The sequence below is a fragment of the Sphingomonas olei genome (assembly GCF_045369765.1).
GTDB classification, from domain to species: Bacteria; Pseudomonadota; Alphaproteobacteria; order Sphingomonadales; family Sphingomonadaceae; genus Sphingomonas; species Sphingomonas panaciterrae.
The window spans coordinates 1-54,476 of sequence record NZ_JBIQEU010000006.1; the positions used below are offsets into that span (position 1 = coordinate 1).

At 66.9% G+C, this 54,476-nt stretch carries 56 protein-coding genes, 1 tRNA gene and 1 pseudogene (1 of these 58 running past the window's edge); 29 read left to right on the forward strand and 29 right to left on the reverse strand.

Annotated elements, in window-relative coordinates; translation table 11 throughout:
• On the reverse strand, positions 1 to 675 hold a 675-nt coding region (locus ACH0BU_RS08750), incomplete at its 3' end, for a hypothetical protein (RefSeq protein WP_500263934.1).
• A 100-nt stretch (positions 676 to 775) separates the two neighbouring features.
• The gene (locus tag ACH0BU_RS08755) at positions 776 to 2,134 is read right to left on the reverse strand and encodes an NAD-dependent succinate-semialdehyde dehydrogenase (RefSeq protein WP_500263993.1); all 1,359 of its coding nucleotides are present in this window, start codon (positions 2,132 to 2,134) and stop codon (positions 776 to 778) included.
• A 131-nt stretch (positions 2,135 to 2,265) separates the two neighbouring features.
• Between ACH0BU_RS08755 and ACH0BU_RS08760 the strand changes: the two genes are divergently transcribed.
• The 6 genes from ACH0BU_RS08760 to ACH0BU_RS08785 all read left to right on the forward strand — a co-directional run bounded on the left by ACH0BU_RS08760 (position 2,266) and on the right by ACH0BU_RS08785 (position 6,148).
• Complete coding sequence (locus ACH0BU_RS08760) at positions 2,266 to 2,502, forward strand: exodeoxyribonuclease VII small subunit (RefSeq protein WP_125945384.1); 237 nt, start codon at positions 2,266 to 2,268, stop codon at positions 2,500 to 2,502.
• Entirely contained in the window at positions 2,499 to 3,395 is an 897-nt protein-coding gene (locus ACH0BU_RS08765) for a polyprenyl synthetase family protein (RefSeq protein WP_125945383.1), read from the forward strand. Before ACH0BU_RS08760 ends, ACH0BU_RS08765 begins: the two co-directional genes overlap by 4 nt.
• Positions 3,396 to 3,397: 2 nt before the next feature.
• A complete protein-coding gene (coaD, locus tag ACH0BU_RS08770) occupies positions 3,398 to 3,904 on the forward strand; it encodes a pantetheine-phosphate adenylyltransferase (protein ID WP_046409351.1) in 507 nt (168 codons plus the stop codon).
• A gap of 88 nt (positions 3,905 to 3,992) precedes the next feature.
• Complete coding sequence (locus ACH0BU_RS08775) at positions 3,993 to 4,703, forward strand: peptidylprolyl isomerase (RefSeq protein WP_136450954.1); 711 nt, start codon at positions 3,993 to 3,995, stop codon at positions 4,701 to 4,703.
• A gap of 42 nt (positions 4,704 to 4,745) precedes the next feature.
• On the forward strand, positions 4,746 to 5,492 hold the full coding sequence (locus ACH0BU_RS08780; RefSeq protein ID WP_500263935.1) for a cytochrome c oxidase assembly protein: 747 nt from the start codon (positions 4,746 to 4,748) through the stop codon (positions 5,490 to 5,492).
• Complete coding sequence (locus ACH0BU_RS08785; protein ID WP_500263936.1) at positions 5,489 to 6,148, forward strand: cytochrome b; 660 nt, start codon at positions 5,489 to 5,491, stop codon at positions 6,146 to 6,148. Before ACH0BU_RS08780 ends, ACH0BU_RS08785 begins: the two co-directional genes overlap by 4 nt.
• 25 nt (positions 6,149 to 6,173) lie before the next feature.
• Here ACH0BU_RS08785 and ACH0BU_RS08790 read toward each other — a convergent pair.
• Positions 6,174 to 6,854, reverse strand: a pseudogene (locus ACH0BU_RS08790) (c-type cytochrome); the annotation flags it as partial.
• Here ACH0BU_RS08790 and ACH0BU_RS08795 point away from each other — a divergent pair.
• The 4 genes from ACH0BU_RS08795 to ACH0BU_RS08810 are packed head-to-tail and all read left to right on the forward strand — an operon-like array spanning position 6,854 to position 11,046.
• The gene (locus ACH0BU_RS08795) at positions 6,854 to 7,234 is read left to right on the forward strand and encodes a c-type cytochrome (protein WP_052742545.1); all 381 of its coding nucleotides are present in this window, start codon (positions 6,854 to 6,856) and stop codon (positions 7,232 to 7,234) included. The pseudogene ACH0BU_RS08790 and the gene ACH0BU_RS08795 sit on opposite strands and share 1 nt — an antisense overlap.
• Positions 7,197 to 8,219, forward strand: coding sequence for a cytochrome c oxidase subunit II (gene coxB / locus ACH0BU_RS08800; protein WP_136450953.1), 1,023 nt, complete (start codon positions 7,197 to 7,199; stop codon positions 8,217 to 8,219). The genes ACH0BU_RS08795 and coxB overlap by 38 nt, the downstream gene beginning before the upstream one ends.
• The gene (locus tag ACH0BU_RS08805; protein WP_500263937.1) at positions 8,216 to 10,753 is read left to right on the forward strand and encodes a cbb3-type cytochrome c oxidase subunit I; all 2,538 of its coding nucleotides are present in this window, start codon (positions 8,216 to 8,218) and stop codon (positions 10,751 to 10,753) included. The genes coxB and ACH0BU_RS08805 overlap by 4 nt, the downstream gene beginning before the upstream one ends.
• Positions 10,754 to 10,755: 2 nt before the next feature.
• Positions 10,756 to 11,046 carry a hypothetical protein gene (locus ACH0BU_RS08810; RefSeq protein WP_145117723.1) on the forward strand — a complete coding sequence of 97 codons (291 nt, stop codon included), beginning with the start codon at positions 10,756 to 10,758 and terminating at the stop codon, positions 11,044 to 11,046.
• Between the two features lie 21 nt (positions 11,047 to 11,067).
• Here ACH0BU_RS08810 and ACH0BU_RS08815 read toward each other — a convergent pair whose 3' ends face one another.
• From ACH0BU_RS08815 to ACH0BU_RS08870, 12 genes are all read right to left on the reverse strand, one after another.
• On the reverse strand, positions 11,068 to 11,658 hold the full coding sequence (locus ACH0BU_RS08815) for an exopolysaccharide biosynthesis protein (protein WP_500263938.1): 591 nt from the start codon (positions 11,656 to 11,658) through the stop codon (positions 11,068 to 11,070).
• A 120-nt stretch (positions 11,659 to 11,778) separates the two neighbouring features.
• Positions 11,779 to 14,016, reverse strand: a complete 2,238-nt coding sequence (gene katG / locus ACH0BU_RS08820) for a catalase/peroxidase HPI (RefSeq protein WP_500263939.1) — start codon at positions 14,014 to 14,016, stop codon at positions 11,779 to 11,781.
• Between the two features lie 135 nt (positions 14,017 to 14,151).
• A complete protein-coding gene (locus ACH0BU_RS08825) occupies positions 14,152 to 14,736 on the reverse strand; it encodes a GDSL-type esterase/lipase family protein (RefSeq protein ID WP_500263940.1) in 585 nt (194 codons plus the stop codon).
• 90 nt (positions 14,737 to 14,826) lie between these two features.
• Positions 14,827 to 16,854: an amidohydrolase family protein gene (locus ACH0BU_RS08830; protein WP_500263941.1), complete on the reverse strand. Its 2,028-nt coding sequence runs from the start codon at positions 16,852 to 16,854 to the stop codon at positions 14,827 to 14,829.
• An 85-nt stretch (positions 16,855 to 16,939) separates the two neighbouring features.
• On the reverse strand, positions 16,940 to 17,221 hold the full coding sequence (locus ACH0BU_RS08835) for a hypothetical protein (protein WP_145117715.1): 282 nt from the start codon (positions 17,219 to 17,221) through the stop codon (positions 16,940 to 16,942).
• 163 nt (positions 17,222 to 17,384) lie between these two features.
• Positions 17,385 to 18,377, reverse strand: coding sequence for an FAD:protein FMN transferase (locus ACH0BU_RS08840; protein WP_500263942.1), 993 nt, complete (start codon positions 18,375 to 18,377; stop codon positions 17,385 to 17,387).
• 16 nt (positions 18,378 to 18,393) lie between these two features.
• Positions 18,394 to 19,257 carry a DUF4198 domain-containing protein gene (locus tag ACH0BU_RS08845; protein WP_136450947.1) on the reverse strand — a complete coding sequence of 288 codons (864 nt, stop codon included), beginning with the start codon at positions 19,255 to 19,257 and terminating at the stop codon, positions 18,394 to 18,396.
• 11 nt (positions 19,258 to 19,268) lie between these two features.
• Positions 19,269 to 19,739: a DUF2271 domain-containing protein gene (locus tag ACH0BU_RS08850; RefSeq protein ID WP_046409362.1), complete on the reverse strand. Its 471-nt coding sequence runs from the start codon at positions 19,737 to 19,739 to the stop codon at positions 19,269 to 19,271.
• Between the two features lie 18 nt (positions 19,740 to 19,757).
• Entirely contained in the window at positions 19,758 to 20,453 is a 696-nt protein-coding gene (locus ACH0BU_RS08855) for a PepSY-associated TM helix domain-containing protein (RefSeq protein WP_500263943.1), read from the reverse strand.
• Between the two features lie 100 nt (positions 20,454 to 20,553).
• The gene (gene ppc, locus ACH0BU_RS08860) at positions 20,554 to 23,223 is read right to left on the reverse strand and encodes a phosphoenolpyruvate carboxylase (protein WP_125945369.1); all 2,670 of its coding nucleotides are present in this window, start codon (positions 23,221 to 23,223) and stop codon (positions 20,554 to 20,556) included.
• Between the two features lie 32 nt (positions 23,224 to 23,255).
• Positions 23,256 to 23,669 carry an EF-hand domain-containing protein gene (locus ACH0BU_RS08865; protein WP_125945368.1) on the reverse strand — a complete coding sequence of 138 codons (414 nt, stop codon included), beginning with the start codon at positions 23,667 to 23,669 and terminating at the stop codon, positions 23,256 to 23,258.
• Between the two features lie 23 nt (positions 23,670 to 23,692).
• On the reverse strand, positions 23,693 to 24,262 hold the full coding sequence (locus ACH0BU_RS08870; protein WP_125945367.1) for an HNH endonuclease: 570 nt from the start codon (positions 24,260 to 24,262) through the stop codon (positions 23,693 to 23,695).
• A gap of 99 nt (positions 24,263 to 24,361) precedes the next feature.
• Between ACH0BU_RS08870 and ACH0BU_RS08875 the strand changes: the two genes are divergently transcribed.
• The 5 genes from ACH0BU_RS08875 to egtD all read left to right on the forward strand — a co-directional run bounded on the left by ACH0BU_RS08875 (position 24,362) and on the right by egtD (position 28,753).
• Positions 24,362 to 25,165, forward strand: a complete 804-nt coding sequence (locus tag ACH0BU_RS08875) for an enoyl-CoA hydratase/isomerase family protein (RefSeq protein WP_500263944.1) — start codon at positions 24,362 to 24,364, stop codon at positions 25,163 to 25,165.
• Positions 25,166 to 25,231: 66 nt separating this feature from the next.
• Complete coding sequence (gene gluQRS, locus ACH0BU_RS08880) at positions 25,232 to 26,059, forward strand: tRNA glutamyl-Q(34) synthetase GluQRS (RefSeq protein WP_500263945.1); 828 nt, start codon at positions 25,232 to 25,234, stop codon at positions 26,057 to 26,059.
• Positions 26,060 to 26,069: 10 nt separating this feature from the next.
• A complete protein-coding gene (locus ACH0BU_RS08885; protein WP_046409368.1) occupies positions 26,070 to 26,306 on the forward strand; it encodes a twin transmembrane helix small protein in 237 nt (78 codons plus the stop codon).
• A gap of 155 nt (positions 26,307 to 26,461) precedes the next feature.
• Positions 26,462 to 27,715, forward strand: coding sequence for an ergothioneine biosynthesis protein EgtB (gene egtB, locus ACH0BU_RS08890; RefSeq protein ID WP_500263946.1), 1,254 nt, complete (start codon positions 26,462 to 26,464; stop codon positions 27,713 to 27,715).
• Positions 27,716 to 27,775: 60 nt separating this feature from the next.
• Positions 27,776 to 28,753: an L-histidine N(alpha)-methyltransferase gene (gene egtD / locus ACH0BU_RS08895; RefSeq protein WP_500263947.1), complete on the forward strand. Its 978-nt coding sequence runs from the start codon at positions 27,776 to 27,778 to the stop codon at positions 28,751 to 28,753.
• A gap of 41 nt (positions 28,754 to 28,794) precedes the next feature.
• On the opposite strand, the gene kynU is transcribed toward egtD, so the two are convergent.
• The 3 genes from kynU to ACH0BU_RS08910 form a co-directional block, all read right to left on the reverse strand.
• Positions 28,795 to 30,039, reverse strand: coding sequence for a kynureninase (kynU, locus tag ACH0BU_RS08900; RefSeq protein WP_145117700.1), 1,245 nt, complete (start codon positions 30,037 to 30,039; stop codon positions 28,795 to 28,797).
• Between the two features lie 8 nt (positions 30,040 to 30,047).
• Positions 30,048 to 30,869, reverse strand: coding sequence for a tryptophan 2,3-dioxygenase (locus tag ACH0BU_RS08905; protein ID WP_500263948.1), 822 nt, complete (start codon positions 30,867 to 30,869; stop codon positions 30,048 to 30,050).
• Positions 30,870 to 30,943: 74 nt separating this feature from the next.
• The gene (locus tag ACH0BU_RS08910) at positions 30,944 to 32,281 is read right to left on the reverse strand and encodes an MFS transporter (RefSeq protein WP_125945360.1); all 1,338 of its coding nucleotides are present in this window, start codon (positions 32,279 to 32,281) and stop codon (positions 30,944 to 30,946) included.
• Here ACH0BU_RS08910 and ACH0BU_RS08915 point away from each other — a divergent pair.
• From ACH0BU_RS08915 to ACH0BU_RS08935, 5 genes are all read left to right on the forward strand, one after another.
• Entirely contained in the window at positions 32,270 to 32,440 is a 171-nt protein-coding gene (locus tag ACH0BU_RS08915; RefSeq protein ID WP_500263949.1) for a hypothetical protein, read from the forward strand. The genes ACH0BU_RS08910 and ACH0BU_RS08915 overlap by 12 nt on opposite strands.
• Positions 32,441 to 32,469: 29 nt before the next feature.
• Complete coding sequence (locus tag ACH0BU_RS08920; protein ID WP_500263950.1) at positions 32,470 to 33,999, forward strand: GGDEF domain-containing protein; 1,530 nt, start codon at positions 32,470 to 32,472, stop codon at positions 33,997 to 33,999.
• A 39-nt stretch (positions 34,000 to 34,038) separates the two neighbouring features.
• Positions 34,039 to 34,383 carry a hypothetical protein gene (locus ACH0BU_RS08925; protein WP_334656630.1) on the forward strand — a complete coding sequence of 115 codons (345 nt, stop codon included), beginning with the start codon at positions 34,039 to 34,041 and terminating at the stop codon, positions 34,381 to 34,383.
• Positions 34,384 to 34,422: 39 nt separating this feature from the next.
• The gene (locus tag ACH0BU_RS08930; protein WP_500263951.1) at positions 34,423 to 35,196 is read left to right on the forward strand and encodes an SDR family NAD(P)-dependent oxidoreductase; all 774 of its coding nucleotides are present in this window, start codon (positions 34,423 to 34,425) and stop codon (positions 35,194 to 35,196) included.
• 107 nt (positions 35,197 to 35,303) lie between these two features.
• Complete coding sequence (locus tag ACH0BU_RS08935) at positions 35,304 to 35,720, forward strand: hypothetical protein (protein ID WP_136450936.1); 417 nt, start codon at positions 35,304 to 35,306, stop codon at positions 35,718 to 35,720.
• 45 nt (positions 35,721 to 35,765) lie between these two features.
• Here ACH0BU_RS08935 and ACH0BU_RS08940 read toward each other — a convergent pair whose 3' ends face one another.
• Positions 35,766 to 36,014: a hypothetical protein gene (locus tag ACH0BU_RS08940; protein WP_046409381.1), complete on the reverse strand. Its 249-nt coding sequence runs from the start codon at positions 36,012 to 36,014 to the stop codon at positions 35,766 to 35,768.
• 292 nt (positions 36,015 to 36,306) lie between these two features.
• On the opposite strand from ACH0BU_RS08940, the gene ACH0BU_RS08945 reads away from it, so the two are divergent.
• On the forward strand, positions 36,307 to 37,293 hold the full coding sequence (locus tag ACH0BU_RS08945) for a bile acid:sodium symporter family protein (protein WP_046409637.1): 987 nt from the start codon (positions 36,307 to 36,309) through the stop codon (positions 37,291 to 37,293).
• A 46-nt stretch (positions 37,294 to 37,339) separates the two neighbouring features.
• On the opposite strand, the gene ACH0BU_RS08950 is transcribed toward ACH0BU_RS08945, so the two are convergent.
• Positions 37,340 to 37,429, reverse strand: a tRNA-Ser gene (locus tag ACH0BU_RS08950).
• A 178-nt stretch (positions 37,430 to 37,607) separates the two neighbouring features.
• On the opposite strand from ACH0BU_RS08950, the gene ACH0BU_RS08955 reads away from it, so the two are divergent.
• Both ACH0BU_RS08955 and ACH0BU_RS08960 read left to right on the forward strand, forming a co-directional pair.
• Positions 37,608 to 38,426, forward strand: a complete 819-nt coding sequence (locus tag ACH0BU_RS08955) for a DUF1134 domain-containing protein (protein ID WP_500263952.1) — start codon at positions 37,608 to 37,610, stop codon at positions 38,424 to 38,426.
• A gap of 144 nt (positions 38,427 to 38,570) precedes the next feature.
• Entirely contained in the window at positions 38,571 to 39,587 is a 1,017-nt protein-coding gene (locus tag ACH0BU_RS08960; protein WP_046409384.1) for an LLM class flavin-dependent oxidoreductase, read from the forward strand.
• Between the two features lie 68 nt (positions 39,588 to 39,655).
• Here the strand turns inward: ACH0BU_RS08960 and ACH0BU_RS08965 are convergent, their stop codons facing one another.
• Positions 39,656 to 41,365 (reverse strand): class I adenylate-forming enzyme family protein, encoded by a 1,710-nt coding sequence (locus ACH0BU_RS08965; protein ID WP_500263953.1) that lies wholly within the window; start codon positions 41,363 to 41,365, stop codon positions 39,656 to 39,658.
• Positions 41,366 to 41,430: 65 nt separating this feature from the next.
• Here ACH0BU_RS08965 and lgt point away from each other — a divergent pair, with 65 nt between their 5' ends.
• Positions 41,431 to 42,312 carry a prolipoprotein diacylglyceryl transferase gene (gene lgt, locus ACH0BU_RS08970; protein ID WP_046409388.1) on the forward strand — a complete coding sequence of 294 codons (882 nt, stop codon included), beginning with the start codon at positions 41,431 to 41,433 and terminating at the stop codon, positions 42,310 to 42,312.
• 111 nt (positions 42,313 to 42,423) lie between these two features.
• Here lgt and ACH0BU_RS08975 read toward each other — a convergent pair whose 3' ends face one another.
• Positions 42,424 to 43,719, reverse strand: coding sequence for a hemolysin family protein (locus ACH0BU_RS08975; protein WP_500263954.1), 1,296 nt, complete (start codon positions 43,717 to 43,719; stop codon positions 42,424 to 42,426).
• Positions 43,720 to 43,851: 132 nt separating this feature from the next.
• On the opposite strand from ACH0BU_RS08975, the gene ACH0BU_RS08980 reads away from it, so the two are divergent.
• Positions 43,852 to 44,538: a YiaD family glycine zipper/OmpA-like lipoprotein gene (locus tag ACH0BU_RS08980; protein ID WP_046409392.1), complete on the forward strand. Its 687-nt coding sequence runs from the start codon at positions 43,852 to 43,854 to the stop codon at positions 44,536 to 44,538.
• A 41-nt stretch (positions 44,539 to 44,579) separates the two neighbouring features.
• Here the strand turns inward: ACH0BU_RS08980 and ACH0BU_RS08985 are convergent, their stop codons facing one another.
• Both ACH0BU_RS08985 and ACH0BU_RS08990 read right to left on the reverse strand, forming a co-directional pair.
• Entirely contained in the window at positions 44,580 to 45,008 is a 429-nt protein-coding gene (locus tag ACH0BU_RS08985) for a nucleoside deaminase (RefSeq protein WP_046409394.1), read from the reverse strand.
• 101 nt (positions 45,009 to 45,109) lie between these two features.
• Positions 45,110 to 45,349 (reverse strand): hypothetical protein, encoded by a 240-nt coding sequence (locus ACH0BU_RS08990; protein ID WP_046409396.1) that lies wholly within the window; start codon positions 45,347 to 45,349, stop codon positions 45,110 to 45,112.
• 141 nt (positions 45,350 to 45,490) lie between these two features.
• On the opposite strand from ACH0BU_RS08990, the gene rpmB reads away from it, so the two are divergent.
• Positions 45,491 to 45,793: a 50S ribosomal protein L28 gene (gene rpmB, locus ACH0BU_RS08995; RefSeq protein ID WP_046409398.1), complete on the forward strand. Its 303-nt coding sequence runs from the start codon at positions 45,491 to 45,493 to the stop codon at positions 45,791 to 45,793.
• A gap of 76 nt (positions 45,794 to 45,869) precedes the next feature.
• Here the strand turns inward: rpmB and ACH0BU_RS09000 are convergent, their stop codons facing one another.
• Positions 45,870 to 46,856, reverse strand: a complete 987-nt coding sequence (locus ACH0BU_RS09000) for an esterase-like activity of phytase family protein (RefSeq protein ID WP_500263955.1) — start codon at positions 46,854 to 46,856, stop codon at positions 45,870 to 45,872.
• 140 nt (positions 46,857 to 46,996) lie between these two features.
• On the opposite strand from ACH0BU_RS09000, the gene ACH0BU_RS09005 reads away from it, so the two are divergent.
• Together ACH0BU_RS09005 and thrS are read left to right on the forward strand one after the other, a co-directional pair.
• Positions 46,997 to 47,368 (forward strand): glycine zipper 2TM domain-containing protein, encoded by a 372-nt coding sequence (locus ACH0BU_RS09005; protein ID WP_046409402.1) that lies wholly within the window; start codon positions 46,997 to 46,999, stop codon positions 47,366 to 47,368.
• Between the two features lie 347 nt (positions 47,369 to 47,715).
• Positions 47,716 to 49,707 carry a threonine--tRNA ligase gene (thrS, locus tag ACH0BU_RS09010; protein WP_136451071.1) on the forward strand — a complete coding sequence of 664 codons (1,992 nt, stop codon included), beginning with the start codon at positions 47,716 to 47,718 and terminating at the stop codon, positions 49,705 to 49,707.
• 24 nt (positions 49,708 to 49,731) lie between these two features.
• On the opposite strand, the gene ACH0BU_RS09015 is transcribed toward thrS, so the two are convergent.
• Genes ACH0BU_RS09015 through crtY form a run of 4 tightly spaced genes read right to left on the reverse strand, consistent with a single transcriptional unit; the run spans position 49,732 to position 53,965 of the window.
• The gene (locus ACH0BU_RS09015; RefSeq protein ID WP_125945349.1) at positions 49,732 to 50,670 is read right to left on the reverse strand and encodes a phytoene/squalene synthase family protein; all 939 of its coding nucleotides are present in this window, start codon (positions 50,668 to 50,670) and stop codon (positions 49,732 to 49,734) included.
• 34 nt (positions 50,671 to 50,704) lie between these two features.
• Positions 50,705 to 51,286 (reverse strand): LOG family protein, encoded by a 582-nt coding sequence (locus tag ACH0BU_RS09020; RefSeq protein ID WP_500263956.1) that lies wholly within the window; start codon positions 51,284 to 51,286, stop codon positions 50,705 to 50,707.
• Positions 51,287 to 51,326: 40 nt separating this feature from the next.
• Positions 51,327 to 52,805, reverse strand: coding sequence for a phytoene desaturase (locus ACH0BU_RS09025; protein ID WP_334656307.1), 1,479 nt, complete (start codon positions 52,803 to 52,805; stop codon positions 51,327 to 51,329).
• Positions 52,805 to 53,965 carry a lycopene beta-cyclase CrtY gene (crtY, locus tag ACH0BU_RS09030; RefSeq protein ID WP_136450929.1) on the reverse strand — a complete coding sequence of 387 codons (1,161 nt, stop codon included), beginning with the start codon at positions 53,963 to 53,965 and terminating at the stop codon, positions 52,805 to 52,807. Before crtY ends, ACH0BU_RS09025 begins: the two co-directional genes overlap by 1 nt.
• Positions 53,966 to 54,107: 142 nt before the next feature.
• On the opposite strand from crtY, the gene ACH0BU_RS09035 reads away from it, so the two are divergent.
• On the forward strand, positions 54,108 to 54,476 hold the 5' end (the start) of the coding sequence (locus ACH0BU_RS09035; RefSeq protein WP_334656310.1) for a sterol desaturase family protein. The gene runs 438 nt beyond the window's last position; 369 of the gene's 807 nt are visible here — the first part of the coding sequence; it begins with the start codon at positions 54,108 to 54,110; its stop codon lies off the right edge, out of view.

The following is a 54,476-nucleotide window of genomic DNA, read 5'->3' on the forward strand; positions in this document are numbered from 1 at the left end:
GATGCTCGTCCCCGACACCGCCACCGACGCCGGGCGCGCGGCCATCGCCGCCGCGGGCGCCGCGGTGGCGGCAACGGCGCCGACAACCGGCGCTGGCGCGGGCGCTGACGTCGGCGCCGCCAGCGCGATTACTGGTCGCGGCGCCAGCATTTCAGCGAACGGCGCGTCCAGCGTCGGCAGCACCGCCGCGGCAAAGGTCTGCAGTTCGTTGGGCCCCAGCCGCTCCGCCTCGGTCAGCGTCGCTGCCGCCGCGGTGCAGAACGGGTCGCGCGCCGGCGCCTGGGAGAAGAAATTGTACAGCCGCGTCATCGCGTCGTCATAGCGGTCCTGCCAGTCGCCACCCATTGCGCGATACTGGCTCTCCAGCGCGGTTTCCGCTGTGGCGAGCGCCGCCTTCTGGTTGGTCAGCAGCGTGCGATAGCCCGCGACGATCTGGTTCCCCTGCGCACCCCGACACGCCAGCGCCGCGACGTTCAGCGCGACCCGCATGTGCCACACGGTCGCCGCGGGAGAGAGGCCGCGGTTGATCGGCGTGATCGCCGGCGTGACATAGACCGGCGCCGGGGCGGGCGCTGGCGGCGGGGTGGCCACCGCCACTTCCTTGGTGCGCGTGGCGCAGGCGGCCAGCGCCGCAATGGCGGCCGTGGCAACGATGGCTTGTGTAACGCGTGACATGGCGGCTCCGTTCTCCCCCGGATTCCCGTTGCCCCGGGTCTGCGCCCGGAAGGTAAACGCGGAGTAAAGGATGCGATGAGCCGCCACCTGGCGCCGCGCGTCAATCGAACACGGTCTTTAGGTTCATGAATTCGTGCAGGCCATAGGCACCCAGTTCGCGGCCGTGGCCCGATTTCTTGATCCCGCCGAACGGCGCCTCGGGCGTGGAGGCGAGCATCTTGTTCACCGCCATCATTCCCGAGGCAATGTCGCGGGTGAAGCGCTCCTGCTCGGCCTCGTCGCTGGTCCACACCGACGCGCCAAGGCCGAAGGGCACGTCATTGGCCAGCGCGATCGCGGCGTCGATATCCTCGGCGCGGAACAGCATCGCGACGGGCCCGAACAATTCCTCCTGCGCGGCCGGATGATCGATCGGCACATCGACCAGGATGCCCGCCGACATGAAGGCGCCCTTCCCCGGCAGCGGCTCACCACCCAGCAACAGCCGACCGCCCGCCGCCTCGATCTGCGCCAGCTGGTCGATCACCGTCTGGCGCTGCTCCTCGCTCGACAGCGGTCCCATGTCGGTGGCCGCATCCATCGGGTCGCCGGCGACCACCGCCCTCATCCCCGCCGAGAACCGCTCGAGGAACGCGTCATAGACGTCAGCGTGGACGATCATCCGCTTCGCACAGATGCACGACTGGCCGGTGTTCTGGGTGCGCGCCGTCACCGCCGCCTTCGCCGCCGCGTCGAGGTCGGCCGACGGCATGACGATGAACGGGTCCGATCCGCCCAGTTCCAGCACCACCTTCTTCAGCGCGGCGCCCGCCGCCTCGGCGACCTTCGCGCCGGCGCCCTCGCTTCCGGTCAGCGTCACTGCCGCGATCCGGTCATCGGCGATCAGCGCGCCGACCTTGCCGCTCCTGATCGCCAGGTTCTGGAACAGTCCGGCCGGCGCCCCGGCAGCGATCACCGTCTCCTCGATCGCGGCGGCGACGCCCTGGCACAGCGAGGCATGTTTCAGCAGCCCGACATTCCCCGCCAGGATCGTCGGCGCCAGCCAGCGGACCACCTGCCAGTAGGGGAAATTCCACGGCATCACCGCCAGCACCGCGCCAATCGGCAGGTAATGGCTCGTCGCCTTGCCGCCCGGCACCTCGACCGTTCGGGGTGCCAGCATCCCCGGCCCGTTCTGCGCATAATAGCGGAACGCCGCCGCGCATTTCTCCACCTCGGCGATGGCGGATTTCAGCGTCTTGCCCATCTCGCGCGTCGCGATCTCGCCCAGCCGGCGCTTGTCCGCCTCGAACGCCTCGGCGATCCGCTCCAGCAAGTCGGTGCGCGTTTTCAGGTCGGTGGTGCGCCATTCCGCCCAGAAGGCATGCGCGCGGGCGACGCGCGTTTCCACCTCGGCGTCGGTGTGTTCGGGATGGGTGGCGCCGGGCGCGCCGGTGGCGGGATTGATGCTCTGGAACATGCCGCCTGAAACGATCGCGCGCACGCCCGTATCCTCCGCCATTCCCCTTATTGCCTCGTCCTGTCGCACCGGCCGCCCCGCGGCGCCGCGCCTGCTTGACCCCTCGCCCGCGCCTGTCCCATAGCACCGCCATGGACACGCCCGTCGACAGCCTGACGTTCGAGGCCGCGCTGAAAGAGCTCGAAGCGATCGTAGCGCGCCTTGAATCCGGCGATACGCCGCTTGCGGATGCAATCGCCTTGTACGAACGCGGCAATCAGCTGCGGGCGCGCTGTGCCGAACGGCTCGATGCCGCGCAGGCCCGGATCGAGGCGATCCGGCTTGACGCCGAGGGCCGCGCCACGACGACACCCTTCACCGCCGGATGACCCTCACCCCGACGCTTTCGGCGGCACTGGCCGATACCGCGCGCGACATCGACGCGCGCTTCGATGCGTTGCTGGCGGTGCCGGACGATCCCCGCGCCGACCTCTATCGCGCGATGCGCCACGCCGCGATCGATGGTGGCAAGCGGCTGCGCCCGCTGCTGGTCGTCGCCACCGCGCGGCTGTTCAACTGCGACATGGACTGTGCCGGGCGCGTCGCGCTCGCGCTGGAGGCGATCCATGTCTATTCGCTGATCCACGACGATCTGCCGGCGATGGACAATGACGACATGCGTCGCGGCCGTCCCACCGTGCACAAGCAGTTTGACGAGGCGACCGCGATCCTCGCCGGCGACTGCCTCCACGCGCTGGCGTTCGAGGTGCTGGCCGATCCCGCCACCCATCCCGATCCCTTCGTCCGCGCCGAACTGGTGCTCGATCTGTCGCGCGCCGCCGGCCCCGCCGGCATGGCCGGTGGCCAGATGATGGATCTGGAGGCGGAACGCGCCAGCTTCGACCTTGCCACCGTCACCCGGCTGCAGGCGATGAAGACCGGCGCGCTGATCCTCGCCGCGGTCGAGGCAGGGGCGATCCTCGGCCGCATCCCGCCCGAGGGGCGCACACATTTGCGCGGCTATGCCCGCGATATCGGACTTGCCTTCCAGATCGTCGACGACCTGCTCGACGTGGAGGGGGATGAAGCGCTGGCCGGAAAGAAGCTGCGCAAGGATGACGGGGCGGGCAAGGAAACCTTTGTCTCGCTCCTCGGGGTGGATGCGGCACGGGAGCGGTGCCGGATGCTGGTGGATCAGGCGATTGCGCACCTGCGCAGCTACGGCCCCGAGGCCGACCTGCTCCGCGACATCGCGCGCTTCGTGCTTTCAAGGGATCATTGAGCATGGCGAGAATCGGTGTTTACCCGGGTACGTTCGACCCGATCACGCTGGGCCACATGGACATCATCCGGCGCGGCGCGAAGCTGGTCGACCGGCTGGTCATCGGCGTCACGACCAACCCGTCGAAAAGCCCGATGTTCTCGCTTGAGGAGCGGATGGCGCAGGTGGAGCGTGAATGCGCCGGGCTGGACGCCGACATCCGCGTCGTCAGCTTCGACCTGCTGCTGATGGATTTCGCCGAGCGCGAAGGCGCCAGCATGATCGTTCGCGGCCTGCGCGCGGTGGCCGATTTCGAATATGAATATCAGATGGCCGGGATGAACCAGCAGTTGAACGACCGGATCGAAACGGTCTTCCTGATGGCCGATGTGGCGTTGCAACCGATCGCCAGCCGGCTGGTCAAGGAAATCGCCCGTTTCAACGGCGACATCAGCAAGTTCGTGAGCCCCGCTGTGCGCGACGAAGTCGTTGCACGTGTGGAACAGACCGGGCGGCGCGGCGGACAATAGGTTTCCGGCAACGGCGCACCCCGGTTCAGATTGGCGCAAGCCGCGATCTAGTTTAGGGCGCTGCTGACACGATCGGGTTGGGATGACGATGCGCTTTGTTGGATTGATTGCGATGCTGGCCGCCACGCTGCTCGCCGGCCCGGCCATGGCCCAGAGCAAGGCGATGGAGGAAGCGGCCAAGGCAGGACAGGCGACGAAGCAGCGCTATACCCCGCCGCCCACCACCGATCTCGAAAACACCTGGCTGCTCGACCTGTCGAGCGGCGGGCGCGTGTCGATCTGGCTGCGCCCCGACGTCGCGCCCGACATGGTGCGCCGGATCAAGAACCTGACGCGCCGCAAATTCTACGACGGCCTGACCTTCCACCGCGTCATCGACGGCTTCATGGCGCAGGGCGGCGATCCGCAGGGCGACGGCACCGGCGGCTCGGACCTCCCCGACGTGAAGGCGGAGTTCAATTACCTGCCGCACGTGCGCGGCGCGGTCGCGGCGGCACGCGCGCAGGATGAAAACAGCGCCAACAGCCAGTTCTACATCATGCTGATGCCGCGGCTCAGCCTCGACGGGAAATACACCGTGTTCGGCCGCGTGCTTGAGGGCATGCAATATGTCGACGCGATCGAAAAGGGCGAGCCGCCGGCCAACCCGACGCGCATCCTCCACGCCTATATCGCCGCCGATAACCCCCCGCCCTATCGCGCCGAGGCGGCCCCCGCGCCGGTGACGCAGGAGGCGCCGGTGACGCTGCCCGGAACGAAGCCGGCGGCGCCTGCACGGAACTCGCGCCCGCGTCGATAGTCTCTTCCTCGTTCACTGCGCCAGCGGACGGGGGAAGATGACGTGAATCAGGCGGCGGCCTGGCTACCTTATTGCGGCATCGCGCCGCTTCCTGACACGCTGATGGGGCGCTGGAACGGCGACCCCATCCTCATCGCCGCGCTCGCGCTGGCCGCCGTCGCCTTCTACCGGCTGGCCGACGCCGATCCGCGCCAGCGGCGGTTTTTCGCCGCAGCATGGGCGCTGGCGCTGTTCCTTTTCGTCTCCCCGCTCTGCGCGCTCACCTCCGCGCTCGTTGCCGCCCGCACCGTCCACCATGTTCTGCTGACCGCGCTGGTCGCGCCGCTGCTCGCCATCGCGCTTGCCTCCACCGTCCGCCCGCCGCGCGGCGGCCTCGCGCTCTGGACCGTCGCGCACACACTCGCCTTCTGGGTCTGGCATGCGCCGCCCGCTTACGCCTGGGCGCTGTCGAGCAACGCCGCTTACTGGCTGATGCAGGCGAGCCTGCTCGTCACCGCCTGGGGCATGTGGGCGCATATCCGCACCGCCCCCATGCCGATGGGCATTGCCGCCCTGCTGGCGATGATGGTGCAGATGGGGCTGCTCGGCGCGCTGCTCGTGTTCAACAGCGGCGCGCTCTACGCCCCGCATTATCTCACCACCCAGGCGTGGGGCTTCTCCCCGCTGGAGGACCAGCAGCTCGCCGGCCTCATCATGTGGGCGCCCGCCGCCGGCCTCTACCTCGGCGGCGCGCTGTGGCTGCTCGCGCGCTGGTTCGTCGCGGAGGAGCGTGAGGTGGCACCGCGATGATCCGCCAGCTGCGCGAATGGGCCCGCGGCCACACCGAACGCGGCCGTTATTCCCCGGTCGGCATCGCCTTCCACTGGATCATGGCCTTCCTGATCCTGTTCCAGCTCGGCTGGGGCTGGTCGATGAGCCGGCTGCCGGTGGGCGAGGACAAGCTTGCCGCCTATCAGGTGCACAGCGCCGCCGGCCTCGCCGTGATCCTGCTGGCGCTGGCGCGCTTCGCCTGGCGCCTCGCCGTTCCCGGCCCGATCAACGATGCTGACAAGCAGGGCTGGCAGACGACCGTCTCGGTCATCATCCACTATATCTTCTACGCCACCTTCTTCCTCTTGCCGATCAGCGGCTGGGTGATGTGGTCGGCGATTGCGGAGCCCGGCCCGCTCTATCTCGCGGGTGTCGTCCCCTGGCCGCCCTTCCCGCTCGGCGACATGCCGCTCACCTTGCGCTGGCAGATCATGGACGTGGCGGAGGACGTTCACCTGGCGGTGGTGTTCGCGCTGTTCCTCGTCATTCCGCTCCACGTGGGCGCGGCGCTGAAGCATCATTTCTGGGATCGTCACGATGTGCTGAGCGGGATGCTGCCGGAGATCCCGGACGAGGAAGACCCCCAGGGAGACCGGACGCATAAGCAGCGAGACCGGCAACCTCGCCCGGCGTGAGCTTGCGGCTGATCTCCAGCATAACATTGCCCGGATCGTTGCGCCGCTCGCTCTTCTGCCACGCGATCAGCTGCTCCGACAGATAGCCCGCCGGCTGCCCGCCCAGCGCCGGATTGCCCGCACCCACGCCTTCGCCCGCCGCACCGTGACACACCGCGCATGGCTGAAGGCCGCGCGCCGCATCGCCGCGCTGGTACAGCAGCGCCGCCAGCCCGGTGTTCGCGCTGGCCCCCGCCGCACCCGCCGCAGCCGCCGCCGGCTGATAGGGCATGGCGGCATAATAAGCCGACACCGTCTGCCGGTCGGCCGGGGTCAGCCGCTTGGCGATCCACTCCATCTCCGCATTCTTGCGCCGCCCGCTGGCATAGGCCTCCAGCTGCGCGGTCAGATAGCCGAGGTCCAGCCCCGCCAGCCGCGGCGCGCCCGCGCCATTGCCGCGCCCATCGACGCCGTGACACACCAGGCACGCGCTCGCCGCACCGGCATCGCCGCCGCTCAGCGCCACCAATTGCCCGGTCTCGACGAAGCGGTCGGCCGCCGTCCGGTCCGCCGTCCCGCACGCCGCCAGCAACAGAAACGCAAGGCCGGCGAGCGGCCGTCGCCGGGAGGGTGCAGCCGTAATCATCGCTTCCTCGGAACCTCCGCCGATCCGATCGGTTCCGAAACGACCGGCACCGGTTCGTGCCGGGCCATGAAGGGGGATCATTGCCGACGCTTCGCGCCCTGTTGCCGCTGCTTGCGCTTGCGCTGCCCGTCGGCGCCTGCAAGCCGCCACCTGACGAGCGCCAGCATATGCCACAGGCCGATCCCGCCGCCGGCCTCGCCGCGATCCGCCGCGTTGGCTGCGGATCCTGTCATTCGATCCCCGGGCTCAGCTGGCCGAAGGGCGAACTGGGCCCCGCGCTCGACCGTTTCGGCGATCAGGGCATGATCGCCGGCCGCCTCCCCAACCGCCCCGACGTGCTGGCGCATTTCGTGCGCCGCGCACCCGAACTCGTCCCGGGAACCACCATGCCGGCCATGCCGCTCAGCGAGAAGGAAGCGCGCGATGTCGCCGCCTACCTCTACACCCTCCGCTCCCGGTAACGCCGGCCCCGTCGATGGGCTGGCGAACAGCCTCGCGGGCTGGCCGCCGCCCGTGCTCGATCCCGCCGGGCCGTTCGCGGGTTCGATCTCCACCCTGTCGTGGATCCTGTTCGCGATGGGCGTCGGCGTCCTGCTGGTCGTCCTCGTCGCCTTGTGGATCGCGCTGTTCGGCAAGGAACGGCTGCGCGAGCGGCTGGGTGGCAGCAAGGCGATCTGGATCGGCGGCATCGCCTTCCCCGTCGTCGTGCTCAGCGTGCTGCTGGTCTATGGCCTGACGCTCACCCGCAATCTCACCGCCCCGCCGGGCCCGGTGGCGATGAAGGCGCGCATCACCGGCGAAATGTGGTGGTGGCGCGTCGATTACCTGGGCGACAACGGCCAGCCGCAGCTGCGCGACGCCAACGAACTCCATATCCCCACCGGCCGCACCGTGCTGCTCGAACTCGAATCGAACGACGTCATCCACAGCTTCTGGGTGCCGCGCCTGTCGGGCAAGCTCGACATGATTCCCGGCCGACGCAACGTGATGAAGATTCAGGCCGACAAGCCCGGCGTCTATGGCGGGCAATGCGCCGAATATTGCGGCGGTCCGCACGCGCTGATGGGCTTCGTCGTCGTCGCACACGAACCGGCCGATTTCGCCCGCTGGCTCGCCGCCCGCAAGCAGCGTCTGCAACAGGCCGCCCCCGCCACGGCGACGCCCGCATCGGTCAGCCGCGGCGCGCAGCTGTTCCAGTCCACCGGCTGCGCCGCCTGCCACCGCGTGGCGGGCACCGAGGCGAACGGCCTCGCCGGCCCCGACCTTACCCATATCGGCACCCGCCAGTCGCTCGGCGCGGGCATCCTGCCCAACAATCGCGGCACGCTGATCGGCTGGATCGGCAACAGCCAGGCGATCAAGCCGGGCAACCGGATGCCGCCCTACACGATGCTGCCGGGTGAGGATCTCCAGGCATTGGCCGATTACATGCAGGCGCAGAAGTGACCTCGGAAACCGGCTTCGACACGGCGCTCTACGATCGCTTCCCAACCAAGGGGGAGCGGCCCGCCGGGGAGCGCGCCGAGCTTGAACGGATCTGGTGCAAGCCCAAGGGCTGGGAACTGCTGACCGCGGTCAACAACAATTACATCGGCTTCTATTACGTCGCGACCGCCTTCGCCTTCTTCATCCTGGCGGGCGTGCTCGCGCTGGTCATGCGGGTGCAGCTTGCGCTGCCGCTGATGGGTGTGCTGCCGCAGGAAACCTACAATCAGTTCTTCACCATGCACGGCACGGTGATGATGTTCCTCTTCGCGGTGCCGGCGATGGAGGCGATGGCGGTGCTGCTGCTGCCGCAGATGCTGGCCGCGCGCGACCTGCCGTTCCCGCGCCTCTCGGCCTATGCCTTCTGGGCCTATGCCGTGGGCGGGCTGTGCTTCTTCGCCTCGCTGTTCGTCGGCCTTGCCCCCGACGGCGGCTGGTTCATGTACCCGCCCTATACCAGCACCACCTATTCGCCGGGCATCAACGCCGATTTCTGGCTGCTGGGTATCGGCTTCATCGAGATCTCCGCCATCGCCGGCGCGATCGAGATCATCGTCGGCGTGCTGCGCACCCGCGCGCCGGGCATGACGCTGGCGAAAATGCCGATCTACGCCTGGGCGATGCTGGTGTTCGGGGTGATGATCATCATCGGCTTCCCCTCGGTGATCCTGTGCACCTTGCTGCTGGAGCTGGAACGCGCGTTCAACTGGCCGTTCTTCGATTCAACCCGCGGCGGCGATCCGTTGCTGTGGCAGCACCTGTTCTGGTTCTTCGGCCACCCGGAAGTGTACATCATCTTCCTCCCCGCCTCGGGCCTCGTCTCGATGGTGGTGGCGGCCGTCGCGCGCACCCGGCTGGTCGGGCACAATCTCGTCGTGCTGGCCTTCCTCGCCACCGGCTTCATCAGCTTCGGCGTGTGGGCGCACCACATGTTCACCACCGGCATGCCGACGCTGTCGGTCAGCTTCTTCTCCGCCGCCAGCATGGCGGTCAGCGTCCCCGCCGGCATCCAGGTCTTCTCCTGGATCGCGACCTTTGCGATCGGCCGCGCGCGCTACAACACGCCGACGCTGTTCCTGCTCGGCGGGCTCATCACCTTCGTCATCGGCGGCTTGACCGGCGTGATGGTGGCGATGGTGCCGTTCGACTGGCAGGCGCACGACAGCTATTTCATCGTCGCGCACCTCCACTACGTGCTGATCGGGGGGATGGTCTTCCCCTTCTTCGCCGCGCTTTATTACTGGACGCCGATGACCAGCCGGCGTCCGCTGTCGGAACTCCTCGGCCGATGGATTTTCTGGCTGATGTTCATCGGCATGCAGGTGACGTTCCTGCCGATGCACCTCACCGGCTTCATGGGCATGCCGCGCCGCGTCTATACCTATCTCCCCGGCCGCGACTGGGATCTCACCAACATGATCTCGACCGTCGGCGCCTTCCTGTTCGGCGCGGGCGTCCTGCTGTTCCTCGTCGATTGCGCGCGCAACATGCGCTTCACCACCGATCATGACGCGGGCAACGTCTATGGCGGCGGCACATTGGAATGGCTCCCCACCGGGCTGTTCTCCACCCGCAGCATCCCGGTGATCAAGAGCCGCTATCCCCTGTGGGACGATCCGAAGCTGGCCGAGGATGTCGACGAGGGCCGCTATTTCCTCCCCGGCTCCGCCACCGGCCTGCGCGAAACGATCATCACCAGCCCGCTGCGCGCCGAGCCGCAATATGTGCAGATCCTCCCCACCCCCTCGCCCTGGCCGCTGCTGGGCGCGATCTTCACCGCCGGCTTCTTCCTGATCCTGACGGTGCAGGCCTATTTCATCTCCTTCGTCAGCGGCATCCTGGCGGTCGCCTGCATCCTTCGCTGGCTGTGGGATACCGACCGGCTGGTCCCGCAGAAGGAGGTCGATGTCGGCGCCGGGATCATGCTGCCGACCTATGCCACCGGCCCGCGCACCCACGGCTGGTGGGCGATGATCATCCTCCTGATCGTGATCGGCATGATGTTTGTCATGGCGATCTTCGGTTTCTTCTATCTCTACGGCATCCACCCGCAATTCTGGATCGCCGCGCCCGATCCCGTATGGCTGCTCCCGATCCTGCTCGGCCATGGCGGCGGCGCCGGTTTCGCGCTGCTCGCCCGCTACATGCTGGCGCGCGAGAAGACCGAATTGTGGACGCCCGGCGTGCTCTTGTGCTGCGCGGCGGTGGGGCTTGCCATCGGCTTCGGCGTGGATTGCTGGACATGGACCCGCCACGGCCTGTGGCCCACCGCCAGCGGCCAGGGCGCGATCGTCTATGCCTTCCAGACGCTGCAGGGGCTGATCGTCGCGATCAGCGTGCTGATGGCGGGCTATATGGCGGCGCGCAACAGCCGCGCGCTGATCGTCCGCCCGCGCAACAACTCGATGGACCTCACCGTCATGTTCATGTGCTACACCGCCGCGCAGGGCAGCGTCATCGCGCTGCTCGCGCGGCTCTTCCCGGGCACGATCTGACGATGCGCGCCTGGGCCTGGATGCTCGGCGGGATGATCGTCTGGGCGGTGCATTTCTTCGCCGTCTACATCGTCGCCAGCGTGTTCCTGACCACCGACATCGCACGCATCCTGACGGTGGTGATGACGCTGGCGTGCCTCGCGGCGGACGGCTGGCTGATCGCGCGGCTCCGGCAGGCGCGCGCCGGCACGCACGATTCCTTCAGCGACTGGATGCGCTGGATCGCGCTGGGCGGCGCTGGCCTCTCGCTGGTCGCAGTGCTGTGGCAGGGGCTGCCCGCGCTGCTCGTCTAGCCCGGGTTCGCCCTCCGGGCGTCAGCGCGAACCCCACAGGCCGACCGCCGCCGCAATCGCCCCCGCCGCCGCGACAAAGGCGACGATCATCAGCAGCCCGTCCTTGACCAGCAACGCCATGCCGAACGCCGCGATCGCCGCCATCGGCGCGGTGGTCGCCATCGGCAGCAGCTCCAGCGGCGGCACCGCCAGCGTCAGCACGATGATCGCCGCCGCCGCCACCCGCACCATCGGCCCCTGGGTCAGCGCGGGCAGCCGCCCGTGAAACCATTTGTCCATCCGCTCGGCCACCGGGCGCAGCTTCTTCACCGCCTTGGCGACCTTTTCGGACTTGAGCGATCGGTTGGCGAGGAATCCCGGCAGCCACATATGCGTGCGCCCGAACAGCAATTGCCCCGCGGTCAGCACGATCACCAGCGCCAGCAGCGTCGGCAGGCCGGGGATCGACCCCACCGGCGATATGTCGATCAGCGGCAGGATGACCAGGAACGGCGCATAGCTGCGGCTCCCGAACGCCTCGATCGTCTGCCCCAGCGACACCTCGTCCTTCTCGTCCGCCAGTTCGTCCAGCCGGTCCAGGATATCGCCGACGCTATGGGGTTCATCTGCCATCGCCGGTGAACGGCGCGACGCGGCTCACGGTTCCGCCACCGTAACGGTCCAACATAGGTAAAGAAAAAGGGCCGCGGCACCCGTGGATGCCGCGGCCCCTTGTCGTCGCTCAGCCTGCGATCACTTGTACTTCAGGTCGAAGCGATCGGCCTCCATCACCTTGGTCCACGCCGCGACGAAGTCCTTGACGAACTTCTCCCTGGCATCGTCGCAGGCATAGACTTCGGCCACCGCACGCAGCTGCGAATTGGCGCCGAACACCAGGTCCGTCCGCGTCGCCTTCCAGCGCGGCTCCTCGGTCGCGCGATCGGTGCCGATGTAGAGCTCGTCGCCCGTTTCATCGACTTCCTTCCACGCCGTGCCCATGTCGAGCAGGTTGACGAAATAATCGTTCGTCAGCTGCCCCGGCTTGTCGGTCAGCACGCCATGATCGGTATCGCCATGGTTGGCGCCGATTACCCGCAGCCCGCCGACCAGCACGGTCATCTCCGGCCCGCTCAGCCCCAGCAGCTGCGCCCGGTCGACCAGCAGCTCCTCGGTCGGCACGTTGAACCGCACCTGCAGGTAATTGCGGAAGCCGTCGGCCTTGGGTTCCAGCACCTCGAAGCTCGCCGCATCGGTCTGCTCTTCCGTGGCATCGGTGCGCCCGGGTGTGAACGGCACCTCGATGTCGTGGCCGGCCGCCTTCGCCGCCTGCTCCACGCCCAGGCTGCCGCCCAGCACGATCAGGTCGGCGATCGACACCTTCTTGCCGCCGCTCGCGCTGCCATCGAAGTCCGCCTTGATGCGCTCATAGACGTCGAGCACACGGGCCAGCTTCTCCGGCTCGTTCACGTCCCAGCTGCGCTGCGGCTCCAGCCGGATGCGCGCGCCGTTCGCGCCGCCGCGATGATCCGACTGGCGATAGGTCGAGGCAGAGGCCCAGGCCGTCTTCACCAGTTCGCTCGTCGACAGGCCCGAAGCAGCGATCTTCTGCTTGAGCGCGTTCACGTCCGCCGCATCGATCATCGCGTAATCGGCCTTGGGGATCGGATCCTGCCAGATCAGGTCCTCCGCCGGCACGTCCGATCCCAAATACCGGATCTTCGGCCCCATGTCCCGGTGGCACAGCTTGAACCAGGCGCGGGCAAAGGCGTCGGCGAACAGGTCCGGGTTGTTGCGGAACCGCTCGGAAATCTCGCGATACTTGGGGTCGACCTTCATCGCCATGTCGGCGGTGGTCATCATCGTCGGCACCTTGACGCCCGGCGTATGCGCCTTGGGCGCCAGCGTCTCCGGCGGGTTGCCCACCGGCTGCCACTGCCACGCCCCGGCCGGGCTCTTCACCAGCTCATAATCGTGGTCGAGCAGCATCTCGAAATAGGTCATGTCCCACTGGATCGGCGTCGGCGTCCACGCGCCCTCGATGCCGCTGGTGATCGTGTGATCGCCCATGCCGGTCTCGTGGGTGGAGGCCCAGCCAAGCCCCATCTGCGCGATGTCCGCGCCTTCCGGCTCCGCACCGACGAGCTTCGCATCACCAGCGCCATGCGCCTTCCCGAACGTGTGGCCACCGGCGGTCAGCGCGACGACTTCCTCGTCGTTCATGCCCATGCGGTGGAACGTCTCGCGGATGTCGCGCGCCGACCCCTTGGGATCAGGCTCGCCGCCCGGCCCTTCCGGATTGACGTAGATGAGGCCCATCTGGATCGCCGCCAGCGGGTTCTCCAGCGCCAGCCCCGACTTCTCGTCGATCCGCGTCTGGCCGAGCCATTCCTCCTCGGTGCCCCAATAGATGCTCTTCTCCGGCTCGAACACGTCCTCGCGCCCGCCGCCAAAGCCGAACACCGGGCCGCCCATCGATTCGATCGCGACATTGCCGGTCAGGATGAACAGGTCCGCCCAGCTCAGCTTGCGGCCGTATTTCTGCTTGATCGGCCACAGCAGGCGCCGTGCCTTGTCGAGGTTGCCGTTGTCCGGCCAGCTGTTGAGCGGCGCGAACCGCTGCGCGCCCGAGGACGAACCGCCGCGCCCGTCGCCGGTGCGATAGGTGCCGGCCGAGTGCCAGGCCATGCGGATGAAGAACGGGCCATAGTGACCGTAATCGGCCGGCCACCACGGCTGGCTGTCGGTCATCAGCGCGCGAAGATCGGCCTTCACCGCTTCCAGGTCGAGCGTCTTGAATTCGGCGGCGTAATCGAAATCGTCGCCCATCGGATTGCCCGACAGGCCATCCTGCTGGAGGATTTCCAGCGACAGCTGATTCGGCCACCAATCCCGATTGGTGCGCCCCAACAGCTTGCGCAGCGCGGCCGGCTCCTTCGAATGATCGCTCAGCGGGCTTCCGGTAACCGGGCAGCCACTGGTGGGTGCGTCCATGTCGTGTTCCTCTCGTCGCGATTATCAGCGAGGAGACTAGGGCCATCGCCCGGTGATGGAAGCGACATAAATTCGTCAGGACGACAGGCGAAATCGATCAATAAGCGATCCTTGTGCAAAATTGCCGATAATCGATCAGGCCGCGTCCGCCGCGCTGCGCGCCAGCAATGCCTCGATCGTCGGCAGCAGATGCGCCGCCACCGCCGCGATCGCCCGCGCATTGGGATGGACGCGATCGGGCAGCACCATGTCGGCGCGTCCCATGATCCCGGCGGGAAAGAAGTCGCTCAACGCCGCGCGATGCCGCGCCGCCACTGCGCCATGCACGCCAAGGTAGGGCTCCGCCCGCGCCCGGATCAGCGCCGGGGGATCGATCGTCGTCAGCAGCACCGGAATGCCGCACCGCCCCAGTTCGGTGAGCATCGCGTCGAGGTTCGCGCGCGTCTCGCCCGGCGGCACGCCCCGCAGCACGTCGTTGGCGCCGATCTGGATGATCGCCAGGTCGGGCGGCGCGCGCATCGCGGCCAACACGCGCGGCAATCGGCGCAGCGCGTCGGCGGTCGTGTTGCCCGACACGCCGGCATTCAGCACCCGCGCCCCCGGAAAGCGCCCGGCCAGCCCGCGCTGCAGCTGCGCGGCCAGACCATCATCGGCCGCCAGCCCGTAACCGGCGATCAGGCTGTCACCAAAGGCGAGGAGATACGGTGGTTCGGCTGGCATCGCCGCTCAAGATAGGGGCGGCCCGGCCAATGTCACCGCAGCCCCTGCCGCGCGCCGCCCCCTCGGCATGGCGCGCGGCAGGAACAACGATCAGTTGCTGGTGATCGCCGGCTTGGGCGTGAACGGCTTGATCCCGAACTCGGGGTACACCTCCGCCGGGTAGAAGAAGGTGCCGTCCTTCACCACCATCGCGATCCGCTTGATCGCCTTCAGGTCCTTGGTCGGATCACCCGGCACCAGGAAGAAATCGGCCAGCTTGCCCGGCTCGACCGAACCCAGCGTCGCGTCCTGGCCGAGATACTTCGCCATGTCCCACGAGGCGCGCGTCAGGATCTGCGCCGGGGTCATGCCGACCTGCTGGTACAATTCCAGCTCGCGGTGGAACGTGAACGAGCCGCCCGTGTCGGTCCCCGGCACGATCATCACGCCACGATCATTGAGCATGCGAACCGTGGCGACGATCTTGTCATAGGCGCCGCGATAGGCGGCATCGTCGCCCGGTGCGCTGGCATCAATCCACGCCTGCTTCAGGCTGCGCTGCGCCCCGATCGGCAGGTGATCGACATAGTCGCGCGCGCCCCGCGCCGTCTGCCCGTCGCGGTTGAGCAGCAGGTTCTCGTGGATGCCCAGCGTCACGTCGATCGGCAGCTTGCGCTCGACCATCATGCCGATCGTCTTCTGCACCTTGGGGCTGTTGAGATCGAGCGCGGGCAGCCGCTTCAGCGCGGTCAGGCGGAACAGCGTGCGCGTATCCTCCTCCGGCTTGATCACCCAGCCCAGCATGAACTGGTTGATATGCGTCAGCTCGTCGAACCCGGCCTCGATCATCTGGTCGGCGGTGGCGAAGGCGGGGACGTGCCCGGCCACCTTCAGCCCGCGCGCATGTGCCTCCTTCACCAGCGCGGGAATCCACGCCGGGTTCATGCTGTTGTACGATTTGACGCCCCAGAACTTGCCGTGATCGGCGTACCAGCGGACCGCGGCGACCGCCTCGGCCTCGCTGTTGACCAGGATGCCGTTGTTGGCGCTGAACGGGCTCTTGCCCTCGATGAAGCCGGCGCGCACGATCCGCGGCCCCGCGATCACGCCCTTGTCGATCCGCTCCACCAGCGTGTCGAGCACGGCATTGTCATTGCCCATGTCGCGCATCGTGGTGACGCCCGCCGCCAGGTTCAGCAGCGCGCCTTCCTGCCCGGTGTGCGCGTGCATTTCGTAGAGGCCGGGGACGATCGTGCCGCCAGCGCCATCAATCACCGTCTCGCCCGCCGCGCCGGTCTTGGCCAGCGGCTCGACGGCGGTGATCTTGTTGCCCGACACCAGTACCGACACCGGGTTGCCCAGCGTCCCCGCCTTGGGATCGAACACGCGCACGTTGCGGATTCGCACCGGCCCGGCATAGCGATGCGCGACCTTCTTGTTGATCGCCACGAACCGGTCGGTCGACCATTGCGCCGCCAGCGTCTTCAACCGCTCGGCCTCGCCCTCGTAACCCGCACGCACGATCACCTGGCGCGGCGAAATCGCGGCGAACATGTCGCCCTTGTCGTCGAGCAGGATGGTGTCCGGCGTGGTCTCGATCCCGCCGACGTCATAGGCGGTCACCTTCAGCGGGCCGTTCGCGCCGGTCATGTTCAGCGTCTGGCCCTTGGTCAGCGTCAGCGTGCCGCCCGGCAGCGCGGCCAGCGTGGTGCCGCCGGTCTTCAGAATCGCGCGCGCATAGAGGCCCGTCGACCACGGGCTGCCGCTCTGCGCGACATAGACCGCGCCGGCCGGCGCAGTGGCGACCGATCCCTTGCCCGTCGCATCGGTCCAGGTCGCACCCTTGCCGCTGCGCGCGAAATGCTCCTCGACCTTCGATCCGAAAGTCGTCGTCCCGGCAATGTCCCAGGCCACCGGCAGGCCGTTCGCATCGAGCCGCAGCGTCTCCTTCATCGTCGGGCCGCGACCATTGTTCTTGTAATCGAAATCGATCGCGGTGCGGTCACCTTCGACGTCGGCGTTGAGGTGCCCGACGGTCTTGCCGCCGAAGATCACGCTGTAACGCTGCATTTCCGCGGCGGCATTGGTGGCAAGACACAGGGCGAGCGCAGCAAAGGCCGCGGAGGACAGGAGCTTCATACCCGACCGTTACGGTCGCGGCGCTTCACGCGCAACAATATGTCGTTGCGTCACCTATGGGATTTGCGCATCCCGTCAGGCGGTTTTACGCAGCGTCGGGCAACGGCTCGCTCCCCGCCGACCGCGCGACATGCAGCGTCTCGACGCAATGATCGTCGGCCCAGGCCAGACCGGCGGCCTCCGCATCGTCATAGCTGGCATAGGTGTCGCCACCGACCAGCGAGACGGATTCGGCCGAATCCACGTCGCCGCAGCGGAACAGCACCGATCCTTCCAGCAGGAAACGACCATCCTCGCGCTGCTGGATGCGGATGCAATCGGTATCGGGCGGGGGTGCCTCGCCGGCCGGCAGCTTCACGATCTGCATAACACCTCCCGTTGATAACGGGGGTCAACGCACCGCGCGGACGGACGGTCCGAATCGTTCATGGGAACATCTGGCCGCAAGGACCGCGAGCGCGGCCAATGTACGCCGATTCAGCGCCGCAGGCAGGCCGAAGCTCCTGTGATCCAGGCCGTTTTGCGCCGGCCTAATCGTCGATCATCGCGCGGAGTGCCGGGCTCAGCCATTCCACCACCCGCCCCTCACGCCGCGTCAGCGCCCGTACCGCCAGCCCCCGCTGCGTCGCCATCGCCATCATCTCCGCCGGCGCCAAGACGCTCAGCGCCGTCGCCCACGCATCCGCCGCCATCGCCGTGTCATGGATCACGCTCACCGCCAGCGCATGCGCCACCGGATAGCCCGTCCGCGGGTCGATCGTATGCCGCCCCCGGACATAATCACCCGACGTCGCCACTGCGCATTGATGAAGCGCCACCCGGATCGGCGCCGCGCAGCCGCCCGGCGTCTCCAGTTCCACCCACCAGGGATCACCGTCAGGCCGCAACCCGCGCCCGACAAACTCGCCGCCGATCTCGACCAGTTGGTGGGAAATACCGTGTTCTGTCAATATCTTGGAAAGACGGTCAACGGCATGCCCCTTGGCAATGCCGGACAGGTCCAGCCGCGCCTCGCCGTGCCGCCTGACCCGGCACCCGGCGCGGTCAAGCTCGAGCTGGCGCCACCCCCCGCCGGCACGCGCTGCGGCAATTTCGTCGATGGTCGGCAAACGATCCACCGCAACCGGCCCATATCCCCACCGCGCGACCAGCGCACCAATGGCCGGATCGAACGCACCGCCCGACGCCGCCGCCACCTCCAATGATGTGGCAAGCACCTCTACAAATTCGTCCGAAATCGAATGCCACTCACCCGGCGCCGACCGATTGATCGCGCTGAGCCGCGAATCCGCGGCCCAATGGCTCATGTCGCTGATAACGCCGGCGAAAACCCGTTCTATCGCCTCGTACAGCCGCTCGGCCACGACGTCATCTGGCGCGGCATAGCGGATATGCCAGCGGGTCCCCATGGTAGCGCCGCCATGATCCACGACGCGTGCCGATCGATCCCAGTGGCTCAGCGCCGCGGGGTCGATCGGCGGTACGACGTAGCGGATCGGATCCGCGCGCGGGTCAGCGACCATGCCTGCGATGCCGCGCTCAGGGCGCGGGCACCTCCAGGGTCGTGGTGAAGGTCATGCGCCGCTCGGTCGCGCGCGGGACGGTCGTGTTGGCGTCGGTCACCGTCGCGCTCAGCCAGTACATGCCCGGTACCGGCCAGTTGACCCGCAGCACGCCGTCCGCACCCGTGACCAGCTCCTGCGCGCCTTCCGCCTCGCGGAACTTCTTGGATCCCGGCACCACCGTCACCTTCACCCCGGCCGCCGGCTTGCCATCGACGAGGAAGCGGAACTGCCCCTCCTCGTCCGCGACGAGCGCGCCGGGATGGGAGATCGGCTGGAACTCCAGCCCCTTACCCGTCGGCTTGAACACCGTCTCGCTCGGCGGCCCGGCGGTGACGAAAGTGGCGTTCTGGCTCGACACCTCGGTCAGCTTGACGTCGGTCGCACCGGCCGGGATTTCTGCCGGCGTTGCCACGCTTTGCACCCGCGGACGAGCTTGCGCACCAGCACCCGCAGCCGGCGGCGGACCGCGTCGGCCGCCGACGCGCCATTCCTCGTCATTCAGCTTGAAGCTGCCCATGACCGACGACATTTCGGTGCCGATCTTCCACGTGCCCGGCTTGTCGACCTTCACGTCGAACGTGGTGCGGTGACGGCCAGTGGCGGCATTCTCGATCGTGCCGGTGGTGCCGTCCGGCGCCCAGACCTTTATCTGCTCCGGGCGCATCGCGACGTGATCCGGGTAGAACAGGTCGTTCGATACCGCCGCGTCGACCGTCACATATTGGTTGGTGTCCGACAACGTAGTGGTCGACGGCAGCAACCACTGGCGGTGCGCCATCGCCGGGGCGGCCAGGGTAGCGGCGCCGACGGCGGCGAGCAGGAGGGTCTTCAGACGCATGGCGATCTTCCTCAACGAACGGTGATGGTGCCGAGCTCGGCGCTGCCCTTGGCAGTGCCGCCCTTGCCCGGGATGGTGATGGGCACGCGGACCAGCTCACGACCGCCCGTCTCGCGTGCAGCCTCGACGTTCAGCACATATTGCCCTGCGGCCAGCCCCTTGGGCAGCGGGATCTGATAGGTGCCCGGGGCCCTCGTCGCGCCGCTGACGCCGTCGGCCGGCAGCTTCATCGTGCGACCGCCCTTGCGCCACCAGCTGCGCAGGTCCGCCAGCCATTTGGTGCCGGGTTCCGCGCCGCCCTTCTTGACGTCGTACCACACGAACACCGTGCGCGCCGGGCCGCCAGCGGCCGGTTCCAGCCACCCGGCGACATAAGGCCGGTGATATTCGGCCACTTTCAGCTGCGGGATAGTGACGCTGACGGTCTGCGCGGCCGCAGGGGCACTGACCGCGCCGGCGACGAGGAGATAGACAGGACGCATGAGGTTCGCGGCTTCCTCTCAGTGGATCAGGAACACGGCCAGCAGCAGCGGGACGATCACACTCGTCGCGACCAGCGGCCAGGTGGAGGGACGATGACGGGCGTGAAGCTGGAGCAGCAGCAGCCCGGTCAGCGTGAAGATGATGCACACCACGGCGAAGGCGTCGATGAACCAGAACCAGGCGTCGCCGGTGTTGCGGCCCTTGTGCAGATCGTTGAGGTAGGAGATCCAGCCGCGCCAGGTGGTTTCTGCGGTGATCGTCCCGCTCGTCCGGTCGATGCTGACCCAGGCGTCGCGGCCCGGCCCCGGCATGGCGACATAGACTTCGTCATCGGACCATTCGGCGGCGCGGCCGGCGGGATCGAGCGCCACGGCTGACGCCACGGCCTCTGCCACGGCGCGCGGCAGCGGCGCGGCTGCGGCATGGTCGCCGCGCAGTTCGGCGAGGCGCTGCGGTGGCAGTGTTGCCTCTACCTGCGTGACCTGCGGTTCTCCGCCGATCGAGGCGGCATGGTTGAGCGTGATCCCGGTGATCGCGAACAGGAACATGCCGGCCAGCGACACCGCTGCGCTCACCCAGTGCCAGGTATGCAGCTGCTTCAGCCAGAATGCGCGGACCTTCTTGCGCGGGCGAGGGGGTCGGGTACGGCCGGCTGTACCGCGCGGCGCGGGCGTGACGCCGCCACATGCCGGCGCCGGTTGCCGCTCCCTCACCCTGTCCGTCTCGCTTGCCTGCATTCCACCGCTCGGGAGGCACCATTGCCTGATGAGCCGTCGCTAAGGCAGTCGCGAATAATTCGCAACAGCAAATCGGTCAGCCGGAGTTCCGCAATGCCGTTGCGATGGCGTTGATCGACAGCAGGATGCCCTCCGCGATGCGCGGATCGTCCTCGCCGGCACGGTGCCGCCGCATCAGTTCGATCTGCAGCAGGTTGAGCGGTTCGATATAGGGCAGTCGCAGGCGAATCGATGCGTCGAGAGCCGGGTGCTTTTCCAGCAGGCGGGACTGGCCGGTCACCTCCAGCAAGCCATCACAGGTTTGCTGCCAGTCGTCACGAATCCGGCCGAAAATCCGCGCACCGAGCTTCTCGTCCTCGACCAGCCCGGCGTAGCGCTCGGCAATGCCCATGTCGGACTTGGCGAGGACCATTTCCATGTTGGCGAGCATCGCGCCAAACAGCGGCCAGCCCTCTGCCATGTCGGCCAGCAGCGCCTTGTCCTGAAACGCCGCAAGCGCATGGCCGACACCGTACCAGCCCGGCAGCATGACCCGCGCCTGTGCCCAGCTGAACACCCAGGGAATGGCGCGCAGATCCTCGATCCGGGACGATTTCTTGCGGCTGGCCGGACGGCTGCCGATCTTGAGGCCGGAGATCTCCGCGATCGGCGTCATCTGCCGGAAGAAGGCGTTGAAGCCCTCAGTGCCGTAAACAAGGTCGCGATACGCATGGAACGCGGTGTCGGAAAGCGTGTCCATTGCCGCCGCGAACGTCTCATTCTCGGTGTTCGACAGCGGCGCGGGCGAGAGGCTGGCGAGCAGTGTCGCCGAGGTCATCGCCTCCAGATTGGTGATCGCGCTTTCCCGCGTGCCGTATTTGCCGGCGATCACCTCGCCCTGTTCGGTGATGCGGATGCGGCCCTGCACCGTGCCGGGCGGCTGCGCGCGAATCGCTGCAAAGGCCGAGCCGCCGCCGCGTCCCACCGCACCGCCGCGCCCGTGGAACAATTGCATGCCCACGCCAGCTGCCTCGAACACCGGCTTCAGCGCGGTCGAAGCCTTGGACAATTGCCAACCAGAGGTGAGATAGCCGCCATCCTTGTTCGAATCGGAATAGCCGATCATCACTTCCTGATGCCCGCGCCCCCGGGCGATCGCCGCCACCTCCGGCAGGGCGAACCAGGCACGCATGATCGTGGGCGCGGCTTCCAGATCGCCGATCGTCTCGAACAGCGGGACCGCCATCACCGCCGCGCGGGGTGGATCGCCGGGCACGTACAGCCCGGCTTCCTTCAAGAGCAGATGCACCTCGAGCAGGTCACTGACCGATTGGCACATCGACACGATATACTGGCGAATGCTCGCTGGCCCGTAGGTCGCATGCGCCTCGGCGACCGCGGCAACGATCTCCAGTTCCTTGGTAGTTTCCTCAGAATAGGTGATGAAGCGGCTGGTGAGCCCCCTTGCGCTGGCGAGTTCGCGATTGAGCATCGCAACGCGCTCTGCCTCGTCTAGGGCGAGATAGTCGTCGCACACACCGGCGTTCTTGAGCAGCTCGGCGACGACCCGCTCGTGCACTGCGCTGTTCTGCCGCAGGTCGAGCGTCGCGAGGTGGAAGCCGAACACCTCGACCGCGCGGATCAGCCGCCCGATCGCGCCGCTGCTGGAGAGCAGGCCGCCAGCGCCTTCAGACAAGGGGCGCGCGAGCGTGACGAGATCGGCGCGCAAGGCAGCCGGATCGGGATAAGGCTCGGCAACACGCGCAGCCGGGCGCGGCGGCGGCGTTCCGACCAGCTTCTGATAGGTGGCAGCCAGCCGCGCGTAGATTCCGGACAGGGCGCGCCGATAGGGTTCGTCGCTGCGGCTGGCGCCGGTATCGCCGCTTGCCTCCGCCAGCGCGATCACCGCCTCATCAATCGTCGCGTGGTCCGACGAGATCGACAGTTCGGTGCCCAGCGCGTGCAGTTCATCGAGATAATAGCCGAGCGCGGCGGCAGATGCCTTTGACAGCGCCGTGCGCAACGAATCGGCGGTCACATAAGGATTGCCGTCGCGATCGCCGCCGATCCAGCTTCCCGGTTTGAGGAATGCCGGCAGGCGGCGTCCCATCGCCCGGTCCCAACGCTGATACAGCGCCGGGATGACCGGCAGGAACACGTCGCGCAAATAACTGAGCGCGGTTTCCACCTCGTCCGTGACGTACAGGCGTTCGCGCCGCAGCACGCGCGTCTGCCACAGCAAGGCGACCTGTCGCATGATCGCTTCGTCGATCCGGTCGCCGGCGGAGGTTTCCTCCGCCCCGGCATCGCGCAGCGCCATCAGCGCGGCGATGCGGTTGCGATGGTCGATCATGCTCTTGCGCCGCACCTCGGTCGGGTGCGCCGTCAGGACCGGGGCGATCAGCGCATGATCGAGCAGGGCGCAGACCTGATCGTGATCCACGCCCTCCCCGGCGAGCTTCTGCAGCGCGGAGGCGACGTCGGCGCCCTCCTCCGCGGCGACGCCCTGACGGTCCTCGGCGAGGTTCGCCAGCATGGAAAACAGCATGAAGCCGCGGACGAAATCGAGCGTCTCATCGAGCGACAACGCGTCGAGATGGTGATCCACGGGCGGGCCACCGCCGCGATGCCGGTCGACCGACGCGGATCGAATTACCTCGGTCGCCTCGAACAGCCGCTCGCCGCCCATTTCGCGAATGACGTCGCCGAGAACGCGACCGAGATAGCGGATATCGTCAGTGTTCGTGACCGGGGGTAATGCGTTCATCTCGCCTTGCTGCGCCTCACCGGTTTCCATCGTCAACGCGCAGATCCGTCAGGTGCCGCAGCGGCACGGCGCGCCCGCTGCTGCGCACGATAGGTTTCACGCTCCTCGCTGGTCAGGGTGCGGTCCTTGTTCAGATCGTTGCGATCGAACCAGTCGAGCAGCAAATTGCCCCATTCCTCTGCACTAAGCGCGCCGTCGCCGTTCTTGTCGCCGCGCGCGATCATCGGCCGCAACCGTTCCGGCAGTTCGTCAGGCGTGATCTTGTCATCGCGATTGACGTCATTGTCATGGAAGCGCCGTTCGATCTCGCTGCCGAAATCGAGCCGCGAGGTGACCGTGGGAGGGCTGTAATTCGCAGCCGCTGGCGTTTCCTCATCCTCGTCACGCGCGCCGCACGCAGCCAGAAAAAGCGGCACAATCGCCGCGGCGACGATCCATGATCGCATTGCCGTATCAACCTCCCTCAAGATCAGGCTTCGAGCTCAACGTCCCAATAGAGCCAATCGTGCCATGTCTCATGGAGATAGTTGGGAGGGAAGCTTCGCCCATGTTCCTGCAGGTGCCAGCTGGTCGGGCGGATCGGTTCGATATGGAGCGGCATGCCGGCCTGTTTGGGGGTCCGCCCGCCCTTGCGCAGATTGCACGGCGCGCAGGCGGTGACGACGTTCTCCCAGGTCGTGCGGCCGCCCTGCGCGCGCGGCACGACATGGTCGAAGGTCAGGTCGCGCAGGTGCCCGCCGCAATATTGGCAGGCGAAGCGATCGCGCAGGAACAGGTTGAAGCGGGTGAAGGCGGGGAATTGTGACGGCCTCACATATTGCTTCAGCGCGATCACCGACGGCAGGCGCATCGTCTGGTTGGGGCTGCGCACCTCGCGCTCATAATGGGCGACGATATCGACGCGGTCGAGAAACACGGCCTTGACCGCAGTCTGCCACGGCCAGATGCTGAGCGGATAATAAGACAACGGCGTGTAATCGGCGTTCAGCACGAGCGCCGGGCAGGCGTCCGGATGCCGGATCAGATCGGGATGGAACAAGCGCGCTCCCCTTCGATACCGTGTCGCCGGACCGTGTCGCGTCCCGCGATGACGCCATGATGACAGCCGGAGAAAAGCCGGGTCAAGGGGAGAGGACGAATGAACGACCAGACGAGCGAGAGCGTCACCTATGACGTGGCCGACCATATCGCCACGATCACGCTCAACCGACCGGCGCGGCGCAACGCGCTGAACTGGGACGCTTACGCCAAGCTCGAAGCGGCCTTCCGCCGCGCCGTCAGCGACGAGGACGCGCGCTGCGTGATCGTCATGGGGGCGGACCCGGCCTTCTGCTCCGGCGATGACGTGGGCGAGATCATGGCCGGGCCGGACGCGTTTGCGAAGCGCAAGGCGCCGCCAATCGTGCGGTACCAGCCCACCCCCGCGGCTATCGCCGCGCTCGAATGCGACAAGCCGGTGATCGCCGCGGTGAACGGCGCCGCGGTTGGTTGGGGCATGGAATTGGCGCTCTACGCCGACATTCGCATAGCGTCGGAAAAGGCGAAGTTCGCCGAATTGTTCATCAAGCGCGGCCTGGTATGCGACGTGGGCGGATTTTACCGCCTTCCCTCAATCGTCGGCCCGGCCAAGGCCGCAGAGCTGCTGTTCACGGGCGACGTGATCGACGCGGCCGAGGCCTATCGCATTGGCCTGGTGCGCGAAGTGGTGCCGCATGAGGAACTGCTGACCGCGGCGCGCGCGCTGGCGGGCCGGATTGCCGCCAATCCGCCGCTTGCCCTGCGCTACATGAAGGAAGGGCTGCGCCGTGCCGCTTATGGCGATCCGCGTGACCTGGGTGGCTGGGCGATCGAGACGATCCGGCGGCTGATGGCGACCGAGGATCACAAGGAAGGGGTCGCCGCCTTCATGGAGAAGCGCGAGCCGGTGTTCAGCGGACGCTGAGACCCGAACCGCGCGAGGGACACGGCGGGGTTGCCGAGCGGGGCGAAGCGACGCACATCGCGCGGCGTGATCGTCAGCCGTTTCGCCCCCTCCCCCACCGGTCGCCTGCATCTTGGCCATGCATGGTCGGCGATCCTGGCGCATGATCTTGCCCGCGACGCCGGCGGCCGGTTCCTGCTGCGAATCGAGGATATCGACGGGACGCGCAGCCGGCCCGAGCATGTGCAGACGATCATGGACGATCTGACCTGGCTGGGCCTGAGTTGGGACGGACCGGTCGTGCACCAGTCCGATCGCCTGCCCGCTTATGCCGCGGCGCTCGATCGCCTGCGGGAGATGGGGCTGCTCTACCGTTGCTACTGCACGCGCGCCGAGATCGCCGCCGCCAGCTTGTCCGCGCCGCATGATGCGGAGCCGGTCTATCCGGGTACCTGCCGCGAACGACAGGACGGCAGTGATCGGCCGTTCTGCTGGCGCATCGACATGGCGCGCGCGGTCGCGCAGGTTGGCGCGCTCGAGTGGCGCGACGGGGAACGGACGATCCCCGCTGATCCTCTGTCGGTCGGCGATGTTGTCCTGGCGCGAAAGGATGCGCCGGCGAGCTATCATCTGGCGGTCACCGTAGACGATGCGTGGCAGGGGGTGACCGATGTGGTGCGCGGGCGCGACCTGTTCGCGGCCACCCATGTCCACCGGCTATTGCAGGCGTTGCTCGACCTGCCGACGCCGCATTACCATCACCACGGCCTGCTCGCTGGCGAGGACGGGCAGCGGCTTGCCAAGCGGCACGGTGCCCCGACGCTGGCCGCGATGCGCGAGAGCGGCCTGGATGGAGGTGCCATTGCTGCCGATCTGCGCGCGGGGCGGGTTCCCAACGGCCTCCACACCACCTAGATTGGGTGGCATGCAGACGTTTCTGGTCATCCTCCTGGTCGCGGCGCTCATCGCGACGCTCGTCGCACTGATCCGCGGCATCGTCGCTTTTCTGCAGAACGCCAGCGCGGAGGCGCGGGGGACCGGGCAGACGGGGCCGACCGCCAGCCAGCTGAAGTCCAACCGCATGATGCAACAGCGCATCCTGTTCCAGGCGCTGGCGATCCTGATCGTCGTGGTCATGTTGTTCGCCGCCGGGCGCAACTGACGCGAGCCTTCAACGCTGCGGGTTGAACAAAAAAGCCGGTTGCTCGTTCCTTCTCCTGATCCAGATTAGCGGCAGGGAAAACCATTCCTGTCGCGCCTGATCCATGCGCTGATCGCCTGCCGTGAATGCGTGCCGTGAACTGGGGAGAGCACAGGATGCACGTGCGACACGCAGCCGACGAAGACCCGATCGCCGGGTTCTACAAGGCGACGCGCGCGCTGACCGATGCGCTGGCGGCGCCGTTGAGCGACGCCGACGCCACCGTCCAGTCGATGGACGATGCCTCGCCCGCCAAATGGCATCTGGCGCATACCAGCTGGTTCTTCGAGACATTCGTCCTGCGCGACCATGTCCCGGGCTATCGACTGCACGACCGCCGCTTTCCGTTCCTGTTCAACAGCTATTACGAGGCCGAGGGACGGCGCCATGCGCGCGGCCGCCGCGGCATGGTGACGCGGCCGACGCTGGATGAGGTGCGCACCTACCGCGCGGCCGTGGATGATGCGGTGGTCGCCGCACTTCCCACCCTTTCGCCGGCGGCGCGCACGCTTGTTGAGCTGGGCTGTCACCACGAACAGCAGCATCAGGAGCTGCTGGTGACGGATATCCTGCATCTCTTTGCCGAGAACCCGCTGGAGCCGGCGCTATGGGCCGCCGCCCCAAAAGTCCCCGTTGCGATGCCCGCGGCGATCGAGTGGCTCGAACGGGAGGAAGCGATCGTCGAGATCGGCCATGGCGGCGCCGGATTCGCCTTCGATTGTGAGGGGCCGCGCCATCGCGCGCTGGTTGCGCCGCATGCGATTGCCAGCCGCACCGTCACCAATGGCGAATGGCAGCAGTTCATCGCCGATGGTGGCTATCGCGAGCCGCGCTGGTGGCTGTCCGATGGCTGGGCCTGGGTCCAGCGAGAGGCCATCACCGCACCGCTCTACTGGGAAGAGCGCGACGGCGTGTGGACACGCTTCGGCCTCGACGGGCGGCGTGCGGTGGATCCGGCCGCGCCGGTCACACACGTCAGCTTCTTCGAGGCCGATGCCTATGCAAGCTGGGCCGGCGCGCGGCTTCCGACCGAGTTTGAGTGGGAGGCGGCAGCAACGGGCCATGATCCCGCCGGCGGCAACCAGATGGACGAAGCCGGGCCGCTAGAGCCGCGCCCATCCGCCGAGGGGCCGGCATTCTTCGGCGACGTCTGGGAATGGACCGGTAGCGCCTATCGCCCCTACCCCGGCTTTGCCCCCGTCGATGGGGCAGTGGGAGAATATAACGGCAAGTTCATGAGCGGGCAGTTTGTCCTGCGCGGCGGATCCTGCGCCACGCCGCGCGGCCATGTGCGCGCTTGCTACCGCAACTTCTTCTACCCGCACCAGCGCTGGCAATTCACCGGCGTCCGGTTGGCGAAGGACCTCTGAGGACAAGGCGCCCCCCCACCGTGGTGGCGCCACATCGACATCGATCGGAAAGGGACGCTGATGCTGAGGCCGGAAATGGAGGACGGACAAGCCTCGCTGGCGGACCCGCAGTTTCGCGCGGATGTGCTCAGCGGGCTGGAACGCCGCCCCCGGGCGATCCCAGCACGATGGTTCTACGACCGGCGCGGGTCGGAGCTGTTCGAGGACATTACGCGGCTGCCGGAATATTACCCGACGCGGACCGAGACCGGAATCCTCCGCGACATTGCCGCCGACCTGGCGGCGCGAGTCCCGGAGGGGTCCGCGCTGGTGGAATTCGGTTCGGGTTCATCGACAAAGACCCCGCTGGTGATCGATGCGGTCCGCCCCTCTGCTTACGTGCCGATCGACATATCGGGCGACTTCCTGCGCGAATCGGCGCGTGACCTGTCAGCGCGCTATCCCGAGCTGTTCGTGTTGCCGTTCGAGGCGGACTTCACCCGCGCGTTGACGCTGCCGCGCACGATCGAGGCATCACCCAAGCTCGGTTTCTTCCCCGGATCCACGATCGGAAACCTGATCCCGCTGGCGGCGGTCGACCTGTTGCGCGCGATGCGCGGCTCGCTGGGTGAGGGCGCGCATCTGTTGATCGGCATGGACCGGATCAAGGATCAGGCGGTGCTGGAGCGTGCCTATGACGACGAAGCGGGCGTGACTGCGGCGTTCAACTGCAACCTGCTCGCCCGGATCAATCGCGAGCTGGACGGCACCATCCCGCTCGACGCCTTTCAACACCGGGCGATCTGGAACGATGATCGGGCGCGGGTGGAAATGCATCTGGAGGCGACCGACGACGCCGCCTTCACGGTGGAGGGCCGCCCCTTCACGATCGCGGCCGGCGAGACGATCCATACCGAGAACAGCCACAAGTACGGGCCGCGCGACGCCCGTATCCTGCTGCGCGCCGGCGGCTGGACCCCGGTTGCGGAGTGGACCGATCCTGACGGGCTGTTCGCGGTGATCCTGGCGGAGGCGCAGCCGGAACGCCCCGCGCCCTGATTGTTGATTGCCGGTCAGGCGATCGCCGCCCGCCCGATCGATCAGGTCACCGCTGCGCGCTCCGCAAAGGCAGGATCGCGCCACGCGCCCTCGTCCATCACCGCGGCGAGCCGGTCGACCGCCTGCCACACATCCTCGAAGCTGGTGTAAAGCGGGGTCAGCCCGAGGCGTAGGACATCCGGCGCCCTGAAATCGCCCACCACGCCGCGGGCGATGAGCGCCTGGCAGATCTCCCAGGCATGGGGGTGCGCGATGCTGACGTGGCTGCCGCGTGCCAACGGATCGCGCGGGGTCACGAGCGTGAAGCCATGCCGGACGCAGCGCGCCTCGATACCCGCGATCAACAGGTCCCCGAGCCTTCGGCTTTTCGCCACCAGTTGCGCCAACGTCGTGCCGTCGAAGGTGTCCAGCCCGGACTCAAGCGCGCTCATTGCCAGGATCGGCGGAGTCCCGCAGAGGAAGCGACGAACACCCGGCGCGGGCGCATATTCGTCTCCGAAGTCGAACGGGGCGGCGTGACCCATCCAGCCCGACAGCGGTGACGACAGCGTCTGCTGCAAGGCGCGGGCGACGAACAGGAAGGCTGGCGCGCCCGGCCCGCCATTCAGATACTTGTAGCCGCACCCGATGGCGAGATCGACGCTGCAGCCGTTGAGATCCAGTTCGACAGCGCCCGCGCTGTGGCTGAGATCCCAGAGGATCAACGCGCCCGCACGATGTGCCGCGGCGGTGATCCCTGCCATGTCGAGCATAGCGCCCGTTTTGTAATGGACGTGGGTCAGCAGCACGACGGCCGTGTCCTGATCGATCGCCGTCGCGATCTGCGCCGCCGGCACGGTGCGGACGGTGCGGCCCGGCATCATCTTCGCGACGCCATTGGCAACGTACAGGTCGGTCGGAAAATTGCCGGGTTCAGCCAGGATGGTGGACCGGTCATGGCGCGCGGCACAGGCGGCCGCCAGCAGCTTGAACAGATTGACCGAGGTGGAATCCGCCACGATCACTTCGTCGGGCGAAGCACCGATCAGCGGCGCAATGCGCGCGCCGAGGCGGGCGGGCGCTTCGATCCAGCCGTGCTTGTTCCAGCTGGCGATCAGATCGGTGCCCCATTGCCGCGTAACGGCATCGGCGACGCGGGCGGCCGTCGCACGGGGCAGCGCGCCGAGCGAATTGCCGTCGAGGTAGATCGTTCCCACGGGAAGCGCGAAGCGCGCGCGGCAGGCCGCCAGCGGATCAGCGGCATCCCACGATTGGACCGCGTCGAGATCAGGCCAGTTGGTGGTCATGGGCGCGCTCACAATACAGCCCTCACGGTCAGCAGCTCGGGAAAGAATACCTGGTCGATGACCCGCGCCAGGTACGGCACGCCGGCGGTGCCGCCGGTCCCGCGCTTGAACCCGATCACGCGCTCGACGGTCTTGAGATGGCCGAACCGCCAGAGCTGAAAGCGATATTCGAGATCAACGAGCTTTTCGGCGAGTTCATAGAGATCCCAATGGCGTTCCGGCTCGGCATAGACGGTGCGCCAGCACATCTCGACCTGGGGCGAGGCGACATAAGGCTTTGAAAAGTCGCGCGTCAGTCGATCCTCGGGCACTGGCAGGCCGGCGCGCGCAAGGGCGCGCAGCGCCTCGTCATAGATGCTCGGCTGCGTCAGCGCGCCGGTGAGCGTGGCCTGGGTCGGCGGCGCGTCGGCAAAGACGTCGATCATGGCCGCGTTCTTGTTTCCCATCAGGAATTCCATCGCGCGATATTGATGCGACTGGAATCCCGAGCTGGTGCCCAGCTTCCCGCGCATCGCGGAATAATCGGCCGGGGTGATGGTGGCGAGAATCTCCCAGCTGCCGATCAGCTGCTGCTGCACGCGCGCAACGCGGGCCATCATCTTGAACGCCGGTTCGAGGCGCGATGTGGCGATGGCGTCGCGCGCGGCGGTCAGTTCGTGGAGGCACAATTTCATCCACAGCTCGGATGCCTGATGGATGACGATGAACAGCATTTCGTCGTGCGTACCCGACAAGGGCGACTGGCAGGCGAGAAGGTCGTCGAGGCGCAGGTAGCTGGCGTAGCTTGGGCCCTTTGCCGGGGCGACGGCGGGATCGCTTTGGGTGTCCATGGCCTTCTTTAGCCGCTTTCGGCCGCTTTTGCTTCATGAGCCGGCGCAATCCGGCCAGATCGGATGTCGCGCGCTCAGCGCCCCGCGGCGACGAGACGCTGCGTGTCGGCGCGGTCGATCGCAGTCAGTGAAATGCCGCGCGTTTCGCGCATCATGAGCGCCGCGACGAAGCTGACCGCAGCGCTGCCGGCGATATAGAGCGCGAGCAGCAGCCAGCCGTCGTGGTTGCGCAGGATCGCGGTGCCGATCAGCGGCGCCCATGAGCCAGCGACGATCGCCGTTACCTGATACCCGAGCGAGACGCCCGAATAGCGCATCCGCGTCGGGAACATCTCGGTCATGATCGCCGGCTGAGGCGCATACATCAGCGCGTGTACGCCGAGCCCCGCGATGACGGCGGCCAGCATGATCGCCGTGTCGCCGGTGTCGAACATGGGGAAAGCGGCGAAAGGCCAACCGATCGCCAGCGCCGCGCCGGCGAGATAGACCGGTCGGCGACCGATGCGGTCGGCCGCCATGCCGGCCGCGGGGATCGCCAGAACGTGCACGACGTGGCCGAGGAACAGCAACGTCAGGATGCGGCCCGTCTCGATCCCGCGATAACTGAGGTAGGTGATCGAGAAGGTGACGACCATGTAATAGAGGATGTTTTCCCCGAAACGCAGGCCCATGGCGGTGAGGAGCGCGCGGGGATAGCGGCGGAAGACATCGACGAGGCCATAGTCGGCGGCATGGTCAGCCTGTTCGCGCGCGGCCTGGAACAGCGGCGAATCGCTGACCTGTGTGCGGATGTAATATCCGATCACGATGATGACGACCGACAGCCAGAAGGCGACCCGCCAGCCCCAGGCGAGGAACGCCTCGTCCGTCAGCATGGCCGACAGGATGAGCAGCACCAGCGTCGCCAGCAGATTGCCCAGCGGCACCCCCGCCTGGGGGAAGCTGCCCCAGAAGCCGCGCCGATCGTCCGGGCTGTGTTCGGTCACCAGCAGCACTGCCCCGCCCCATTCGCCGCCAAGGGCAAAGCCCTGGATGAAGCGCAGCGTCACCAGCAGCGCGGGCGCCCAATAACCGATGCTGTCAAAACCGGGCAGGCACCCCATCAGGAACGTCGAGGCGCCGATCAGCACCAGGCTGACCTGAAGCAGCGACTTGCGACCGATCCGGTCGCCGACATGGCCGAACACCACGCCGCCCAGCGGGCGGGCGATGAAGCCAACGGCATAGGTCGCGAAGGCCGCGATGATTCCATCAAGGCTGTTGCCGGTCGGCGGGAAGAACAATTTCCCGAACACCAGTGTCGCAGCGGTCCCGTAGAGGAAGAATTCATACCATTCGACAATGGTGCCAGCCATCGAGGCACCGACGACGCGGCGAAGATAAGCGGAGCTGGTCGCGCCATGATCGGTCATGCGGCTTTTCTAGCGACGGCGTCCGACATTGCCAGCATGGTCGGCGATGCGCGCAAAATGATCACCAGCAACGATCGCGTGGCGTACATGGAAACGCTTACACGAAAACAGCGACTTGCAATGGTTAACCAGCTGGCGCAGGCAGCGTCCTCACCGTAAATTTACCGTTCCAGTCTATCGGGCTGCGCATGTCCTTTCCCGTCGCCTCATCAGCAGACGTCAGCGAACGTCAGGCGACGCATGGCGGCGCGGCGTCGTCACGCGAGCAGTTGATCGTCGGCGCGCGCGCGATGGTGCTGATCGGGCTGGCAATCCTGACCGCGAGCGCCGTCGGCCTGGCGACGCATCAGGCGTTTTCGGTGTCCTTGTGGCCGGCCAACGCACTGCTGGCAGGATTGATGGTGCGCAATCCGCGGCTTCGCTGCTGGCCGAGCTGGGTGGGGGCGCTTGCCGGCTTCATCGTCACGGACCTGATGTTCGGGCGACCGCTGTCGCTGGCGGTGATGTTCGCGATCACCAACGTGGTCGGCGCGATGGTGGCGACGATGTTCCTGATGCGGCTCGACCCGCGCGACCTGGCGCTTCAGCGGGTACATTCCGTGCTGCGCATCGTGATGTCGTTGCTTCCCGCGTGCCTCGCGGCAGGGCTTTGCGGTACGGCACTGGTGGTGATCGCGTTCAACGGCTCCCCCGCGCAGGCGCTGCTTACCTGGCCGGCGGGCGAATTGGTCAATTATCTGGTCGTGCTGCCCGCGATCCTGAACATGCCCGTGCGCCGGGTCACACCGCGGCAATTGCTGGCCTGCATCCGCGGTTCGACCAGGCCGCGCTGGCCGCTGCTACTGCTGGTGGCGTCGTGCATCGCCGCGGTGCGCTTCGATGGGCCGGGCAGCATCATGTTTCCCATGCCGGGGCTGCTGCTGTGTGCCCTGGCCTATAGCGTTCCTGCAACGGCCGTCATCTCCATGGCGATGGGCGTCGGGTGCCTGACGGCAATCGGCCTTGGCATCATCGACATCGGCCAGGACATGGCCAATCCGTACAATGTCGTGTCCGTTCGGGTCGCGGTGGCATTCCTGGTGCTGGTCCCCCTGACCATCAGCAGCGCGATCGCGGTGCATGATGGCCTGCTCCACAAGCTGCGCGATGCCGCGAACCATGATCCGCTCACCGGCCTGCTCAATCGCCGCGCGTTCGAGGAAAAGCTGCGCAAGCGACTGGCCGCGCGGCGTGACGACAGCGGGCATCTGGCGGTGCTGTGGCTCGACATCGATCATTTCAAGCGGATCAACGACCAGCATGGCCATCTGGCGGGCGATGCGATGCTCCAGCTGTTCGCCAAGACGGCGCGCGATTGCTGTCGGGAGGGCGATCTGATCGCGCGGCTGGGCGGGGAGGAATTCGCGATCATCGCGCGGGTCGCCGATCCGGCGAGTGCCGAAGCGCTAGCGCTGCGGCTGCGGGACACCTTCGCCGCGCAGCGGATCTTCTGGAACGCCCGAGTGGTCAATGCGACCGTCAGCGTCGCTGCCTGCTGTCTCGATCGGGCGGCGGTCGACCATGTTGATCTGTTCCGGAAGCTGGATGAGGCGCTGTACCGGGCCAAGCGCAAGGGCCGCAACCGGGTGGAGTGGCTGAGCGACCTGCCGCCGGAAACCACCGGGCCATCGGCAGACCGGCCCAACCAGATACGCTATCCCCGCGCAGCCCCTCGCTGAACAGTTGCGCTCCCATCGGCGCCGCCGCACAAGCAGCGCATGGATTATGTCGCGTTGAAGAGTGTCGTGGCGGGCCTGATCACGCCCGCCAATCCCGATGCGCTGGCGCACGTGCATGGGGGGATGGCCGTGTTGCTGCTGGCGCGGCTGATCACCCGCCGATCGCTGTCGACGCCGATCCCGCTCGCCTGTGTCGCCGCGCTCCAGCTGCTCAATGAATGTATCGACCGCTACAATCACGGATCGTGGCGCTGGCCTGATACGATCGCAGACACGATCAACACATTGTTTTGGCCCACCGTGCTGTTCCTCGGGCTGCGCTGGCGGCGCGAGCGGACACCGGTGCGGGCGGCGGCGGCCGAGGACCTGCCCGCCACGACGTAACAACCGTCCGGCAGGCGGCGGCAAAGGGGAGAGGATCGCATGGACCTGGGACTTTCGGGCAAGACCATTTTCGTTGCCGGAGGAAGCCGCGGTATCGGTCTTGGCATCGTGGAAGCCTGTCTCGCCGAGGGTGCGAAGGTCGCCTTCACCGCGCGCGGCGCACAGGCGTTGGCGCAGACTCATGAGGCGCTCTGCGCGCGCTTTGGCGCGGACCGATTATGGAGCGCCGCCGGCGACATGACCGATCCAGGAGCGGTGGAGGAGGCGATGGCCGCCGCCGAAGCGGCGCTCGGCCCCTTGTGGGGCGCGGTGGCCAATGTCGGGCTGCATCCCTGCCCGCCAGGCTTCGACGTTCCCGACGATGCGTGGCGCGGCGGGATGACGCAGAACCTGGACTCGGCCTTCTTTCTAGCCCGCGCCGCCCTGCGCCGCCTGACCCCGCGTGGGGAAAGGTCGGTGCTGATGATCGGATCGATCGCCGGGCTGGCGGCGCTGGGCACGCCCCTCACCTATGGCACGGCGAAGGCCGCACTGGGGCATCTGGCCAAGGAGCTGGCGGTGATCGCGGGGCCGAGCGGGGTGCGGGTCAACACCATCGCGCCGGGCAATGTCATCTTTCCTGGCGGGGACTGGGAAGAACGCTCGACCGGCCCGCGCGCCGAGACATGGTGGCGCTGGATTCGGCGCGAGGTGCCGTTGCAGCGGTTCGGCAGGCCGGAGGAGATCGGCCGGGTGGCAGCCTTCCTGCTCAGCCCGATGGCGAGTTTCGTGACCGGCGCGATCGTACCGGTCGATGGCGGGCAGGACCGATAGGACCGGGTTCAAAAAGCAGGCGTGATCGCTAAGGAGCCCCTCCGCGCGTGGCGGCCGCATGGTCGCCGGGTCGAAATGGAGTGCGCAAGCGAGGAGTAGATCGCGCCATGGTACACAAGAGTTGGGGCGCAGGCGCTGGGGCCGACCAACGCCACGCGCCCGGCGCGGGACCCGCGAGGGGCGATGCAGCGCTTTCCCGTCTTGAGGCGCGGGCGGCGGAGCGCGCCGCGTCGGCGCAGGCACGAGAGGCGCTGCGGCAGGAGCGGCGTCGCGCCGATGCGGAGCTGACCGCGAGCGACCCACATCGCGCGGCCGAGCAGCGCCGCCGCGGCTCAGGTCGCAAGGATATCGTCCGGGAGCAGCGCGATACGTCGGGCTATACGATGGTGGTCGATCGTCAGCGCGTCCGTGCGCTCGCCGCCAGGGGGGCGTCGATCGCCAGCCTCGCCGCGGCGTTCAACCTGCCGGCCGACGACATCGAGGCGCTGCTGGCCGAGCGGGACGCCGGGAGTCCAGCGGCGTAGGTGAACAACGGCGGTGGCGCCATGGGACGCCACCGCCGCGTTACATCAGTTGCTGTCGGAGTCGTCGTCGTTGTCGGCGATCAGCACGATGCCGCCGACAACGATTGCCGCTGCCAGAACGGCCGCAACGATGCCGCCGCCAGCGACAGCGCGATCGGACTTGCCGGTGGCGGTGCCAACGCGGGCCGACGAGGCGACCGAAAGCTTCGACGCCGAAGCGGCCGGAGCCGCGGTGGCCGAGATTGGCGCAAGAACAAGCGCGCTGGCCGCGAGGCCGGATAGAATCTTCATCATCCCAAATATCTCCCTTCAAGGCGCAGCCGAAGCCGCCGCGCGTAGCAACGCCAGACTGCCCGCAAAGTGTCAACAGAACGACGATTATCAACAAGCGCTACGTAGTTTTCCCGCTTGCTGTGTTCCACATGCATCACGCGCCATGCATGCACCAACAGCATTGCTGCTTCGGGCAAAGAACTTGGTTGATCCCTGACACCGGTGTCGGGGGAAAGGTCTGTGCAAAGGCACGCGCGCACGTGCTACCTGGCCGCCGGACCTCAAAACCGGCCATGACAAAGAGGAAGTTGCCCTGCTTTCCGCCATTCGCAAGATCGATCGCTACAGCCTGCTGCTGCTTTTCACCGTGCTGGTCGCCTCATTATTGCCGTGCAGGGGCGAAGGCGCGCGCCTGTTCGGCGCGCTGACGACCGTTGCGATCGCGCTTCTGTTCTTTCTACACGGCGCAAAGTTGTCGCGAGAGGCGATCGTGCAGGGTTTGACGAACTGGCGCCTGCACCTGGTCGTGCTGGCGATCACCTTCGGCCTGTTCCCGTTGCTCGGGATCGGCACCGCGGCGGTCGCAGGCACGATGCTGACCCCGTCGCTGGCGACCGGGCTGTTGTTCCTCACGCTGCTGCCCTCGACGGTCCAGTCGTCGATCGCCTTTACCGCGATGGCGCGTGGGAACGTCCCCGCGGCGGTATGCAGCGCGTCTGCCTCCAACCTGTTGGGCATCGCACTCACCCCGCTGCTGGTCGCGCTGCTGATCGGGGGCGAGGCACAGGTCGCGGGGGACGAAATCTGGACGATCGTCTTCCAGTTGCTGGTGCCGTTCGTCGCGGGACATCTTTCCCGCCCGCTGACCAAGGCCTTCGTCGCGCGCCATTCGCGCCTGGTGTCGACCGTTGACCGCGGATCGATCCTGCTGGTGGTCTATACCGCGTTCAGCGCGGCGGTGGTCGAGGGACTGTGGTCGGGGATGCCGATCTGGCAGCTCGCCGTGCTCAGCATCATCTGCGCCATCCTGCTGGCGGTCATCATGGTGGCGACCGCGTGGATCGCCCGGCGGTTGGGCTTCGATCGCGCCGACCGGATCGCCATCCTGTTCTGCGGATCGAAGAAGAGCCTCGCATCCGGCGTGCCGATCGCCGGCGTGCTGTTCCCGGCGGCGCAGGTCGGGCCGATCATCCTGCCGGTCATGATCTTTCACCAGATCCAGCTGCTGGTCTGCGCGCATCTGGCGCAGCGCTATGCTCAGGAGGACGGAGAAGCCGCGCCGGTGCGGGCGCCAGCGTGATTCAAGGGGCCTGGCGACGACCGGGATCAATGGCGATGAGGCAAAGTGGCGGAGACGGAGGGATTCGAACCCTCGGTACGGTTTCCCGTACGACGCTTTAGCAAAGCGTTGGTTTCAGCCACTCACCCACGTCTCCGGGCCTGGCGGAACGGCGCCTATAGCGAGGAGTGCGGAGCCGATCAACTGGCTGCTGCCGGGAAAGCGCCTTCGTCCTGACGCACCGCCGAGTCGCTCCGCCGCGCCGTTCATTGCCGCGCAAGCCGTCTATCCGTTATGGTGCGGTGAAACCGGGCGTGCCCAGGGGGTAAGTAACGATGCGCAAGTTGATGATCGCGATGGGACTGATCGCCACGATGGTGTCGGGCATCGCGCCGGCGCAGGTGCGTACCATCGACCCCAACCAGCAGATCGACAGCGATCTTGACGGCCCGCGCGTCCCACCCCCGCCGGCGCGCACGCCAGCGCCTGCTGACCGCGACCAGAGCTATCGTGAGCCGACCTATTCCGACACGGCACCGGCCGATCAGGACTCCCCGCCATTGGAGGCGCCACTCCCCGCGCCGGCGCCGGCCCCTGCCCCGGCACCCAGCCGCTCGGCACCGACCACGGACAACGTGGACCCGCAGGCGCAGGCGACCACCGACGCCGCCGCGACGTTCAAGCGTGACGACCTGATCGGTGCGGGCGAGGGCGTGTTCGGTAAGGGCGCCGAAGGCTTTGCCTCGCTGATCGAGAAGATCCTGTCGGAGCAGGGCGAGCCCAATGCCTATATCGCCGGCCGTGAGGCGGCGGGGGCGTTCGTGCTCGGCCTGCGCTACGGCTCGGGGATCATGACCCACAAGGTCGAGGGGCAGATGCCGGTTTATTGGACCGGCCCGTCGGTCGGCTTTGACGTCGGCGGCGATGCCAACAAGGTCTTCGTGCTGGTGTACAATCTGTACGACACGGCGGAATTGTACCGGCGGTTCCCGGCGGCCGAAGGCCGGCTGTACTTCGTCGGTGGCTTTGCCGCGACATACCTGCGGCGCGGCAATGTGGTGCTAATCCCGGTGCGGCTGGGCGTCGGCTACCGTGCCAGTGTCAACGTTGGCTATATGAAGTTCACCCAGAAATCGAACTGGCTGCCGTTCTGATTCCTCGGCGCTGATGCGCTGACCGGCGGCGACGCGAAACGAAGCGTCTCTGTTCGGCAGCTTGGGCGCCCTGTGCGGGAGGCCCATATCGTTCCGTGAACCGCGACCGGCCCTGTCCGGGCCGGCGCGATCGGGATGATAACAATGAAGAAGATCGGATTCCTGTCCTTTGGCCATTGGTCGGCCGCGCCGCATTCCGCGACGCGTTCGGCCAGCGACGTTTTGCTCCAGTCGATCGACCTGGCAGTTGCCGCCGAGGAGCTGGGCGCGGACGGCGCCTATTTCCGCGTCCATCATTTCGCGCAGCAACTCGCCTCCCCCTTTCCGCTGCTCGCCGCCGTCGGTGCCAGGACAAAGCGGATCGAGATCGGCACTGGCGTCATCGACATGCGCTACGAGAATCCGTTCTACATGGCGGAGGATGCCGGCGCGGCCGACCTGATCAGTGGCGGGCGGCTGCAGCTGGGGATCAGCCGTGGTTCGCCCGAGCAGGTGATCGAAGGGTGGCGCCATTTCGGCTACACGCCAGCGCCGGGCGAAACCGATGCGGACATGGGCCGCCGCCACGGCGAGGTGTTCCTGGAGCTGTTGAAGGGCCAGGGGTTCGCCAAGCCCAATCCGCGGCCGATGTTCCCCAACCCGCCGGGGCTGCTCCGGCTGGAGCCGTTCTCCGCCGGGCTGCGCGAGCGCATCTGGTGGGGTTCAGGCGCGGATGCGACCGCCGTCTGGGCGGCGCAAAAGGGCATGAACCTGCAAAGCAGCACGCTGAAGGCCGATGAGAGCGGCGAGCCGTTCCACATCCAGCAGGCCAAGCAGATCCGCCTCTATCGTGAGGCGTGGAAGGAGGCTGGCCATGCGCGCGAGCCGCGGGTGTCGGTGTCACGATCGATCTTCGCCCTGGTGAACGATCAGGACCGGCAATATTTCGGCCGCGGGGAGGACAGCGACCAGATTGGCGTCATCGACAATATGCGCGCCGTGTTCGGCCGCTCCTATGCCGCGGAGCCCGACCGGCTGGTCGAGCAGCTGCGCCAGGATGAGGCGATCGCCGAAGCCGACACGCTGTTGCTGACCGTGCCAAACCAGCTGGGCGTCGATTACAATGCGCACGTGCTGGAAAGCATCCTGACGCATGTCGCGCCGGCGCTGGGCTGGCGCTGACCCGATTGGTCCGCGTGCCCCGTAACGACCGTCAGGTCCGCCCATGGGCGGACCTGACAGGCGGTTGATCAGATCTCGACCTCGTCGAGCTTCGCCAGTTCGCGATATTTGGTGCGCAGGCTGACCTTGTCGATCTTCTCCGTGCCGAGGCGAGGAAGCGGATCGTCGGCGAGCCAGATGCGCTGCGGCACCTTGAATGCCGCAATATGCTGCGCGAGAAATGCCCATAGATCCTCGATGGCCACCGTGCCCACCTTGCGCAGGTGGACGACCGCGCCGGGCACTTCGCCATATTTCTCGTCCGGCAGCCCGAACACCGCCGCCTCGGCCACGTCGGGATGCTGGTACAGTGCGTCCTCGACCTCCTGGCAGCTGATATTCTCGCCGCCGCGGATGATGATGTCCTTCTTGCGGTCGACGATGAAGAGATAGCCGTCCTCGTCGAGGTAGCCGATGTCGCCAGTGCGGAAATAGCCGTCGGCGGTGAAGGCCGCGGCGGTCGCTTCCGGATTGCCCCAATATTCCTGGAAATTGGCGACCGAGCGGATCGAGATTTCGCCGCGTTTGCCCTGCGGCACCGGCTTGCCGGCATCATCAAGGATCGCGAGGTCGACGAGCGGCAGCGAGGGCCGGCCGGCCGAGTTCGGCTTGGCGAGGTAATTGGTGCGCCAATTGCCGGTGCCGATGCCGTTCGTTTCGGTCAGGCCATAGCCGATCAGCGGCTTGCCCTCCATTTCCTGATCGATCCGCTTGACGTGTTCGACCGGGCGCGGCGCGCCGCCCGCGGCGATGTCCGCGACGCTCGACAGGTCGTATTTGTGCCGGTTCGGGTGGTTGAGCATCTCGAAGCTCATCAGCGGCACGCCGACGAAATAGGTGATCTTTTCCTTTTCGATGAGGCGCATCGCCTCCTCGGCGTCCCACTTGGGCATCAGCACCAGCTTACGCCCGATGGCGAACGACTGGAGGAACACCGGCACTTCCGCCGTCACGTGGAACAGGGGCACGTTGAGCAGCGTCGAGGGCTGAAGATCGCTCGGTGCCGTTCCGTCCTGCGCGCTGATCGCCAGCATCATCAACGCGGAGCCGAGATAGTTGAACACGCCCTGGGTCACCTGGCGATGGGTCGACAAGGCGCCCTTCGACTGGCCGGTCGAGCCGGAGGTGAACAGGATCGTGGCATTATCGTCCGGGCCGATCTCCGGCATCGTCGCATTGCCCGTGCCGCGATCGAGGATCGGCGCGAGCGCCGCATCGATCGGCTGCAGGTCGTCGAACTCCACGACGGGGGCCGACAGGTTCGGCAGCGCCGCGAGACGGCGGCAGCGCGGCGGATCGGCAAATACCAAAGAGCAGCCGACATCATCGACGCCTGCCTGAAGCTCCTCGGCCTGCCACCAGCCGTTCAGCAAGGTGGCGACGCCGCCCGCGATCAGCACGCCCATGTAGATGATGATCCACGACGGCGAGTTGCGCGCGGCGATGCCGATCCGGTCGCCCTTCTTCACGCCAAAGCCGCTTACCAGCGCGTCGGCCACCTTCTGCGCGCGGCCATAAACGTCGGCATAGGTGAGCCGCTCATCCCCGGCGATCAGGAACTCCGTGCCGGCATGCTGCTGCGCATAATGAGCGAAATAGGCCGGCAGCGTCGGCGGTGCCGCAGCGATGATGGGCAGTGTCTGGCCGAAACGTTCGATCGTGCCGAGCGCAAGCGGACCGCCCTCTCCCGTCAACGCGGCCATGGTCGCGTCCATCTTGAGGTCCAGTTCGGTCTTCATGCGTCTCTCCGCTTGGTCTTGGTCTTGAGGGCCCTTATGCAGACGTGAAGCCAGAGGGAAAAGCCTTGATCCTGCCCATCTTCGCCGCCGCAGCGAGCCATATCCGGTTCGAGGACCTGGGATTGCACCCGGACGTCTTCTCGATCGGGTTTTTCACGCTGCGCTGGTACAGTCTCGCCTACATCGCCGGAATCGTCATCGGCTGGTGGTATCTGCTGAAGCTGCTGGACCAGCCGGGGGCGCCGATGGCGCGCCGGCATGCCGACGACCTGGTGTTCTACGCCACGCTGGGCATCATCCTGGGCGGGCGGATCGGCTACGTCCTGTTCTACGCGCCCGACATGCTGCTGCACCCGCTACGCATCCTGCGATTGTGGGACGGCGGCATGAGCTTCCACGGCGGGGTTATCGGCACCAGCCTGGCCATCATCCTGTTCGCGCGGCGCAATGGGCTGAACTGGCTGCGCATCCACGATTATGTCGCGTGCGTGGTGCCGTTCGGGCTGTTCTTCGGCCGGCTGGCGAATTTCGTGAACGGCGAATTGTGGGGCAAGCCGACCGACGTGCCCTGGGCGATCGTCTTCTCCCGCACCGTGCCGGCGGGTGTGCCCGAGCCGGCGCGCCACCCGAGCCAGCTGTATGAGGCGGGGCTGGAGGGCGTGGCGCTGTTCGCGCTTCTCTTCTTCTTCTTCTGGCGGACCAATGCGCGATACCAGCCGGGCAAGCTGACCGGGCTGTTCCTGCTCGGCTATGGCACGGCGCGCTTCGTGGTCGAATTCTTCCGCGAGCCGGATTCGCAATTTGCCGGCACCTTCTTCGCCACCACCATCCACATGGGGCAGGTGCTGTGCCTGCCGATGATTGCGGGCGGGCTCTACCTGATCCTGACCGCGCCCGGGCGGCGCCAGCGGGTGGAACCGATCGCTGGTGGGCAGAGCGTCGCCTGATCGCGCGGCGCGGGCGGCAGCACCGCGCGCGCTGGCGAAATGATCGGGAAATGGTGGCTGGGATGGCCAGAGGGACGGGGAGCAGCGGGCTGCCCCCGCCCCAAGCGCCGATCAGGCGGTGCGCACCAGCAGCTTGTCGATCCGGCGTCCATCGAGATCGACCACCTCGAAGCGCCAGCCCTGTTCGACGAAGCTTTCGCCCTCGACCGGCAAGTGGCGGAAGATCGCCAGCGCCAGGCCGGCGGCGGTCGCATAATCGCGGTCCTCGGGAAGCTCGATGCCCAGCCGCTCGGCCAGCGTGTCGGCCGAGGTGGTACCCGCGACCAGCAAGGAGCCGTCGTCGCGCTCGACGATGTTGGGCGCCTCACCCGGTTCGGCATCGGATGCAAACTCGCCCGCAATTGCCGCGAGCAGATTGGCCGGGGTCACGATCCCTTCAAAATGGCCATATTCGTCGTGAATCAGCGCCATGGGCACATCAGCGCGGCGCAGCGCGTCGAGCGCGTCCATCGCGTCGATCTGATCGACCACGAACGGTGCCTTTCGCACCAGCTGCTTCAGGTCGAGCGAGTCGCCGCGGGCGAGCGCCGCCGCCACATCGCGCGCCTGGATCACACCGATCACCGCATCGATCGACCCGTCCGCAACGGGCAGGCGGCTGTGCGGCGTCGCCAGCAGTTTCGCGCGGATCGCGGCATCGTCGAGCCCCGAATCGAGCCAGTCGACCTCAGTGCGCGGCGTCATCACCTCGCGCACCGGGCGATCGGCGAGCCGCACCACGCCGGAGATGATCGAGCGTTCATGCTCCTCGATCACGCCGGACTTGCTCGCCTCGGCGACGATCAGGTGCAGTTCCTCCGCCGTGACATGCTCCTCCGATTCGCGGTTGAGCCCCAGCAGGCGGAAGATCAGGATGCTGGACGCGTCGAGCACCCAGACTATCGGCTTGGTAAAGACGGCGAGCCACGTCATCGGCAGCGCCAGCCAGCTGGCCACCGGCTCCGGATTGCGAAGCGCGATTTGCTTGGGCACCAATTCGCCAATGATCAGCGAGGCATAGGTCGTAAGCCCGATGACCAGCGCGACCGCGACATTGTTCGCCAATGCCGCCGGCATGCCCAATGCCTCCAGCCTCGCGGCCGTGGGGGTGCCAAGGCTGGCACCCGAATAGGCACCGGTGCCGATACCGATCAGCGTGATCCCGATCTGCACTGTCGAGAGGAATTTGCCCGGGTCGGCAGCCAGCGCCATCGCGGCCCGCGCACCGGGCTTGCCGCTGCGCACCATTGCTTCGAGACGGGCCTTGCGGGACGAAACGATCGCGAGCTCGCTCATCGCGAAGACGCCGTTAAGGGCGACTAGCGCAAGAATGATGAGGACGTCGATCCAGGGGAACGGCGGTAGCATGATGTGGAACTCTCTTGGCGGGATTCGCCGCGCTCCACAACCATTCGCGTCATTTGCGGTTCAGCCCGGATACGGAACAACCCATATCAGCGCCGGGTTTCTGGCGGACACGAATGAAAAGGGGACACGATGATGCGTTTGAAGTCTGCGTTGGTTGGCTTGGTCGTCAGCGGCGCGCTGCTCACCACGGCAGCGTGCACCACCGACCCGGAAACCGGTGAGCGGCGGATCTCGAAGGCGGCGATCGGCGGCATCGGCGGCGCGTTGGGCGGGTATCTGCTGGGGGATCTGGTCGGTGGCCGGCGCGACCGGACGGAGAAAATCGTCGGCGCAGGGATCGGCGGCATCGCCGGCGCGGGGATCGGCGCCTATATGGACAAGCAGGAGCGCGATCTGCGCGCCCGCACCGCCGGCACCGACGTGCAGGTGATCCGCCAGGGCGACGATCTGCTGCTGAATATCCCGAGCGGCATCAACTTCGCGTACAACTCGGCCGCGGTGCAGCCGCAGTTCCAGCAGACTTTGGACCGGGTGGCGAGCGTGCTGGGCGAGTACAACCGCACCTATATCGACGTATACGGCCATACCGATTCGACCGGCAGCGACGCCTATAACCAGGGCCTGTCGGAGCGGCGCGCGACGGCCGTTGCCGATTATCTGTCCAGCCATGGCGTGCAGCGCGCCCGCATCGGTATTCGCGGCTTTGGCGAGACCCAGCCGATTGCGACCAACGAGACCGAGGAAGGCCGCGCAGCCAACCGCCGCGTCGAGATCAAGATCGTGCCGATCTCGGAGAACGAGCTGGGTTACCGCCAGTAAGCAGATGCGGACCGCGGTCGCCGGTGCGGCCGCGGTCGTCGCTAGCGACGGGCGACGAAGAAATCGCGCAGCAGGTCACCGGCCTCGCGCGCGCCGATCCCGCCATAGACGTCCGGGCGGTGGTGGCAGGTTGGCTGCGAGAAGAAGCGCGGGCCATATTCGACGGCCCCGCCCTTCGGATCGGATGCGCCATAATAGAGCCGCCTGATCCGGGCATGGGCGATGGCGCCGGCGCACATCGCGCACGGTTCCAGCGTCACCCAGAGATCGCAATCCTCCAGCCGGTCGCGCGCGAGCAGCCGGGCGGCGGCGCGGATGACCTGCATCTCGGCATGGGCGGTCGGATCGTGGAGGCGGCGCGGCGCATTGGCGGCGACCGCGACAATCTGTCCTTCCAGCGTGATCGCCGCGCCGACGGGCACTTCGCCCTCCAGGGCCGCCTCGCGTGCGGCAGCCAGGGCGCTGGCCATGGGATCAGGGAGAGGGAACATCGCCGCCGCTATGCCCCGCCGGCGGGGCTCAGGCCATCGCCGATTACAACGCCAGCGACGGAGTCAGCGCGCCCGGCGAATCATTGCGCCGGCGTGGGCGAGGCACCCGGGCGCTGGACCTCGACCTTGGGCACTTCGATGACCTTCCGTTCGGTACCAACGTCGATCTTGCCAACGTCGGCCTTGAATTCAGGTGCCTGCCCGCCCTCGATTCGGGGAAGCTGCGCGGTCTGGGTCTGATCGATATTGATGAAACCCGTCGCCATCCCTGCCAGAATCACGAGTGCGACAATGCCCAGAATGACGAGAATGGCACGCATGATCCTGATCTCCAGTCGTATCGGTGGTGCAACAACGATCAGGTGATCCACTAGGTTGCATGTAGCGATGCTTGACGATTCGGCGGGGTACCGCTAGTGGCGCCGACTTTCCGGGCCAACCCGAAACTCAGGATCTGAACCATGTCGCGCATTTGCGAGCTGACCGGCAAGGGCCGGCAGGTGGGTAACAACGTTTCCCACGCCAACAACAAGACCAAGCGTACCTTCCTGCCGAACCTGCAGAATGTGACGCTGATGTCGGACTCGCTCGAGAAGAGCGTGCGTCTGCGCGTTTCGACTCACGGCCTGCGCTCGGTCGAGCACAATGGCGGTCTCGACAACTGGCTGGTCAAGACCAGCGACGAGAAGCTGTCGCTTCGTGCACGTCGCCTGAAGCGCGACGTGAAGAAGAAGCGCGCTGCCGCGGTTTCCACCGCCGCCTGATCCAGCGGACAGGAACGCGACCATGGCCTGCCGTCCTTCGGGACGGCGGGCCTTTGGTCGTTCAGGGGAAGCGGTGCTACTTTTCTAGTTCTGATCGCGGCCAGCGCAGTTTCAGCAGATAGGTCGGCCGGAGCACCATCGCGTCATTGTCGGTGACGATCCACACCATCGTCTCGCCCCGTTCCTGCGTGATCGCCAGCCCCTCCGCATTCTCACCCAGCACCGGCGGAGCGAGGGTCGCGACCGTCTTCCCCGACACCACGGCATTCGGCTGAATGTCGGCGCGGCTGATCCGGACAAGCTTCGCAGTGAAGCGGAACGGATATTGGAAGCGGCGTGTGAGGACGAGCAGGTCGCCGTCAGGAAGCTCGGCCGCGTCGCTCGGGTCGTAGCGATTGGGCGGCTGGAACAGAAAGCGTATTGGCTTCGCCCCAGGCACGGTCGGATCGCCAGTGAACAACAGTCCGTGGCGGGTGCGGCGATTGGGCTTTCGCTCCGCAAAGGTGAGGAACACGCCGTCGCGTAGCCGGACCAGTGATTCGGCGCCAAGGTTCGGCTCCCAGCGGCGCATCGCAGCGGGGGCGCTGTGACGCTCGGCACGGGCATAACCGGGGGCGTAGCGCCAGATCTGGTTGTGCGTCTCATAGCCGACCCAGGCGTGCCCCGTACGGGGATCGAGCGTCAGCGATTCGCTGTCGCGATCCCGCCGGTCCCACCCCACCCCTGGCCCTTGGCGCAGGACGTGACCCCGCGGTTCACGCACCGTGCCGCCCCGAAGGGCGAGGGTGACGAGATTGCCCCCATCGCTGAGCAGATGCGCACGCCCATCGTGTAGCGCCAGCGCAGAAAAGCCGCCGAACGCCGGATCGCTGCTCGACAAGGTCAATCCGCCCACGGGCGCCAACGCGCCGATGCGATCCGGCCAGCCACCAGCGGGCACGTACGGGTTGGCGGTGACCATCGGGCGATCGCGGATCGTCGGCAGCCGCTCTGCACCATCATAGCGTGGCACGACCAGCAGCACCGCAGCGACGGAGAGGAGGAAGGACGTGGAACGGCGCACCGCTGTGCCCATAGGACCAACGTACCTGAACCGTCGATAACGAGCGCATTCAGGGTCGGCTCAATGCGAATCGCGCAAAACCATGGTCATCGGGATGGCATCAGCCTTCCCGGACGGATTTTGAAACGGGAGTCGAACCCATGTTTAAGAAGCTTTCGCTCGCTGGCGCCGCTCTCGCGATGAGCACGGTTGCCCTGATCCCCGCCGAGGCATCGGCCCAGCGCTGGGGTGGTGATCGTTACGACCGTTATGAGCGTCAGTATCGCGGCTATGACAATTACCGCGGCTATGACAATCGTCGCAACTATCGCGGCTACGATCGCCGCTATCGCAACCAGCGCTGCAACAACGGCACGACCGGCGCGATCGTCGGCGCGATTGCCGGTGGCCTGCTGGGTCGCACGATCGACAGCCGCGGGGACCGCGCGCTGGGCACCGTCTTGGGCGGCGTCGGCGGCGCAGTGGCCGGCAACGCGATCGAGAAGTCGAACAATCCGCGGTACTGCCGCTGACGAAATGGCCGTTTCGGCCTGCGTATCCCTCGCGTAGCGTATTGAGGGCGCGGGTCCGCCTCTCCTTCGGGAGGGCGGGCCCGTTGTTGTATGTGCGGATGGCGGCGCTTGTTCGCCCGCGGCCTGAACGCTATATCCCGCTTATGCTGCACGATCGTGCCATGACCACTACCACCACCCCGGGCATCCGGGGGCGGTCGGTCACGCGCTGATGCGCTGACGGTCTGCTCACCCGGAACGGGTGGGCCGGCGTCCTCCACTTCGTTCCTGCCAGATACCGGACGCTCTTTTCGTCGCGTTCGCGCTCGCCTAAGCGCATCGGCATTGCAGGAAAGCCTCTCATGACCATGCTCTCGATCACGCTTCCGGACGGTTCGGTACGCGAGGTACCGCCGGGATCGACGCCCGCCGACATTGCCGCCGCCATCGGGCCGGGCCTCGCCAAGGCGGCGATCGCCGCGCGGGTCGATGGCGAACTGCGCGACATCAACCGCCCGTTCGAGGGCAGCTCGCACCTCGCGCTGGTGACGAACCGCGATGAGGCGGACGCGCTGGAACTGGCGCGGCACGATTACGCGCACGTCCTGGCCGAAGCGGTGCAGGAGCTGTTCCCCGGCACGCAGATCACGTTCGGCCCGTCGACCGACGATGGTTTCTACTACGATTTCGCCGCGCCGGCGGACCACGGCCCGTTCACGGAAGAGGACCTGCCGCTGATCGAGGAGCGGATGCGCAAGATCATCGCCGCGGACAAGCCGCTGCGCCGCGAGGTGTGGACGCGCGAGCAGCTGATCGAACGCTGGAAGCAGCAAGGCGAGACGTTCAAGGCCGAATGGGCGGCCGAGCTTCCCGATGACGAGGAGCTGACGGTCTATTGGTCGGGCGGCGACTGGCTGGACATGTGCCGCGGGCCGCACCTTGCCTCCACCGGCAAGCTCGACCCTCAGGCGTTCAAGTTGACTCGCGTTTCGGGCGCTTACTGGCGCGGCGACCAGAAGAACGCGATGCTGAGCCGAATCTATGGCACGGGCTGGCTGAACAAGAAGCAGCTCGATGCGCACCTCCACATGCTGGAGGAAGCGGCGAAGCGCGATCACCGCAAGATCGGGCAGGAGATGGACCTGTTCCACCTCCAGCAGGAGGCGCATGGCAGCGTCTTCTGGCACCCCAAGGGCTATATGATCTGGCGGCAGCTGGAGGCGTATATGCGCCGCCGGCTGGACATGGGCGGCTATGAGGAAGTGAAGACGCCGCAGGTGATGGACGCGCGCCAGTGGGAGCGCTCCGGCCACTGGGGCAAGTATCGCGAGAACATGTTCGTCATCCCGGACGAGGTGCCGAACATCGAGGACGAAGGCGCTCTGGTGTCCGACGACGCCGACTGGATGGCGCTGAAGCCGATGAACTGCCCGGCGCACGTGCTGATCTTCCGCCAGGGGATCAAATCGTACCGCGACTTGCCGATCCGCATGGCGGAGTTCGGCTGCTGCCACCGCAACGAGCCGCATGGCGCGCTGCACGGCATCATGCGCGTGCGCCAGTTCACGCAGGACGATGCGCATATCTTCGTGCGCGAGGACCAATTGGTCGAGGAGGTGGCGAAGTTCATCGACCTGCTCGACGTGGTCTACAAGGACCTCGGTTTCGAGAAATATGCCATCAAGCTCGCGCTGCGCCCCGAAAAGCGGTTTGGCAGCGAGGAGATGTGGGACTGGTCCGAACAGTCGCTGCGTGACGCGGTCGCCGCGACGGGACGCAACACGCCGGAATATGGCTGGGAGGAGCTGGAGGGCGAAGGCGCCTTCTACGCGCCCAAGCTGGAATTCCACCTGACTGACGCGATCGGGCGGACGTGGCAGGTCGGGACGATCCAGACCGACACCGTGCTGCCCGAGCGGCTCGACGCGAGCTATATCGGCGAGGATGGCGAGCGGCACCGGCCGATCATGCTTCACCGCGCCATTTTGGGCTCGTTCGAGCGCTTCATCGGCATCCTGATCGAGCATCATGCGGGACGTTTCCCGCTGTGGCTGTCCCCGGTGCAGGCGGTGGTCGCGACGATCGTGTCCGAGGCCGATGATTATGCGCATGTCGTGCGCGACAGGCTGGCCGCGGCCGGGCTGCGCGTCGAGACGGATCTTCGCAACGAGAAGATCAACTACAAGGTGCGCGAGCACAGCCTGGCGAAGGTGCCGGCGCTGCTGGTGGTCGGCAAGCGCGAGGCGGAGGAAGGCACGGTCGCCGTCCGCCGGCTGGGCAGCCAGGGGCAGGAAATCGTCTCGCTGGACGAGATCGTCGCGCGGCTGGTGAAGGAAGCGACGCCGCCCGATCTGGTGTGATCGGACGCCGGCCCGCCCGCGCGATCAGCGGGGGCGGGTCCACAGAATGCGGTCGCGCGGCGTATCGGCGACCGGCCGGCGCACCGCCACCGCTGCCTTCGCCACCCACGCCAGCTTCGCGCCCTTCGACGTGGTGACACGGTGATCCCAGGCGTGCGCGCCGCGCTTCGCCACTTCGCGCGCGATATCGCCATAGATGCCGGCCGCCGCCAGCACTGCCCAGCGCGCGCGTGGCGGCAGCTTCGCCGCGCCGACACGGGCGCTGGCCTCATGCAGCGCAGCGCGATCCGCCAAGCGGCGCGCGAGCACCACCAGGCGATCACGGAACGGCGGCTTCATGTGCTGGCCGGGCGGAATGTCCATCTCCGCCAGCCATTCGTCGGGCAAATAGCAGCGGCCGATCCGGTCATCCTCCTCGATATCGCGCGCGATATTGGCGAGCTGGAACGCCAGTCCCAGATCGCACGCGCGGTCCAGGGTATCGTCATCCGCCGGATCGACCCCCATGATCACCGCCATCATGCAGCCGACGGTGCCGGCGACATGGTAGCAATAACGGTACAGATCGTCCTCGCTGCGCGGCCGCCAATCTTCCGCATCGAGCCGGAATCCGGTGACCAGATCATGCGCGAAGCGCGCAGGGAGCCGCGTCTCCGCCGCAACGACGCGCAGTGCATCGAACGGCATGTCGCCGACGCTGCGACCGGCAAGCGCCGCCGTGGTCTTTTCCGCGATGATCGCGACGCGCGCCTCGGCATCGTCGACGGTGGTGGCGTTGTGGCCGTGATCCTGCCCGTCGACGATATCGTCGCAGGCGCGGCACCAGGCGTAGAGCAGCCACGCGCGTTCCCGCGTCTCGGGATCGAAGAGGTTGCTGGCGAGGGCAAAGCTCTTCGACCCGCGCGCGATCGATTCGCGCGCCGCCGCCACCAGCGCGGCGCGATCGGAAGCCGGAGCGGCCATGCTCAGATCACCTTCGCGAAGGGCATCGCACCGCTCAAAGATCGTCCGCGGTCATGCGCACGATCGGCTGGCTCGGCTGATGCGCGGCCATGCGGTCGAGCAACACGTCCAGCGTATCGGCGATAATCAGCAGATCCTCATGCTGTGGGCGGAGGAAGCCCACTTCGCTCATCTTATGCCAGAAGGCGATGAGGTGATCGTAATAGCCAGCGGCGTTGAGCAGCCCGACCGGATCCTCGTGATAGCCGATCTGCGCCCAGCTGAGCGCCTCCCACAGTTCGTCCATCGTGCCGGTGCCGCCGGGGATGGTGACGAAGCCATCAGCCAGATCGGTGAACGCCCGCTTGCGGTCGTGCATCCCCTCCACGACGTGGAGTTCTGTCAGGCCGCGATGTGCGACCTCTGCGTTGACCAGCGCCTGCGGGATGATGCCGATCACTTCGCCGCCGGCCGCCAACGCGCCATCCGCGACGGCGCCCATCAGGCCCAGCCGACCGCCGCCATAGACGACGCCAATGCCACGCTCCGCCAGCGAGCGGCCGACATCCCATGCCAGTTCCATAAATTGCGGGTCGCGCGGCGTCGCCGATCCACAGTAAACCGCCAGACGCTTCATCACTTTCCCTTCCCTACTACGGAAGGGATCACACCGACTGTCACCTTCTCACTCCCTCAAGCATCAGTGCCGCCGTTGCCTTCGCACTGCCGACGACACCGGGGATGCCGGCGCCCGGATGAGTCCCGGCACCGACGAAATACAGGTTCGAAATCTTGTCATCACGATTGTGGACGCGGAAATAGGCGCTCTGCGTCAGCACCGGCTCCAGGCTGAACGCGCTGCCGAGGTGCGCATTGAGATCGCGCGAGAAATCGGCCGGCGTGTAGCTGAACTTGGTCACGATCCGGTCGTGGATGTCGGGGATCAGCCGGCGGCCGACCTCATCCAGGATCCGCTTCTCCAGGATTGGCGCGACACGGTCCCAATCCTCCGGGAACTTGCCCTGATGCGGCACGGGGGCAAGCGCGTAGAAGGTCGAGCAGCCCTCCGGCGCCAAACTGGGATCGGTGACGGTCGGATGGTGCAGGTAGAGCGAGAAATCCTCGCTCAGCACGCCATGATCGTAGATGTCCGCCAGCAGCCCCTTATAGCGCGGGCCGAACAGGATCATGTGGTGCGGGATGCCCGGCCACGTGCCCTTGATCCCGAAATGGACGACGAACAGTGAGGGCGAGTATTTCTTACGCTCCAGCCGCGCTGCCGTGCGCGCCGCGGACCGCGAGGTGCCCAGGAGATCGCGATAGGTGTGGACGATGTCGCCGTTGGAGGCGACCATGTCGGCCTCCTGCCGCCAGCCGCTCTGCGTGCGTACCGCGGTGACCCGGTCGCCCAGCGTCTCGATCTCCGCCACCGGATCGTTGAGCCGGATGGTGCCGCCGAGCCGCTCGAACAAGGTCACCATGCCGGCGACCAGCCGGTTGGTGCCGCCCTGCGCGAACCAGACGCCGCCGTCACGCTCCAGCTTGTGGATCAGCGCGTAAATGGCGCTGGTGGTCATCGGATTGCCACCGACGAGCAGCGTGTGGAAGGACAAGGCCTCGCGCAGTTTCTCGTTCTTCACGAACGAGGACACCATCGAATAGACCGACCGCCACGCCTGATATTTCGCCAGCGCCGGCGCCGCCTTGATCATCGAGGCGAAGTCGAGAAACGCGACATGGCCGAGCTTCTCATACCCCTCGCGATAGACGCCGGCGGAATATTCGAGGAAGCGGGCGTATCCGGCGACGTCATCGGGATCGAGCCGCGCGATCTCGCCACGCAGCAACGTGTCATCGTTGGTGTAATCGAAATTGGTGCCGTCGGGCCAGTTCAGCCGGTAGAATGGCTTCACCGGCTCCAGCGTCACGTCGCGCGCCATGTCCTGGCCGGTGAGCGCCCATAGTTCCGACAGGCAGGCGGGGTCGGTGATGACGGTCGGGCCAGCGTCAAAGGTGAACCCGTCGCGCTGCCAGACGTAGGCGCGGCCACCGGGCTTGTCGCGCGCCTCGACGATGGTGGTTTCCACGCCCGCCGACTGGAGACGAATGGCAAGCGCCAGCCCGCCGAAGCCGGCACCAATAACGATCGCGCGCATCAATTCGCCTTTCGGATGACGCGCAGCGCGCGGAAAAGGGGCACCGGGGGCTTGCCCGACAGCACGCGCAGCTTGTCCTTGCCGGTTGAGCGCGCGGCATAGAAGCGCGCGATCAGATTGGGGTGCAGCCGGTAAAAACGCTCGAGCACCTTGTACCGAGCGTCCGGCTCCGCCGCGCGGAACAGCATGGCGTCGAGCATGCGGTAGAAGCGCCGCTCGTTCCAGCGCGCCTGGGCATAATCATGGGTCAAGTCGTGCAGCCCTTCGCCACTTAGATCCGTTGCCTCTGCGATGCGGATGGCGAGCCGCACCGCATCCGGCAGGGAGTAACCCGTGGTGGGATGAAAAAGTCCCGCGCGCGCGCCTGCCTTCGCCACTTTCGCGCCGCCCCAGCGCCAATAGGCCTCGAAATCGCCGCCGATGACGACCGGCAGCGCGCCCTTTTCCTCGCGCCCGGCGGGAGTCGCCGCCCAGCCCTTTGCCTCGGCATAGACATCGATCCGACGATTGAGCGCGCCGACGTTCAGCGTCGCGCTGTCGCTGTAATAGGTGTCCTCGACGAACAATTGAGTGGGTGAAAAGGGCAGCAGATAGACGAAGCGATAGCCGTCATATTGGGCGATGGTCGCGTCCATCACCATCGGATGCGCGACGCCATGCCCGGCGGGGATGTCGAGTAACCGCCCGACGAACTTCTGCCAGCCGACCTCCAGCATCGACAGGTCACCCGGGCCGCGCGCGTCGATCACGCCCTTTGCCTCGATCCGCTCCCCATCGGCGAGGACAACGGCGGTCGGGCTGCAGGCCAGTACCTTGCAGCCGGTCATGATCGACCCGGCGGGAAGCGCCTTGCGCACGACCTGGTCGAGGCGTTCGGACTCGATCGAATAATAAGGCTGGTTGATGGTGCGGCGATGCGCCGGGAAAGCGACGTCATAGCCGGGCCAGGCATGGCAGACGAGCGGCGTCAGCAGCCAGCGATCCTCGCGCGAGACGTCGGCATCGAAGAAGGACCAGAGGTGATTGCCCCCCAGCACGTCACCCGCCTCGACAATGCGGATCGAAAGATCCGGGCGCCGCGCCGCCAACGCCAGCGCGATGAGCCCGCCCGCCAGCCCGCCGCCGACAATGGCGAGATCGCATTCATGGGTAACCGGCATACCGCCCGCGTAGCGGATCGCCGCCAAAACCGGAAGCGGGGATCACCCGATTGCCCTTGTGTACAGCCAACGCCACCTGTCCCGGCGCGGGAGCGGGCATGATCGCTTTCCCCGCATCACCGGAGGCCGTACAAGCGGAGCCATGTCGATCGTGCTGGCCATCATCCTTTCCGCCGTGGCGATGACGTTGATCGTCGGCGTGCGATACCTGATCACCAGCGGCGCCTTCGCCATGGCGACACGCGCGAGGCATCCGGCGCTGTACGCCGGGCTTGATCCGCAGATCCGGCGCGAGATCTGGTGGAGCCTCGCCTCCGCCGCGATCTATGGCGTGCCGGCGGGGATCGTGGCCTGGGGCTGGCAGAACCGCGGCTGGACGCAGATCTACGAGGACGTCCACGCCTATCCCCTGTGGTATCTACCGCTGTCGGTGCTGCTGTACCTCTTCGCGCATGACACGTGGTTCTACTGGACGCATCGCTGGATGCACGAGCCGCGCGCGTTCCGCATC

Excerpts from the sequence above, each read along its gene's own strand:
- ACH0BU_RS08755 (WP_500263993.1), bottom strand. The coding sequence starts at position 2,134 with ATGTTCCAGAGCATCAATCCCGCCACCGGCGCGCCCGGCGCCACCCAT.
- ACH0BU_RS08760 (WP_125945384.1), top strand. The coding sequence starts at position 2,266 with ATGGACACGCCCGTCGACAGCCTGACGTTCGAGGCCGCGCTGAAAGAG.
- ACH0BU_RS08765 (WP_125945383.1), top strand. The coding sequence starts at position 2,499 with ATGACCCTCACCCCGACGCTTTCGGCGGCACTGGCCGATACCGCGCGC.
- coaD (WP_046409351.1), top strand. The coding sequence starts at position 3,398 with ATGGCGAGAATCGGTGTTTACCCGGGTACGTTCGACCCGATCACGCTG.
- ACH0BU_RS08775 (WP_136450954.1), top strand. The coding sequence starts at position 3,993 with ATGCGCTTTGTTGGATTGATTGCGATGCTGGCCGCCACGCTGCTCGCC.
- ACH0BU_RS08785 (WP_500263936.1), top strand. The coding sequence starts at position 5,489 with ATGATCCGCCAGCTGCGCGAATGGGCCCGCGGCCACACCGAACGCGGC.
- coxB (WP_136450953.1), top strand. The coding sequence starts at position 7,197 with ATGTCGCCGCCTACCTCTACACCCTCCGCTCCCGGTAACGCCGGCCCC.
- ACH0BU_RS08810 (WP_145117723.1), top strand. The coding sequence starts at position 10,756 with ATGCGCGCCTGGGCCTGGATGCTCGGCGGGATGATCGTCTGGGCGGTG.
- ACH0BU_RS08815 (WP_500263938.1), bottom strand. The coding sequence starts at position 11,658 with ATGGCAGATGAACCCCATAGCGTCGGCGATATCCTGGACCGGCTGGAC.
- katG (WP_500263939.1), bottom strand. The coding sequence starts at position 14,016 with ATGGACGCACCCACCAGTGGCTGCCCGGTTACCGGAAGCCCGCTGAGC.
- ACH0BU_RS08825 (WP_500263940.1), bottom strand. The coding sequence starts at position 14,736 with ATGCCAGCCGAACCACCGTATCTCCTCGCCTTTGGTGACAGCCTGATC.
- ACH0BU_RS08830 (WP_500263941.1), bottom strand. The coding sequence starts at position 16,854 with ATGAAGCTCCTGTCCTCCGCGGCCTTTGCTGCGCTCGCCCTGTGTCTT.
- ACH0BU_RS08835 (WP_145117715.1), bottom strand. The coding sequence starts at position 17,221 with ATGCAGATCGTGAAGCTGCCGGCCGGCGAGGCACCCCCGCCCGATACC.
- ACH0BU_RS08840 (WP_500263942.1), bottom strand. The coding sequence starts at position 18,377 with ATGGTCGCTGACCCGCGCGCGGATCCGATCCGCTACGTCGTACCGCCG.
- ACH0BU_RS08845 (WP_136450947.1), bottom strand. The coding sequence starts at position 19,257 with ATGCGTCTGAAGACCCTCCTGCTCGCCGCCGTCGGCGCCGCTACCCTG.
- ACH0BU_RS08850 (WP_046409362.1), bottom strand. The coding sequence starts at position 19,739 with ATGCGTCCTGTCTATCTCCTCGTCGCCGGCGCGGTCAGTGCCCCTGCG.
- ppc (WP_125945369.1), bottom strand. The coding sequence starts at position 23,223 with ATGAACGCATTACCCCCGGTCACGAACACTGACGATATCCGCTATCTC.
- ACH0BU_RS08865 (WP_125945368.1), bottom strand. The coding sequence starts at position 23,669 with ATGCGATCATGGATCGTCGCCGCGGCGATTGTGCCGCTTTTTCTGGCT.
- ACH0BU_RS08875 (WP_500263944.1), top strand. The coding sequence starts at position 24,362 with ATGAACGACCAGACGAGCGAGAGCGTCACCTATGACGTGGCCGACCAT.
- ACH0BU_RS08885 (WP_046409368.1), top strand. The coding sequence starts at position 26,070 with ATGCAGACGTTTCTGGTCATCCTCCTGGTCGCGGCGCTCATCGCGACG.
- egtB (WP_500263946.1), top strand. The coding sequence starts at position 26,462 with ATGCACGTGCGACACGCAGCCGACGAAGACCCGATCGCCGGGTTCTAC.
- egtD (WP_500263947.1), top strand. The coding sequence starts at position 27,776 with ATGCTGAGGCCGGAAATGGAGGACGGACAAGCCTCGCTGGCGGACCCG.
- kynU (WP_145117700.1), bottom strand. The coding sequence starts at position 30,039 with ATGACCACCAACTGGCCTGATCTCGACGCGGTCCAATCGTGGGATGCC.
- ACH0BU_RS08905 (WP_500263948.1), bottom strand. The coding sequence starts at position 30,869 with ATGGACACCCAAAGCGATCCCGCCGTCGCCCCGGCAAAGGGCCCAAGC.
- ACH0BU_RS08915 (WP_500263949.1), top strand. The coding sequence starts at position 32,270 with ATGATCGGTCATGCGGCTTTTCTAGCGACGGCGTCCGACATTGCCAGC.
- ACH0BU_RS08910 (WP_125945360.1), bottom strand. The coding sequence starts at position 32,281 with ATGACCGATCATGGCGCGACCAGCTCCGCTTATCTTCGCCGCGTCGTC.
- ACH0BU_RS08920 (WP_500263950.1), top strand. The coding sequence starts at position 32,470 with ATGTCCTTTCCCGTCGCCTCATCAGCAGACGTCAGCGAACGTCAGGCG.
- ACH0BU_RS08925 (WP_334656630.1), top strand. The coding sequence starts at position 34,039 with ATGGATTATGTCGCGTTGAAGAGTGTCGTGGCGGGCCTGATCACGCCC.
- ACH0BU_RS08930 (WP_500263951.1), top strand. The coding sequence starts at position 34,423 with ATGGACCTGGGACTTTCGGGCAAGACCATTTTCGTTGCCGGAGGAAGC.
- ACH0BU_RS08935 (WP_136450936.1), top strand. The coding sequence starts at position 35,304 with ATGGTACACAAGAGTTGGGGCGCAGGCGCTGGGGCCGACCAACGCCAC.
- ACH0BU_RS08940 (WP_046409381.1), bottom strand. The coding sequence starts at position 36,014 with ATGATGAAGATTCTATCCGGCCTCGCGGCCAGCGCGCTTGTTCTTGCG.
- ACH0BU_RS08955 (WP_500263952.1), top strand. The coding sequence starts at position 37,608 with ATGCGCAAGTTGATGATCGCGATGGGACTGATCGCCACGATGGTGTCG.
- ACH0BU_RS08960 (WP_046409384.1), top strand. The coding sequence starts at position 38,571 with ATGAAGAAGATCGGATTCCTGTCCTTTGGCCATTGGTCGGCCGCGCCG.
- ACH0BU_RS08965 (WP_500263953.1), bottom strand. The coding sequence starts at position 41,365 with ATGAAGACCGAACTGGACCTCAAGATGGACGCGACCATGGCCGCGTTG.
- ACH0BU_RS08975 (WP_500263954.1), bottom strand. The coding sequence starts at position 43,719 with ATGCTACCGCCGTTCCCCTGGATCGACGTCCTCATCATTCTTGCGCTA.
- ACH0BU_RS08980 (WP_046409392.1), top strand. The coding sequence starts at position 43,852 with ATGCGTTTGAAGTCTGCGTTGGTTGGCTTGGTCGTCAGCGGCGCGCTG.
- ACH0BU_RS08985 (WP_046409394.1), bottom strand. The coding sequence starts at position 45,008 with ATGGCCAGCGCCCTGGCTGCCGCACGCGAGGCGGCCCTGGAGGGCGAA.
- ACH0BU_RS08990 (WP_046409396.1), bottom strand. The coding sequence starts at position 45,349 with ATGCGTGCCATTCTCGTCATTCTGGGCATTGTCGCACTCGTGATTCTG.
- rpmB (WP_046409398.1), top strand. The coding sequence starts at position 45,491 with ATGTCGCGCATTTGCGAGCTGACCGGCAAGGGCCGGCAGGTGGGTAAC.
- ACH0BU_RS09005 (WP_046409402.1), top strand. The coding sequence starts at position 46,997 with ATGTTTAAGAAGCTTTCGCTCGCTGGCGCCGCTCTCGCGATGAGCACG.
- thrS (WP_136451071.1), top strand. The coding sequence starts at position 47,716 with ATGCTCTCGATCACGCTTCCGGACGGTTCGGTACGCGAGGTACCGCCG.
- ACH0BU_RS09015 (WP_125945349.1), bottom strand. The coding sequence starts at position 50,670 with ATGGCCGCTCCGGCTTCCGATCGCGCCGCGCTGGTGGCGGCGGCGCGC.
- ACH0BU_RS09020 (WP_500263956.1), bottom strand. The coding sequence starts at position 51,286 with ATGAAGCGTCTGGCGGTTTACTGTGGATCGGCGACGCCGCGCGACCCG.
- ACH0BU_RS09025 (WP_334656307.1), bottom strand. The coding sequence starts at position 52,805 with ATGCGCGCGATCGTTATTGGTGCCGGCTTCGGCGGGCTGGCGCTTGCC.
- crtY (WP_136450929.1), bottom strand. The coding sequence starts at position 53,965 with ATGCCGGTTACCCATGAATGCGATCTCGCCATTGTCGGCGGCGGGCTG.